Origin of the sequence: Nostoc spongiaeforme FACHB-130 (assembly GCF_014698475.1) — a bacterium.
Taxonomy (GTDB): domain Bacteria; phylum Cyanobacteriota; class Cyanobacteriia; order Cyanobacteriales; family Nostocaceae; genus Nostoc_B; species Nostoc_B spongiaeforme.
Window position 1 is genome coordinate 1 of the sequence record NZ_JACJTB010000019.1, and the last position, 57,671, is coordinate 57,671.

52 protein-coding genes, 1 tRNA gene and 2 pseudogenes (1 of these 55 running past the window's edge) are annotated in these 57,671 nt (G+C 41.2%); 31 read left to right on the forward strand and 24 right to left on the reverse strand.

Annotated elements, in window-relative coordinates:
- Positions 1-156: 156 nt before the first annotated feature.
- Positions 157-1,410: an exonuclease subunit SbcD gene (sbcD, locus tag H6G74_RS15260; RefSeq protein ID WP_190968484.1), complete on the forward strand. Its 1,254-nt coding sequence runs from the start codon at positions 157-159 to the stop codon at positions 1,408-1,410.
- Positions 1,411-1,526: 116 nt separating this feature from the next.
- Here sbcD and H6G74_RS15265 read toward each other — a convergent pair whose 3' ends face one another.
- From H6G74_RS15265 to H6G74_RS15275, 3 genes are all read right to left on the reverse strand, one after another.
- Entirely contained in the window at positions 1,527-2,462 is a 936-nt protein-coding gene (locus H6G74_RS15265; protein ID WP_190968485.1) for an alpha/beta fold hydrolase, read from the reverse strand.
- Between the two features lie 9 nt (positions 2,463-2,471).
- Positions 2,472-2,978, reverse strand: a complete 507-nt coding sequence (locus H6G74_RS15270) for a DUF4112 domain-containing protein (protein ID WP_190968486.1) — start codon at positions 2,976-2,978, stop codon at positions 2,472-2,474.
- Positions 2,979-3,272: 294 nt separating this feature from the next.
- On the reverse strand, positions 3,273-4,196 hold the full coding sequence (locus H6G74_RS15275) for a YihY/virulence factor BrkB family protein (RefSeq protein WP_190968487.1): 924 nt from the start codon (positions 4,194-4,196) through the stop codon (positions 3,273-3,275).
- Between the two features lie 181 nt (positions 4,197-4,377).
- Between H6G74_RS15275 and H6G74_RS15280 the strand changes: the two genes are divergently transcribed.
- Positions 4,378-4,929 carry a DUF4870 domain-containing protein gene (locus H6G74_RS15280; RefSeq protein WP_190871214.1) on the forward strand — a complete coding sequence of 184 codons (552 nt, stop codon included), beginning with the start codon at positions 4,378-4,380 and terminating at the stop codon, positions 4,927-4,929.
- 416 nt (positions 4,930-5,345) lie between these two features.
- Positions 5,346-5,612: a hypothetical protein gene (locus tag H6G74_RS15285; protein WP_190871215.1), complete on the forward strand. Its 267-nt coding sequence runs from the start codon at positions 5,346-5,348 to the stop codon at positions 5,610-5,612.
- 91 nt (positions 5,613-5,703) lie between these two features.
- Here H6G74_RS15285 and H6G74_RS15290 read toward each other — a convergent pair whose 3' ends face one another.
- The 7 genes from H6G74_RS15290 to H6G74_RS15315 form a co-directional block, all read right to left on the reverse strand.
- Positions 5,704-6,900: a site-2 protease family protein gene (locus H6G74_RS15290; protein ID WP_190968488.1), complete on the reverse strand. Its 1,197-nt coding sequence runs from the start codon at positions 6,898-6,900 to the stop codon at positions 5,704-5,706.
- Positions 6,901-7,099: 199 nt separating this feature from the next.
- Entirely contained in the window at positions 7,100-7,747 is a 648-nt protein-coding gene (locus tag H6G74_RS15295; protein ID WP_190968489.1) for a DUF3226 domain-containing protein, read from the reverse strand.
- 2 nt (positions 7,748-7,749) lie between these two features.
- On the reverse strand, positions 7,750-8,865 hold the full coding sequence (locus tag H6G74_RS15300) for an AAA family ATPase (protein ID WP_190968490.1): 1,116 nt from the start codon (positions 8,863-8,865) through the stop codon (positions 7,750-7,752).
- Positions 8,866-9,115: 250 nt separating this feature from the next.
- Entirely contained in the window at positions 9,116-12,313 is a 3,198-nt protein-coding gene (locus H6G74_RS15305; RefSeq protein ID WP_190968491.1) for a GAF domain-containing sensor histidine kinase, read from the reverse strand.
- A 190-nt stretch (positions 12,314-12,503) separates the two neighbouring features.
- A complete protein-coding gene (locus tag H6G74_RS15310; protein WP_190968492.1) occupies positions 12,504-12,833 on the reverse strand; it encodes a DUF6464 family protein in 330 nt (109 codons plus the stop codon).
- Between the two features lie 67 nt (positions 12,834-12,900).
- On the reverse strand, positions 12,901-13,110 hold the full coding sequence (locus tag H6G74_RS30950; protein WP_206756989.1) for a hypothetical protein: 210 nt from the start codon (positions 13,108-13,110) through the stop codon (positions 12,901-12,903).
- 46 nt (positions 13,111-13,156) lie between these two features.
- The gene (locus tag H6G74_RS15315; protein WP_242051241.1) at positions 13,157-13,645 is read right to left on the reverse strand and encodes a hypothetical protein; all 489 of its coding nucleotides are present in this window, start codon (positions 13,643-13,645) and stop codon (positions 13,157-13,159) included.
- Positions 13,646-13,766: 121 nt separating this feature from the next.
- On the opposite strand from H6G74_RS15315, the gene H6G74_RS15320 reads away from it, so the two are divergent.
- From H6G74_RS15320 to H6G74_RS31545, 3 genes are all read left to right on the forward strand, one after another.
- Entirely contained in the window at positions 13,767-15,320 is a 1,554-nt protein-coding gene (locus H6G74_RS15320; protein WP_190968494.1) for an FAD-dependent oxidoreductase, read from the forward strand.
- 25 nt (positions 15,321-15,345) lie between these two features.
- Positions 15,346-16,047, forward strand: a complete 702-nt coding sequence (locus H6G74_RS15325) for an actin-binding WH2 domain-containing protein (RefSeq protein ID WP_190968495.1) — start codon at positions 15,346-15,348, stop codon at positions 16,045-16,047.
- Positions 16,048-16,124: 77 nt separating this feature from the next.
- Positions 16,125-16,259 (forward strand): hypothetical protein, encoded by a 135-nt coding sequence (locus H6G74_RS31545; RefSeq protein ID WP_277927159.1) that lies wholly within the window; start codon positions 16,125-16,127, stop codon positions 16,257-16,259.
- A gap of 357 nt (positions 16,260-16,616) precedes the next feature.
- Here the strand turns inward: H6G74_RS31545 and H6G74_RS15330 are convergent, their stop codons facing one another.
- The 3 genes from H6G74_RS15330 to acsF form a co-directional block, all read right to left on the reverse strand.
- A complete protein-coding gene (locus tag H6G74_RS15330; protein ID WP_190968496.1) occupies positions 16,617-17,078 on the reverse strand; it encodes a BON domain-containing protein in 462 nt (153 codons plus the stop codon).
- A 50-nt stretch (positions 17,079-17,128) separates the two neighbouring features.
- Positions 17,129-18,715: a general stress protein gene (locus tag H6G74_RS15335; protein ID WP_190968497.1), complete on the reverse strand. Its 1,587-nt coding sequence runs from the start codon at positions 18,713-18,715 to the stop codon at positions 17,129-17,131.
- 294 nt (positions 18,716-19,009) lie between these two features.
- Positions 19,010-20,086 (reverse strand): magnesium-protoporphyrin IX monomethyl ester (oxidative) cyclase, encoded by a 1,077-nt coding sequence (gene acsF / locus H6G74_RS15340; protein ID WP_190968498.1) that lies wholly within the window; start codon positions 20,084-20,086, stop codon positions 19,010-19,012.
- A gap of 631 nt (positions 20,087-20,717) precedes the next feature.
- Between acsF and H6G74_RS15345 the strand changes: the two genes are divergently transcribed.
- Positions 20,718-21,434 (forward strand): biliverdin-producing heme oxygenase, encoded by a 717-nt coding sequence (locus tag H6G74_RS15345; protein ID WP_190968499.1) that lies wholly within the window; start codon positions 20,718-20,720, stop codon positions 21,432-21,434.
- Between the two features lie 441 nt (positions 21,435-21,875).
- A complete protein-coding gene (hemN, locus tag H6G74_RS15350; protein ID WP_190968500.1) occupies positions 21,876-23,258 on the forward strand; it encodes an oxygen-independent coproporphyrinogen III oxidase in 1,383 nt (460 codons plus the stop codon).
- Between the two features lie 264 nt (positions 23,259-23,522).
- On the opposite strand, the gene H6G74_RS15355 is transcribed toward hemN, so the two are convergent.
- A complete protein-coding gene (locus H6G74_RS15355; protein WP_190968501.1) occupies positions 23,523-23,933 on the reverse strand; it encodes a MerR family transcriptional regulator in 411 nt (136 codons plus the stop codon).
- A 310-nt stretch (positions 23,934-24,243) separates the two neighbouring features.
- On the opposite strand from H6G74_RS15355, the gene H6G74_RS15360 reads away from it, so the two are divergent.
- The 3 genes from H6G74_RS15360 to H6G74_RS15370 all read left to right on the forward strand — a co-directional run bounded on the left by H6G74_RS15360 (position 24,244) and on the right by H6G74_RS15370 (position 30,952).
- Positions 24,244-25,056, forward strand: a complete 813-nt coding sequence (locus tag H6G74_RS15360; protein ID WP_190968502.1) for an SDR family oxidoreductase — start codon at positions 24,244-24,246, stop codon at positions 25,054-25,056.
- Positions 25,057-25,232: 176 nt separating this feature from the next.
- Positions 25,233-26,123 (forward strand): phosphodiester glycosidase family protein, encoded by an 891-nt coding sequence (locus H6G74_RS15365; RefSeq protein WP_190968503.1) that lies wholly within the window; start codon positions 25,233-25,235, stop codon positions 26,121-26,123.
- 740 nt (positions 26,124-26,863) lie between these two features.
- Positions 26,864-30,952, forward strand: coding sequence for an FG-GAP-like repeat-containing protein (locus H6G74_RS15370; RefSeq protein WP_190968504.1), 4,089 nt, complete (start codon positions 26,864-26,866; stop codon positions 30,950-30,952).
- A gap of 63 nt (positions 30,953-31,015) precedes the next feature.
- Here H6G74_RS15370 and H6G74_RS15375 read toward each other — a convergent pair.
- Both H6G74_RS15375 and H6G74_RS15380 read right to left on the reverse strand, forming a co-directional pair.
- A pseudogene (locus H6G74_RS15375) lies at positions 31,016-31,735 on the reverse strand (RtcB family protein); the annotation flags it as partial.
- A 411-nt stretch (positions 31,736-32,146) separates the two neighbouring features.
- A pseudogene (locus tag H6G74_RS15380) lies at positions 32,147-32,608 on the reverse strand (RtcB family protein); the annotation flags it as partial.
- A gap of 205 nt (positions 32,609-32,813) precedes the next feature.
- On the opposite strand from H6G74_RS15380, the gene H6G74_RS15385 reads away from it, so the two are divergent.
- From H6G74_RS15385 to H6G74_RS15425, 9 genes are all read left to right on the forward strand, one after another.
- Positions 32,814-33,728 carry a class I SAM-dependent methyltransferase gene (locus H6G74_RS15385; RefSeq protein WP_190968505.1) on the forward strand — a complete coding sequence of 305 codons (915 nt, stop codon included), beginning with the start codon at positions 32,814-32,816 and terminating at the stop codon, positions 33,726-33,728.
- A complete protein-coding gene (locus H6G74_RS15390) occupies positions 33,725-34,453 on the forward strand; it encodes an HAD family hydrolase (protein WP_190968506.1) in 729 nt (242 codons plus the stop codon). The genes H6G74_RS15385 and H6G74_RS15390 overlap by 4 nt, the downstream gene beginning before the upstream one ends.
- Positions 34,454-34,467: 14 nt before the next feature.
- Positions 34,468-34,540, forward strand: a tRNA-Ala gene (locus H6G74_RS15395).
- 167 nt (positions 34,541-34,707) lie between these two features.
- A complete protein-coding gene (locus H6G74_RS31830) occupies positions 34,708-34,860 on the forward strand; it encodes a ribbon-helix-helix domain-containing protein (protein ID WP_390849953.1) in 153 nt (50 codons plus the stop codon).
- 93 nt (positions 34,861-34,953) lie between these two features.
- Positions 34,954-35,205: a hypothetical protein gene (locus tag H6G74_RS15405; RefSeq protein ID WP_190968508.1), complete on the forward strand. Its 252-nt coding sequence runs from the start codon at positions 34,954-34,956 to the stop codon at positions 35,203-35,205.
- Between the two features lie 205 nt (positions 35,206-35,410).
- Entirely contained in the window at positions 35,411-35,578 is a 168-nt protein-coding gene (locus H6G74_RS15410; protein WP_190968509.1) for a hypothetical protein, read from the forward strand.
- 200 nt (positions 35,579-35,778) lie between these two features.
- A complete protein-coding gene (locus H6G74_RS15415; RefSeq protein ID WP_190968510.1) occupies positions 35,779-35,928 on the forward strand; it encodes a plasmid mobilization protein in 150 nt (49 codons plus the stop codon).
- An 82-nt stretch (positions 35,929-36,010) separates the two neighbouring features.
- Positions 36,011-37,753, forward strand: a complete 1,743-nt coding sequence (locus H6G74_RS15420) for a VapE domain-containing protein (RefSeq protein ID WP_190968511.1) — start codon at positions 36,011-36,013, stop codon at positions 37,751-37,753.
- A 471-nt stretch (positions 37,754-38,224) separates the two neighbouring features.
- Positions 38,225-38,440, forward strand: a complete 216-nt coding sequence (locus tag H6G74_RS15425) for a hypothetical protein (RefSeq protein WP_190968512.1) — start codon at positions 38,225-38,227, stop codon at positions 38,438-38,440.
- 68 nt (positions 38,441-38,508) lie between these two features.
- Here the strand turns inward: H6G74_RS15425 and H6G74_RS15430 are convergent, their stop codons facing one another.
- Both H6G74_RS15430 and H6G74_RS15435 read right to left on the reverse strand, forming a co-directional pair.
- Positions 38,509-38,721, reverse strand: a complete 213-nt coding sequence (locus tag H6G74_RS15430; RefSeq protein ID WP_190968513.1) for a hypothetical protein — start codon at positions 38,719-38,721, stop codon at positions 38,509-38,511.
- 50 nt (positions 38,722-38,771) lie between these two features.
- Entirely contained in the window at positions 38,772-39,410 is a 639-nt protein-coding gene (locus tag H6G74_RS15435; RefSeq protein WP_190968514.1) for a hypothetical protein, read from the reverse strand.
- An 89-nt stretch (positions 39,411-39,499) separates the two neighbouring features.
- On the opposite strand from H6G74_RS15435, the gene H6G74_RS15440 reads away from it, so the two are divergent.
- The 3 genes from H6G74_RS15440 to H6G74_RS15450 all read left to right on the forward strand — a co-directional run bounded on the left by H6G74_RS15440 (position 39,500) and on the right by H6G74_RS15450 (position 41,095).
- Positions 39,500-39,757 carry a hypothetical protein gene (locus H6G74_RS15440; protein WP_190968515.1) on the forward strand — a complete coding sequence of 86 codons (258 nt, stop codon included), beginning with the start codon at positions 39,500-39,502 and terminating at the stop codon, positions 39,755-39,757.
- On the forward strand, positions 39,747-40,232 hold the full coding sequence (locus H6G74_RS15445; protein ID WP_190968516.1) for a hypothetical protein: 486 nt from the start codon (positions 39,747-39,749) through the stop codon (positions 40,230-40,232). The genes H6G74_RS15440 and H6G74_RS15445 overlap by 11 nt, the downstream gene beginning before the upstream one ends.
- A gap of 458 nt (positions 40,233-40,690) precedes the next feature.
- A complete protein-coding gene (locus tag H6G74_RS15450; protein ID WP_190968517.1) occupies positions 40,691-41,095 on the forward strand; it encodes a hypothetical protein in 405 nt (134 codons plus the stop codon).
- A gap of 37 nt (positions 41,096-41,132) precedes the next feature.
- Here H6G74_RS15450 and H6G74_RS15455 read toward each other — a convergent pair whose 3' ends face one another.
- Together H6G74_RS15455 and H6G74_RS15460 are read right to left on the reverse strand one after the other, a co-directional pair.
- On the reverse strand, positions 41,133-42,224 hold the full coding sequence (locus H6G74_RS15455; protein WP_190968518.1) for a site-specific integrase: 1,092 nt from the start codon (positions 42,222-42,224) through the stop codon (positions 41,133-41,135).
- A gap of 235 nt (positions 42,225-42,459) precedes the next feature.
- Positions 42,460-43,761 (reverse strand): cytochrome P450, encoded by a 1,302-nt coding sequence (locus H6G74_RS15460; protein ID WP_190968519.1) that lies wholly within the window; start codon positions 43,759-43,761, stop codon positions 42,460-42,462.
- 715 nt (positions 43,762-44,476) lie between these two features.
- Between H6G74_RS15460 and H6G74_RS15465 the strand changes: the two genes are divergently transcribed.
- Positions 44,477-46,756 carry an FUSC family protein gene (locus H6G74_RS15465; protein ID WP_190968520.1) on the forward strand — a complete coding sequence of 760 codons (2,280 nt, stop codon included), beginning with the start codon at positions 44,477-44,479 and terminating at the stop codon, positions 46,754-46,756.
- Between the two features lie 201 nt (positions 46,757-46,957).
- Here H6G74_RS15465 and H6G74_RS15470 read toward each other — a convergent pair whose 3' ends face one another.
- The gene (locus tag H6G74_RS15470) at positions 46,958-47,365 is read right to left on the reverse strand and encodes a peptidoglycan-binding domain-containing protein (RefSeq protein ID WP_190968521.1); all 408 of its coding nucleotides are present in this window, start codon (positions 47,363-47,365) and stop codon (positions 46,958-46,960) included.
- An 856-nt stretch (positions 47,366-48,221) separates the two neighbouring features.
- Between H6G74_RS15470 and H6G74_RS15475 the strand changes: the two genes are divergently transcribed.
- From H6G74_RS15475 to H6G74_RS15485, 3 genes are read left to right on the forward strand one after another with little or no spacing between them, the layout of a single operon-like run.
- Positions 48,222-48,656 carry a cyclic nucleotide-binding domain-containing protein gene (locus tag H6G74_RS15475; RefSeq protein ID WP_062286916.1) on the forward strand — a complete coding sequence of 145 codons (435 nt, stop codon included), beginning with the start codon at positions 48,222-48,224 and terminating at the stop codon, positions 48,654-48,656.
- A gap of 39 nt (positions 48,657-48,695) precedes the next feature.
- Positions 48,696-49,538: an FAD-binding domain-containing protein gene (locus H6G74_RS15480; protein ID WP_190968522.1), complete on the forward strand. Its 843-nt coding sequence runs from the start codon at positions 48,696-48,698 to the stop codon at positions 49,536-49,538.
- Positions 49,535-49,951: a hypothetical protein gene (locus tag H6G74_RS15485; protein ID WP_190968523.1), complete on the forward strand. Its 417-nt coding sequence runs from the start codon at positions 49,535-49,537 to the stop codon at positions 49,949-49,951. Before H6G74_RS15480 ends, H6G74_RS15485 begins: the two co-directional genes overlap by 4 nt.
- 43 nt (positions 49,952-49,994) lie before the next feature.
- On the opposite strand, the gene pdxH is transcribed toward H6G74_RS15485, so the two are convergent.
- On the reverse strand, positions 49,995-50,639 hold the full coding sequence (gene pdxH, locus H6G74_RS15490) for a pyridoxamine 5'-phosphate oxidase (RefSeq protein WP_190968524.1): 645 nt from the start codon (positions 50,637-50,639) through the stop codon (positions 49,995-49,997).
- Between the two features lie 126 nt (positions 50,640-50,765).
- On the opposite strand from pdxH, the gene H6G74_RS15495 reads away from it, so the two are divergent.
- The 3 genes from H6G74_RS15495 to H6G74_RS15505 all read left to right on the forward strand — a co-directional run bounded on the left by H6G74_RS15495 (position 50,766) and on the right by H6G74_RS15505 (position 54,338).
- Complete coding sequence (locus tag H6G74_RS15495; RefSeq protein WP_190968525.1) at positions 50,766-51,860, forward strand: AI-2E family transporter; 1,095 nt, start codon at positions 50,766-50,768, stop codon at positions 51,858-51,860.
- 220 nt (positions 51,861-52,080) lie between these two features.
- Positions 52,081-52,908, forward strand: coding sequence for a segregation/condensation protein A (locus H6G74_RS15500; protein WP_190968526.1), 828 nt, complete (start codon positions 52,081-52,083; stop codon positions 52,906-52,908).
- A gap of 260 nt (positions 52,909-53,168) precedes the next feature.
- Positions 53,169-54,338 (forward strand): sugar phosphate nucleotidyltransferase, encoded by a 1,170-nt coding sequence (locus tag H6G74_RS15505; protein WP_190968527.1) that lies wholly within the window; start codon positions 53,169-53,171, stop codon positions 54,336-54,338.
- Between the two features lie 78 nt (positions 54,339-54,416).
- Here the strand turns inward: H6G74_RS15505 and speA are convergent, their stop codons facing one another.
- On the reverse strand, positions 54,417-56,435 hold the full coding sequence (speA, locus tag H6G74_RS15510; RefSeq protein WP_190968528.1) for a biosynthetic arginine decarboxylase: 2,019 nt from the start codon (positions 56,433-56,435) through the stop codon (positions 54,417-54,419).
- A gap of 263 nt (positions 56,436-56,698) precedes the next feature.
- Between speA and ndk the strand changes: the two genes are divergently transcribed.
- Complete coding sequence (ndk, locus tag H6G74_RS15515; RefSeq protein ID WP_190590567.1) at positions 56,699-57,148, forward strand: nucleoside-diphosphate kinase; 450 nt, start codon at positions 56,699-56,701, stop codon at positions 57,146-57,148.
- Positions 57,149-57,211: 63 nt separating this feature from the next.
- Here the strand turns inward: ndk and H6G74_RS15520 are convergent, their stop codons facing one another.
- Positions 57,212-57,671: the 3' portion of a TerC family protein gene (locus H6G74_RS15520; RefSeq protein WP_190968529.1), read on the reverse strand. Its footprint extends 260 nt past the window's final position; the window shows 460 of its 720 coding nt (coding positions 261-720); its start codon lies off the right edge, out of view; the stop codon is at positions 57,212-57,214.

Below are 57,671 nucleotides of genomic sequence, written 5' to 3' on the forward strand. Positions count from 1 at the left end.
CAGCATGACTGGCTCACTTTGGAATGTATGTTTTTTTCTCTTGTTTCTTTTTTCTTTACTTCCTCTGCTTCATTTTTTGCTCCCGATCGCTTGACTTTTAAGACAGTCGCTACTTATTTATCATTAATATGGAAACACGGAATTATTGAAATTTTTATGATTAAAATCCTCCACCTTTCAGATATCCACATGGGAAGCGGTTTTTCCCACGGTCGAATTAACCCGGCGACTGGGTTAAACACGCGGTTAGAGGATTTTGTACAGACTTTATCCCTGTGCATCGATCGCGCATTGACAGATCCTGTAGATTTGGTAATCTTTGGTGGTGATGCCTTTCCTGATGCGACACCGCCGCCGTATGTACAAGAAGCTTTTGCGAGTCAATTTCGTCGGCTGGTAGATGCTAATATCCCGACAGTATTGTTGGTAGGAAATCATGACCAACATTCCCAAGGTTTAGGAGGCGCAAGCTTAAATATTTATCGAACTTTGGGTGTACCGGGGTTTGTGGTGGGTGACACATTAACAACTCATCACATCCAAACTCGTAACGGTAAAGTGCAAGTCATTACTCTTCCTTGGTTGACTCGTTCAACATTAATGACGCGCCAAGAAACGGAAGGTTTATCGTTATCAGAAGTCAACGAGTTATTAACCCAAAGGTTACAAGTTGTGATTGAAGGGGAAATTCGTTGCCTTGACCCAGACGCGCCGACTATATTATTAGCGCACTTAATGGCGGATAATGCAACTTTAGGCGCAGAACGTTTGTTAGCGGTGGGTAAAGGTTTTACTTTGCCTTTATCTTTGCTGACGCGACCTTGTTTTGATTATGTAGCTTTGGGACACGTCCACAAACACCAAAATTTAAATAAACATAACAACCCGCCAGTGATTTATCCGGGGAGTATTGAACGGGTAGATTTTAGTGAAGAAAAAGAAGACAAAGGTTATGTAATGATTGAACTGGAACGGGGAAATACCAGTTGGGAATTTTGTCCCTTACCTGTTCGCAGTTTCCGCACCATTGAAGTAGATATATCTAAAGCCGAAGATCCCCAGGGGGCGATTTTGAAAGCGATCGCCAAATATGATATTCAAGATGCAGTAGTGCGATTAATTTACAAACTCCGTTCCGAACAGTTAGATGTTATTGAAAATGCTGCCTTACACACAGCCTTAAAATCAGCCCACACCTACACCATTCAACCAGAATTACTCAGTCAATTAGCTCGTCCCCGTGTTCCCGAATTGAGTGCGAGTAACAGCATCGACCCGATGGAAGCCTTGAAAACTTACTTAAATAATCGTGAAGACCTCAAGGAAATCGCCGCAAGTATGCTAGAAGCGGCAGAAAAATTACTATCTGATGATGTGGAAATTTGGTTAGAAACTGCTACATCTGATTAATCAAGCCTGGTGCAAGATAGATAGCTGTTTCCATTCTAGTGAGGGAAAAGCAAGAATAATTAACCGCAGATAGAAACAGATAAATTTGTACCTCATTAGACTAGGAAACGCTATCACTAAATAAAATTTGTTTCCTGTAAAAATTTCAAAATTTCTGTATTAATCACTTTAGCTGAACCTGTAGAAGCATCATGATAACAATCAGTCAAGATGTGAAATTTAGAATTAGCAATACATTGATGAAGCTTTTCACCATGACTAGCCGGAAACCAACTGTCTTTATCACCCCATAAAATTAGTGTGGGACACTCAATATTGGATAACTTGCTTTGAATTCTTGTGAGCATGTTAGATTTATTGCTTTGCAAGTTTTCAATTTCTCGCGCCGCTAGTTGTAAATCTTCGGCAACTTTTACCAATGTACCGGGAATTTCTGTAAAAGGATAAGTAATCCAATACACATCTTCCTGTGACAAAATTGATGGGTCAAATAGAACTCTCCGGCGTTCAATTGCCATAACTTCTCTGACGAGTGGAGCAGCAAAATAAGCTAACCGCAAAGAGTCTATTGCTTGCAAAACTTCGATGGGTGTGTGAGCTAAAATCGACATTGCCCAATGCGGTAAGCGGTCAGCAAAAATTGGCACATTAACTACTATTAACCGCGCGATTAATTCTGGTTTTTCCTGTGCTAACGCTAAAGCAACTAAACCACCCAAAGACTCGGCAACCACAACCGCAGGCTCATCACATAATTCTTGAATAATCCGCTCTAATTCAATTACTTGATGACCGTCATGTTCTCGACGTAGACAAGGTTTTTCGGAAAATCCAAAGCCTTTGGCATCAAAACAAATTACCCGAAAATATTTTGATAATGGTTCAACACTATAACGCCAGTTATAGCTCCAACTGCCCATACCGTGCATTAAAATTAAAGGTTTACCTGTACCTTTTTCTCCATAGGCAATCTGCACAGGATAGCCTTGAGCATCAGTAATAATGAGGTTTTGTCTACCTTGAGGAAAAGTTTCTTGCCACCAATCTTTCATGCTTTTACACTAACCACCAGTTAATAGTCGCCACAAAATGCTAATTAATAATATTGGGATTGTGATTAAAACAATGCCTAGCAATAATAAGCCAACTAAAACAACTAGCACAAACCCAGTATCAGCTTTTTTTGTACTGCCAGGAATTTTTAAGTGTTCTTCTAACAGCTTGAGATTATATTCATTCGACTTCCAAGCAAAATCAAATAAGTCTCCGGCTACAGGTAAACTGCCTACCAAACTATCAATTATGATATTCAAAATCATTCTGCCCAAAGTTGCTTTAGACGCACCTAATCTGGCAGCTTCTAAAATGATGTAACTGGAAAATATCAATCCCACAACATCACCACCAACAGGTAACAGCCCTAATAATGGATCTAAACCGACACTCACATCTGTACCAGGAATAGTGATGGCTTTGTCCATTACGCGACTCAACTGGCGCAGTCGCCTCAAGGAAGGTGCTTTAGCGTCAGGATCAATATGAGAAAACCGTGGGGAAGAATCAGGCATTCAAGCGATCGCTTCTTTGAAGTGGGAACCGTTCAACATTGTACTGCTGCTTGGTAATTTGACAAGGGTTTGTCCTAATACTTAATTTAGAGTGCTGAGTATGCAGTTATATTTGCATCTTGCACCTAGCGACTGAAGTCGCCGCTACACAGACAAAACCCGCACTTCAACAAGCTCATTGACTTCCTCTGCGGGGTCAAAACCCTTGTTTTTACGATAGTCCGCGCAGGCGGACTTTGTTTTTATAGCCGCGAATTCCATTCGTCGGGGCTAAGTGAAAGATACGTGTATAGATTATTTTTCTGCTCCCTTGCTTTCCTGCGCCTTTGCTTCCTGACTCCCTATCTTTTGATAGCGCATATCTTCGCCGACAATCACGTTTAGTTGATTTCCAATGAGTAACACAGCTGCGCTCATCCACAGCCACAACATTAAAACAATCACAGTCCCGACTGCGCCATAAACTTTATTGTAATTACCAAAATTAGTGACATAAAGCCGGAATAGTGACGATAGTATTGCCCAAAAAATTGCTGCTAAACTTGCCCCTGGCATAATTGGTGTACCAAAATTCCAGACACTAGGGCCATAGCGATACACAAAACTAAAGGCGGTAGCAACAATACTTAAACTCACAGGCCAGCGTAATAACTGCCAAAGGTGCTGCAAGAATAATAAAGAACTATGCTCATAGACGGCTATTTTTAATAGTAGGTCACTGACAAAAACTAAAAACGAAGCCAACATCAACAGTACTATTGTACCAATTGTTAAGCCCAATGAAATCAGTTTAGATTGCCAGAAAGGACGGCTTTTTTGTGGCGGAGTTTGATGGATTTGATCAAATGCTGTCATGGCTGTACTGATAGCACCAGAAGCAGTCCAAAGCGCGATCGCAAAGCTGAGAGAAAACAAACTACTATTTTTAGAGTGGGCAATTTCCCGGCTGGCAAAGTCACGAATCAAAATCATCGCTTCTTCTGGCGCAACTTGACTCAATAAAGCCGCCATCTGTCTAAAAGTATCTTGTAACGATTCTGCCAACAAACCAATCGCTGTCAGTACAGCCAAAATAGCCGGAAACAACGATAACATGGCATTAAAGGCAATTTCAGCAGCAAGTCCTAGTAGTCGTCGTTCGATTGTCCGAGCAAAGGTTTTTTTGAGAATGCGCCAATTCAGATGGCGAAAAAAACGGACAAAACGCGGCTTTGGCATAACTAGGTATTAAGTCTTCACAAGCACAATGCCACAATAACTTATCTAGTGCCATCGGTAAATTAGGACTTACGCAAAAAACCAAAAAGTAAGGTTTGACAGCAGGGTGTATGGGTATGAGGATGTACTTCAACAAGGCAATTGAGGGAATACTCAAAATTAGTAGTATGACCTTTCAACAATGTCACATTTACCATTAACTGTTCGTATATGGGCTGCAATTTGCCATCTTAACGCATTTATTTGGATACCTTTTTTGTTTTTCCAATACACATTGCATAATGCTTTACTTCAGCTTGCGCCACTTCCGCCAGGAGTCTCTATCTGTCTTGTAAGACCACACGCAATTTGTAATGCTGAAGTTCGGTATATGCTTTTTGTTGTGATGTTAATTCAATTAACTTGCGTTTGTTGCCTTCCTTTTATTAGTGTGGTAGTCACATTATTTTTATGGAAAATTAAGAAAAATACTGATTTTTTCATATATCAGCATGGTAAAGAAGCTCTAAAATTTCAACTAGAGTTGGCATATATTATGATTATTTTGCATGTTATTTGTATATTGATATTGATGATATTAAATTCACTAACAGCAGGAGGTTTACTGGTAATAATGATATTAGATGTTTATGTGTTTCCAATCTTAGTAATATTACAATCATTAAAAGCTGTATTCTGCTCGTTTAAGGCATTGAATGGAGGTTTTATTCGTTATAATGACATAGTAAAATGAGAATAGTATAGCATTCCTATTTGATATGTGAACCACAGAGACAAGGGAGACAAGTTAGAGTTTGTTTGAAAAGTATTGGGCGAATAGAATTCGCTACTATACAAGCAAAGTCCACCTACGTGGACTAACACAAAATCAAGGTTTTCAAACCCACGTAGGTGGGTTTTGTCTGTGTAGCCGCGATTTCCAATCGCCCAGTGAGTAATAATTTAGACTTTCCAAACATCCTCTTAGGCGTAAGCCGTAACGCACCGAAAACTTTGCGGTAGATGCGTTATGCTGTCGCTAACACATCCTACTACTTACGCAAAATTATGAAAAAACGAACCGCAAAGGACGCAAAGAACACGAAGTTATAAGAGTTTTAGAGAGTTATTGCGTAAGTCCTATAGTAATTTGATTTTTTTGAGATGTTTATGAACGGAATAGATTGGTTAAGAACATTACATACAAAGCAAATTCTTACAATTAAGAATGATTATTCTCAGTATTTTCTTTATTGTGGTTATGTTATCTATAACAATGGTGACTTCCCACCAGGTTCTGGAATTAAGATTACCTATGCAGAGTTAAAACAGGTATTAAGTGAAAGACCTCACGTACCAAATAAAGCCGAAACTAAACGTATCAGACAGAAAGCGGCAAAGCAAAAAGTCAGGTCATATCAATCTAGTAAATTCTGATATCAAATAATAACCGCCAATACTCACGAACAAACACAAATAATCTTCCTTAACTATCTGCATTCATCCGCGTTAATCGGCGGTTAAAAATTTAATTAACAGTAGACTTAGCAATTACTCCCAACTGCAACCCCGGCGGATAACTACCTTCTTCTTTAATCCGCTTAATTTCTACATCAGTGAATGGAATACTTAACTTTTGTGCAACTGCACTCACAATATCACCCCGGTCAATTACGCCAGCTACCGCACCAGCCGGAGATAGTACAGTAATACGTGATAACTGTTCATTTTCTAGTTTGTTAATTACTTCTGCGATCGCAGTTGATTCGGTGACTGTTGGTATTTCTGTGAGAGGATGAACAATAGTTTGCAGAGTGCGGGTTTCCCATTCACTTCTTTCGACTAAGCGCAAATCATCAATCGCCACCAGACCGCGATAACGGCCATCCGACGCAGCAAAATAAACTTGTGGTGCAGCACTTTCTAATAAATATGCGTCAGCAAAGGCGCGTAAACTCTGGTCAGCATCAACTACGCGAAAATCCCGCGTCATCGCACTACTAGCTACCATTTTCAACAAAGTTTCTTGTAAGGTAGTCACGCGGTCGTAGGTGTTGGCGTTACGAATCCCAAACCAACCAATCATTGCAATCCACAAACCGAGTGCTAATTCTCTTGTAAAGAAATCTACCGCAAATCCGAAGGCGATCGCTGCATAACCCAAAATTTGTCCTGATCTTGCAGCCCAGTGTACTGCTTGAAAGCGATCGCCTGTAACTTTCCATAGTGCTGCTTTTAATACCTGACCACCATCCAACGGTAAGCCTGGAATCAAGTTAAATAAGGCGACAACCAAGTTAATTCTCGCCAAATCCCCCACCATCATACTCAGAGGACTAGTCTCAGGGATGAAAATTGCTACCAGCCGCAATAAGAAAAACAACCCCACACTGACCAAAGGCCCGGCTATGGCTACTTGAAAGGCCTTACCGGGAGTTTTTGATTCTTCTTCAATTGCGGCAATCCCACCAAACAAAAACAGGGTGATGGAATTAACTTTAATACCTTGCGATCGCGCTGCCAAACTGTGACCTAATTCGTGTAACAATACCGAAGCAAATAGCAGCAATGCCATGACTATCCCCGCACTCCAGGCGATGACAGACCCCCATTCTTGGTAAGCCACACCAAAATTGAGGGTTGCTAGTCCTAAAATCACAAACCACAAAGGGTCTAAAAACAACGGGATACCAAATAAAGTCCCAATTTTCCAATTTGTTTGCATTACATTGTCCTAAATCTACAATCATCCCAGTTCACTTTAGTCACCCACAGGAAATTTCTCAACTCCTCTTGGTGAGAACATGGTTTTATTTACACTAAATAATCTACGTATTAAAAATTACATTAAAACAGCGATCGCTCACCATTAATATTTTACAAACATATAGGCGATCGCTCCTGAGAAAGCACAAAATACACGATTATAAATTGTAGAGATTTTTAAACCATGTGAAAAATATTTGGGCGTTTGGATGTTGAGGATTTAGGACTTTATACTTAATAGCTTGATGTAGTTGTCTACCTGGTTCTTCTTGCCATGCCAACCAAGTGTAAATTTTGGCTTTATCAATATAAGAATCTTGAAATGGCGCTCCTTGATTTTTTGCTTCTTGTACTACTTCCTGAGCATATTGCCAAATCGATTTATCTTCATCTCTAATCAAATAAGCTAAAAACGTTTCTAACATACCACTTATTTGATTATCTGGCATAATCCAAATACCAAATTTAATGCCATCTTCTGTGGTGTGTATCAGTCCAGTCTCTGGGAGTTGTTCAGGAATATCAGATATACTAGGCAAACAAGCATTTCTGATACTTTGCCAACGAGCAGATAAATTTTCATCTGCGTCTATAATTATGCCTAAATGAGTGAGTCCTGATGCTTGTAATTCTGTAGAAATCAGATTTGAATCTATATTGGGATAACCTTCACAATCTCTAATTAAGACGATTTCTTCCCCTCTTTTTCCCCAAAATATTCCGTTATTTTCGATTAGTTCTGGTATAACTCGTAAGTCATCTTTCCCTTCAACTAATAATTTCTTAGGATTATATTTTTTAACCATGACTAACGAACCTCAATGTCTCTTTCAGCCGCAATGACGATTTGAGGTTCTGTGAAAACTACACTTGTGTTTTTATCTCGCTCAATTCTGTGGATTCTAATACCCTCTTCAGTTGTATCTTCTTGTTCTGCAATACTAGCTAAACTAGTCCAACAATCGCTGTTATGAGTAGTTGCAAAAACTTGCACATTTAATCTTGTAGCTATTTTCCAAATCATTTTCCACATATCAGACATGGCTGTAAAATGGAGTCCAGTATCAATCTCATCAACAAATAAGTATCCATCTTTAGCACATACTGTAGCTAGTGCAAGTCCTAATATCCGCCAAATACCATCACCCATACTACCAATTGGTACACGTTCACCGCTATCAAGGAGTACGAAAAAACCACCCCGTGAATCTAAGGAATATCTTAATTTTTGAGAACTCACTGGAGCAATCCGTTTCATTTTAGAATCTATGCTACGTAGTGCTTGTTCTACAATTGTTTCTTCAGGTGTTAGTACTATCTGATCAAATAGTTCAATCATCTTTTCTGTTCCCAGGGAAGATGATGTGACAAATTGTATTTTTGGGGCTGGATTTTGGTTATCTCTACGCAATTGTCCAGTATGATCTACATGAAGTCCAGTATTAGCTGATAGCGGTAGCCCCCAACCCCAGTCTTCTTTTCCAAAAGACCACTTAATCCTAAAATATAGTTCTTTTAAGGCTTCTGGCAATTCATCGTATATCAGATTAGGCGATAAACCAAATCGCTCTGGTAAAGAAATTTTACGTACTTTTATTGATGCAACAAACTCGTGTTGAATATTGCCATTAATACCTATGATGGAAAATTTACTACCCTGTTCAATTCTGTGACCATAAAAAAGGTGACGGATATCCAAATCTTGATTTTGCTCACCTTCATCATCAAAATAATATTCACCCCGTCTAATCATTGTCTGACGTAGTGGTTCAAGATTATGCTGTGAGCATAAAAGTTGAATGGCTTCTAATATTGATGTTTTACCACTATTATTTTTACCAACAAGCAGGTTTACTCTACCAAGCTGCTGAAGTGTAAAAGATTGGAAACCACGAAAATTTTCTATTTTTATCGTCTTCAACATAATTTTGTTAGCCGACGGCAAGCCTTAGTTAATGACTGGTATTAGTATAAACAGTCTTAACACCCCTCAATCTAGCAAAAGGAACAATTGCTGAATTTCATTATGCGATCGCTTATCTCTGTGTATCCCTCACCGTATGTGATAGCTGTTGTGTACCTTGCACAGCATATACTTCACATTTTACCTGTACCGCATCGCCAAAGATTTGTGGTGCGTTAGGAAGATTTTCCATAACGCACCTGAACATTAACTATTGTGGCTCTGAAGGATTGATTTTAGCTAACGATTTACTACTTGTTACCTGACGAATTGGTAGTTCAACTACAAACTCTGAACCTTTGCCGAGTTCCGAGTGGCAATATATCTTACCTTTATGTTTATCTGTAACAATTTGATAACTGATAGAAAGCCCTAGCCCTGTACCTTTACCAACAATTTTAGTTGTAAAAAATGGGTCAAACAATCGCGCCAAGATATTTTCTTCTACACCAAATCCATTGTCAGCAATCCGAATCGAAACCCAGTCTTTATTCATGAGAGAAGTAGAAATCCGAATTTCACTAGGTTTTGCTGCTAGTGATTCAAGAGTAGATTGGGCATTTCGCTCTTCTAAAGCATCAATAGCATTAGAGAGCAAATTCATAAATACTTGGTTTAATTGACCAGGATAGCATTCGATTAAAGGTAAAGAATCATAGTCTTTGATGACATGAATAGTAGGGCTATCACCTGAAGGCTTTAAGCGGTGTTGCAAAATCATCAATGTACTGTCAATACCTTCGTGAATATTTGCTACTTTAAAATCAGCTTCATCTAAGCGAGAAAAATTGCGTAATGAGGCGACAATTTCACAAATGCGTTCACTTCCTACTTGCATCGACTGAAATAATTTTGGTAAATCGTCAAATAGAAATTCGATTTCTGTGTTATTAAAAAATTCTCGAATTTCAGGGGCAGCATCGGGATGATGTTGGCGATAAAGTTTTACGCAACGGAGTAAATCTTGAGTATATTGGTGCGCGTGTTGCAAGTTGCCGTAAATAAAATTAATTGGGTTGTTAATTTCATGGGCAACTCCCGCTACTAATTGTCCCAAACTCGCCATTTTTTCGGCGTGAATAATTTGCATTTGGGCAGTACGTAACTCGTTCAATGCTTGGGCCAGTTGATTTGCTTCTTCACGGGTTTGACCGAGTAAACTAGATTGTTGGAATAAGTTGGCTTGACGCAAAGCAACGCTGATTTGAGCGGCTACTTGGGTAACAAATTCGAGTTCTTCTTCTTCCCAATGACGTGCATGGGTGCATTGGTGAATGCACAACAAACCCCAGAGTTCATCACCTTCCATGAGGGGGACAACAATTTGGGCTTTGACTTGGAAGCGTTCAATGACATCTAGATGGGGGACTTTGGAACCAATGCTGTTGACATCAGAGATTACTTGTACTTGTCCTTGACGATATTGCGGTGCGAAATTGTCACCAAAGCAATAGTCTTGCACCTTCACAGACAAAGCAGAATCGAATTTAGGTAGTACGTCTTCAGCGATAAATTCGCCACTACAAAAACCCACATTCGGATCAAAGCGAAATATCCCGACTCGATCTGCTGTGAGCGATCGCCTGATTTCTTGTACTGTAGTCTTGAGGATAGTCTCTAAATCTAATGATTCTCGAATTTTAACCACCAAATCAAATAAAATTCGGCGCTGTTCTGCTGATTTGTGCAGTTCATTGGCGCGAGTCTGCACTTGAGTCATCATTTGAGAACTTTGCAGTGCTACTCCTAGTTGGCTGGCTACCTGTCCCAAAAATTCTACTTCTACAGTATCCCAGTGGCGTGGTGCAGAATGCTGATAAGCTGCCAGTAAGCCCCACAAATTTCTGCCGACAAAAATGGGAGTCAATGCGTAGGCACGAATTTTAAATTGCTCTAAAATATCCAGGTGACAGCGAGTGTGTCCAGCTTGGTAGATATCGTTGACAGCAAAATGTTCGTTGTTGCGATAACGTCCGCCTTTGGTTTCTTGCAGATAAGTATCTTGCCAAACGAGATTTTTGCCAAAGGGGTTGATGCTATCCCATTGTGCCTCAACCATCCCAAAATGACTCACAAATTCGCCACTCCAATCTTGATTAAAGCGATAAACCCCAACTCTCTCGACTCGCAACAGCTTACATACTTCTTGGCAAGTTGTTTTCAAAATCAAATCAATATCCAGAGATGAGCGAATTTTACCGACGACTTCTGTGAGTGCGCGTTGACGAGCGATCGCTTCTTGTAAGGCGGTTGCTTGTTGTTTCGATTGATTCAAATTCTCGGCTTGTTGAATTGCAACACCTAATTGCGCTCCTACTTGTCCCAAAAACTCAACTTCATAATTTACCCATTGGCGTGGCCCAGAATGTTGATAAGCTGCAATCAGTCCCCACAGTTTCGTCCCAGTAAAGATTGGTGCTAAGGCATAAGCACGAATTTTAAATTGCTCAAGAATGTCAATATGGCAACGTGAGTGACCAACTTGGTAAATATCATTGACAACAAAACTTTCGTTGTTGCGGTAGCGCCCCCCTTTGGTTTCTTGCATGTAGGTATCTTCCCACACCAAATTTTTCCCAAATGGGCTGAGTCTATCCCACTGTGCTTCCACCATCCCAAATTGGCTGACAAATTCACCACTCCAGTCTTCATTAAAGCGATAAACTGCCGCCCTCTCTAGCTTGAGAAGTTTGCAGAGTTCTTGACAAGCAGTGTTGAGGATAATTTCGGTATTGACTGATGAGCGAATATTCCCGACTACTTCTGTTAAAGCACGTTGTCTGGCGATCGCATCTTGCAGTTCGGCGGTGCGTTGTTTGGTTTGCTCAATCATTTCGGCTTGCTGCATCGCTACGCCCAGATGGCTGGCGGCTTGTGCTAAGAATTCGACTTCGTGATGTTCCCATTGCCGAGAAGCGGAGTGTTGATAAGCTGCCAGCAAACCCCACAGTTTAGCACCCACAAAAATAGGTGCGATCGCATACGCCCGAATCTGAAACTGTTCTAACACTTCAATATGGCAACGTGCATGACCTGCATCGTAAATGTCAGACACAGCAAACGGTTCATTTTTGCGATATCTTCCGCCCTGGGTTTCTTGTAAATGAGAATCTTGCCACACCAAGTCTTGACCAAAGGCTGTCAGTGTATTCCAAGGTGGTTCAGCAAAGCCCAAACGATTAATAAAACTACCACTCCAGTCAGGATTGAACTGGTAAATTGCTATACGCTCAATCTTTAACTGTCGGCAAAGGTCTTGACAAGTAGTTGAACACAAAGATTCTAACGGTACTGATCCCCGAATTTTAGCCAAAATCCTTGCTAGTATTTTTTGATATTGGACATCAAGTTGTAATTGTTTTTGACATTCTTGTAAAGATGATGTCGCATCATAATCATTTATTGACATAAACTGTTGAAAACTTAAACACTTAGTTACAGTGTTCCCGGTTTTACTTTTTGACTCACAGATAGCAACAAGAACCAACTATGTCTTGAGGCAAATTTTCTCATCTTCACAAGACTTTTACGTTTCCCATCAAAGTGTTGAATCGGCTAAAACACATCAAAATTATGATTCAAGTTTAAATTTTCAATCTTTAAATTGATTCGCTACTAGTTAATTCTTTCTGCTCGTAGTAACGACAACCTTGACAGGGACCACAGGGGTTAACAGCACAACGAATATAACCAGAACGGGCGTTAAATTTGCAACTAATGTCACCAATTAAATAGCCTACCCCTTCTAAATAGTAGCGATCGCCCTCCATCCGTTGGATGTTGTGTCTATCCCTTGTCCCGGCAAAATTCATGGCTGCTTGTCTGAGCTGCGCCCTTGTTCTTAAATGGGTTTTCCTAATTAACCACAAAGAAAACAGGGACGGTAAAAAACCAACGACAATTATCAAAAGTGTCTTTATATTTAACACCTTCTTTTTACCCCTTTTATGCGCTGATTGATTGATCGTCCCAGATATGACATTCTACCCGAATTTCTCACGTATGGGTAACGGGTGTGGGGAGAGAGGGGAGTGTGGGGAGAGGAGGGGGAAAGATTTCTTCACTATCCTCCCACCCTTCCCACCCTTCCCACACCTCCCACACCCCTGGATTTCTCTCTTGTGAGAAATCCAGGTCTAGTGGTTGCCAGAATGCAACTAGGGCGTGGCATCTGGCAAAAACTACCAGTGCCACTTCAATCAGCATAACCGCTACAACCGATTGGGTGAACCACGGTTAATTTTTTATAACTTTAAGATTTGTTGATTAGCGCCCCCAAGGAAAAAGTTTTTGGTTCAATATCCGCTTTTTGTTGGTTTTTTTGGTGTCTTTGTGCGGCTAATCTGCGGTTTTTATTGTGCTGTCTCAGTTTTTGTGCTAGTGATGCGGCTTCTCTTTCAGCACGGAATAAATCAACTTTTCTTGTTGTCAGAATTAAAGAATCATCTGACTTTTGTTTTACCCAAGGAATACTGACTGTAAAGTATTTAAAAATGTTTTTACGAGATTTACCATTTCCTGACCAAAAATTTCTTTGGCTGTTGATTGCAGAAGCGATCGCTTTTAATTCTAAAATCTCAGTTTCTAACTCTGCGGCCATTTGATTGATAGTTTGGGCTTGCGCTACTAAACGCTCCCAACCACTGATGATTTTTTCTTCTGGCGGTTGTAGGGGTGCGATCGCAGACTGTGATGCGGGAGGTAAGATGGAACTTTTGTAACTGTGTGCGATTTTTTTCATAGTTCCTCTGCTAATGCTACTGAGCTTGTTAGGCATTGTAGCAGCATTTTAATACAAATGTACTAATTAAGTAAATCCTGCAAAGATACGATCATGAGTGTACTCAACCGAGAAACGCTGTATGTCTAGTCCACTAACCGAAAAAATTCTCTCTCAACTTCCGGGTGATGTGTTGCGTGGGTTGCGTCGTACTGATGACATCCTGACAACCATTCGAGAAGATACTGCACCCATACCAACAGTAGTCAAGGAAAGTCAGCAAGATTTAGATCATCTGGAGTGGGATGTCATTATTTGCGGAGGGACTCTAGGCATTTTAATTGGTTGTGCTTTAGCCGTTAGAGGATTGCGTGTAGCGTTAATGGAGCGTGGAATATTAAAAGGCAGAGAACAAGAATGGAATATTTCGCGCCAAGAATTAGAAGTATTTTTGCAATTAAACTTGTTAACAAAAGCAGAATTAGCAAGTGCGATCGCCACTCAATATAACCCAGCTAGGGTAAGTTTTTATGGTGGTTTAGAAGTTTGGGTAGAAAACGTCCTCAATATCGGCGTAGATCCTGTTTATTTACTCGCAACATTAAAAAATAAATTTCTGGCGGCTGGTGGAAAATTATTAGAAAATACACCCTTTACTGAAGTTGTCGTTCATCCCAATGGCGTGATTGTTAATCAACAATTTGCTGCTAAATTACTCATCGATGCAATGGGACATCTTTCACCCATCACCAAACAAGCACGCCAAGGCAAAAAACCTGATGCTTTATGTTTAGTTGTGGGAAGTTGCGCTCAAGGTTTTCCGGAAAATCCATCAGGCGATTTGTTGTTATCCTTTACATCCTTGCAGAATCAGTGCCAATACTTCTGGGAGGCTTTTCCCGCTAAAGACGGCAGAACCACCTACTTATTTACCTACATGGATGCCCATCCACAACGCTTGAGTTTAGAAACTTTATTTGAAGAATATCTGCGCCTACTGCCCACATATCAAGGCGTAGAATTGTCAGATTTAAAATTTCAACGGGCGTTATTTGGTTTTTTCCCGACTTACCGCGATAGTCCACTCAAAACCCCCTGGAATCGAATTTTACCAGCCGGAGATAGCAGTGGGAGTCAATCGCCGTTAAGTTTTGGTGGTTTTGGTGCAATGGTGCGTCACCTCAAACGTTTAACTTTTGGGATTGAAGCAGCATTACAAACAAATCAATTATCTGCACAAGCATTGTCACTACTGCAACCATATCAACCAAATTTGAGTGTAACTTGGTTATTTCAAAAAGCTATGAGTGTGGGTGTAAATCAAAATATTCCCCCAGAGCAAATTAATCAATTGCTGGCGGCAGTATTTGAGGAAATGCAAAAGCTCGGTAATCCAGTCCTCAAGCCATTTTTGCAAGATGTGGTGCAGTTTTCGGCATTGACAAAAACACTGATGAAAACGGGGTTATCTCATCCAAAATTAATTGCCAAAATAATTCCCCAAGTTGGGTTAATAAACTTACTTGATTGGTTGGTGCATTATGGAAATTTAGGTATTTACACTGCCTTGTTTACTCTTAGTCCAGTGTTAGAAACATGGATTAAGAGCCTACCAACTCAACAACAATATTACTGGCATCGCTTGATGGATGCTTGGAAGTATGGCTCTGGTGCTGATTACTGTGATGAAAGTTAAATAGTATGTGTGTGAGGATAATCTAATGGAACGGAAAGCTGGCGGTATTAAATATTTTGCGGTGTTAATTGGTTTACTGCGTGATCGCCAAGGTTTTTTAGAAGAAGTTCGTCAAGGAATTAGAATCCCTAGTAAGATAATTTCTTTGCTAGTTTGTAGTTCTATTTTCATTGCCATCTACGGGGGAATTATTGGTTCTTCTCATAGCTGGATGCAGGCTATTTCTTCGGCGGTGAAACTACCAGCACTGTATTTAATTACTTTGCTAATTTGTCTGCCCACACTATTTTTCTCTAATATTATTTTTGGTTCCAAGCGGACTTTTGGGCAGCATTTTATTTTAGTACTGACAGCAGTTGCAGTTACAAGTGTTTTGTTATTTAGTTTTGCACCAATCACGCTGTTTTTCTTAATCACCACCAATAACTATCAATTTATCCTGGTATTAAACGTATTAATCTTTGCCATCACTGGATTTATTGGGATTTCCGCTTTATACCAAGCAGCCAATATAGTTATTGAACAAGAGGATGATGGTAGTAAAACTCGCAAGCGAATCTTACAATCTTGGCTGTTTCTTTATGCTTTTGTGGGTAGCCAATTAGGTTGGACTCTTAGACCTTTCTTTGGTTCCCCTATGCACCCCTTTCAACTGTTCCGCGAAAGAGAAGGTAATTTTTATTTAGGTGTAATGAAAGCTATCGGCTATCTTTTAGGATTCAATTAAATAGAGCAACGTAAATATTTGTATTTAGGAAAAGTCCAACAAAGATTGTTTGAGAGAAAGGCCTGGATTTCTCTCTTGTGAGAAATCCAGGGGTGTGGGAGGTGTGGGAGGTGTGGGAGGATGGTGAAGAAATCTTTCCCCCCTCTCTTCCCACACTCCCCACACTCCCCTCTCTCCCCCCCAAACTCACCACACCCGCTACCCATACGTGAGAAATTCGGGAAAGGGTGTAAGGGCTTCGTCGTGAGCGTCAACTGAACGATGAAAGCATAGGGGTGTAAGGGTTTTGAATACCTACACCCCTACGGGGAAATCAAAATTCAACAGTCAGAAAATTGTTGACCCTCCGAATTTTAGATTTTGGATTTTGGATTTTGGATTCTTTAGGGTACAAGCCCCACCCCGCAGAATTTTGGATTTTGGATTTAATCTAAAATCGCAAATCTAAAATCAAAAATTGTTTATCCCTTGTGGTCGGGGTCAATCCAAAATTGCAAATCTAAAATCCAAAATTACTGGACTTTTAACTTAAATGTTGCCTCTTCGCTCAGTATTTTGCCATAACTCAATTATTGGTTAGGAGGAGCAACAACGGCTTTGTTAACTACGCTCTTTACACCTTTGATTTCTTGTGCGAGGGGCTGAATCTTATTCAACTGATCTTGATTATTTACAGTACCATTGACGGTGACTGTACCATTTTTATCGGCAGCAACTGTTAGCTGACCACCAGGAATGTTAGCTTCTAATTTAGAACGGACTTCACTGGCTAGGTCGCCTGTAGCTCTTTGGGTATCACCACCAGTAGCATTGTTGCGTTGTTCTCGCGCCCGGATATCTTCATTTAGTTGTCGGCGGCGCAGTTCACTTTGAGCATCTTCTTTTGCTTCTTGAGTTGTTTGTGCAGCCGGGGAAGCAGGATTTTGATTTACTGTATCTGGTGCTGATTCACTGGTGCGAGAAGGATTTTGACAAGCAGCAGCACCAAGAAGAAGTAAGCCACTAATAAAAAAGGGAGCTAGTTTTTTCATTGGTTTAACTTAATGATTGATAGATTAGCAATGAAGGGTTTTTGTTTTAGTTAGAGTGTGTCGTCCCGGCGATCAACGATGGTGACGGTGGGATCTGTACGATCGCCTGTCATGGGATAATTGGCGCGACCAGTTTCCATCACTGGGGTTTCTTGATGTCTTGTCCAATCCAAACCGCGATGGGATTCGGTATCAACATCAGTCGCATCAAAAATGTCAAAGTCTTCAATACCACGACGTTGCAGAATAGTTTGGGCGTGTTGAATTTCTGCTTCTGTACCATCAACCATGACTAAGTAATCGCCGCGTTGGAAGCGATCGCTATAAGCTCTTGCACGGTCTTCAGGAATCCCTAATCCCACTAATGCGCCCACTAAACCACCAGCAGCTGCACCAATCGCCCCACCAGCTACAGTTGTGGCTAAAGCGGTTGCTAATGCACCACCAGCAATGACAGGCCCAATTCCAGGGATGGCTAATGCACCCAGACCAACTAATAAGCCACCTAAACCACCCAATGCACCACCTGTTGCGGCTCCAGCTTTAGCACCTTCATCAGCTTTGTTACCGACACCAGCCACACCATGACCATTTGTGTCTTTAGCAATCAGTGAAACGCGATTCATGGGGAAGCCAGCATCTCTAAGTTCATGTAGTGCGGCTTCTGCGTCACGGCGGTGGGAAAATACACCTATGGCGCGGCGGTTCTGATGTAGGGGTGTAGTGGCGTGACTGTGGGGGTCAAAAATCTGCCACTGTTGAATTCTATGGCGGTTGAGAATCGCCGCCGCCCGATGGATTTCGTCATCTGTACCACTGACTGCAACGATGTAATCGCCGTGATTGATGCGCTCGTTATAAAAGCGGGTGCGGTCATCTGGTAATCCATAGCGCACAGCATCCAGGCGCTCGCTATAATTCACCCCTCTTAAAGCTGTTTGATCAATTGACTGCTGATGAATCAAGGAAATTTGGCTCAGAGGAAAGCCAGCCACTCGTAAATCATTAATTGCGGCTTCTGCATCTTGACGCAGACTGAAGTAACCTAAAGCATGTTTGGCATAACCAGTTGTGGGATGAACTTCATGAGTATGGGGATGGTTGTAAATACCATACTCTTCAATTCCCCGACGATGTAAAATGGCTTCGGCTCTGGCAATTTCATCGTCTGTACCATCGACGATGACCAAATAACCACCCCGTTGGACACGTTCGTTATAAACTTTGGCACGTTCTTCAGGGATTCCCAAACCAATCAAAGCGCCAATTAAACTACCAGCCACTGCACCAATACCAGCCCCAGCAATAGTAGTAGCGATCGCTGTTGCAGTTGCACCAGCCAACATAATTGGCCCAATTCCAGGGATGGCTAAAGTTCCGAGACCAACTAATAAGCCTGTTAAACCGCCTAAAGCACCACCTGTAGCTGCACCCACCGCAGCACCTTCGTCAGATTTATCACCCACGCGATCGCTGACTTGCGTACCAGCAATCTCATCTTTACCATCAGCATCTCTCGCAATCACAGAGACTCTATCCATCGGAAAGCCAGAATTTCTCAATTCATGTAATGCTTCTTCAGCATCCCTGCGATTAGAAAATACACCTATAGATCGTCTCCGTACACCAACAACCATTCTCACTTCTCCTAATTAATTAAAATCTTGTGATCACAAATTTATTGAGTTCAATAATCCTATTACTATCCTTTTTCGCTATAATTTCCCTCAATCTCGCGGCGTAAAGTTATTCTCTACCAACAGATATACGTAAGTAGATAATTAATCTAGAAAACTTCTTTTTAAAATAAAAAATGGCATTAATAACATATTTTTTCCAAATAAATATCCCCGACTTATTAAATAGTTCGGGGATATTTATTCTGACTCCTGAATTCTGTTTTGATAAAAGCAATAGCTCAACAAAACCAATTACATAACTGTACCGCGTGTAGATTCAGTCTCAATTGGTTTAATTAGGTATAGCTGTAACATGTGCCAAAAAATAGCAACAATTGGCGGAATTTGTTGGAAGAATTTCACTATACCTGGCTGATTACTGTTTTTAATTGCAGCCAGTTTCAAGTTATTTTCCGAACACTGTTCTAAGCGCCAGAAAAATAGCGGGTGATTTGTATTCAAGATGAGGGGAAATGCGCGTGCAGAAGTGTTATTTGTCTCTTGAATAACTCTGTTGTTGTATTTACGAGGATGAATCCCAATCACTTCGTAAAATGATGCACGTTCAAATACAGTCATTGTATGGGTAGCAAACACAGTCAGCAAAAAGAACCGCACCCACAATTTTGCTGTCCAACTTTTCCAGAGTTTAGTTTGCGATCGCAACAACGCTTTAAAGAAATCTCCGTGGCGATTTTCGTCTTGACACCAACTCTCAAACTTACGGAACAACGGATAAAACTGATATTCTGGATGCTCTTGCATGTGCTGATGCACTAAAATATATCGCCAATAACCAATTTTCTCCGATAGGTAAACTGTGTAAATAATCCACTCTGGCGGGAAAAAGGTATATGTGCGGTTTTTAGTTAAAAAGTTTAAATCTAATGACAGGTTCAAATCTGCCATTGATTTATTCAAAAACCCTGCATGACGAGCCTCATCCCGCGCCAAGTATTCAAATGCTTGAGATAGCAACGGGTTATTTTTTTTCAGGCGACGTGATAATTCTTTAAATAAAAGAAACCCAGAAAACTCCGAAGTACAAGAGCGTTCTAAAAAGTCAATAAAAGCACGGCGTTTTTCTCCTGTAATGTGATCCCATGATTGCTTAAACTCATCATCACGCACAAAGTGATGGCGGTTGTAATCAGCCCGCAATTCATCAATCACAGCCTTGATTTCAGCCTCATTAGCCGATATATCCAATTTCGCCACTGCATCAAAGTCTGTAGTGTAAAACCTGGGTGTTAATAAAGTTTCTGCAACAGGCGCTTTAATACCAGGCTTTAGCAATTGCGGCTCTGGGGTTGCAACTGAATCGACCATGAGACTCCTTTACATTATTTTATCTTTTAATAGTTATATAAGCATAAAATGTTGTATATCCGCATCAGTTGAATTATGGAAAAGCAAATATCACGAGATAACCTTAATGCTCAGGTTTCTCAGGGTTGTAGCTGTGGTTTAGCGGCTAATTTCCTCGCTTTGGAGTGAAGTAGCAATGCAACATCGCTAAATTTGTCTAAATATTGGGGAATATAAAGAAATATTAATAGCTGTATAGTTATACAAGTATTGATAGTTAAATGATTTTGGGAGAGCAAAAATCTCTCAGAACAGTATCGGCAATGGTAGTTGCTGCTTGAAGTGAGGCCGATACTTTTCCCCTCTACATCTAGAATAACAATCCTTAATCTCTGACGTAAATTCTTTTAAAAGTGCTGAGTTTTGAGTGCTGAGTAATTAAAACCAGCCTCTAAGCTGTCACCTCTAGCCCCCAGCCCGAATTTCTCACGTATGGGTAGCGGGGTGTGGGGAGAGAGGGGAGTGTGGGGGGAAAGATTTCTTCACCATCCTCCCACACTTCCCACACCTCCCACACCCCTGGATTTCTCTCTTGTGAGAAATCCAGGACAGCCCCTCAATTTAACGTAAGTCGGTGATAAAGGAATCCAAAATGAGTAGTAACCTAGCCCTCAAACTGCGTACTGGTACGCAAAAAGCCCACACCGCCGCAGAAAATGTGGGATTTATGAAATGTTTTCTCAAAGGTGTAGTTGATAAAGACTGCTTTGCAAAGTTTTTGGGTAACTTGTATTTTGTTTACAGTGAACTCGAAGCAGCATTAGCCAATCAGCAAAACAATCCGATAATTGGTGGATTGTACTTTCCTGAATTAAATCGCCGGGCAGCTTTAGAAACAGACATGGTATTTTACTATGGCAGCAACTGGCGCAATTTAATCGCACCTTCTAACAATGGCAAAAAATACATCGCCCGGATTCAACAATTATCTGCATCTGAACCTGCATTGTTAATTGGTCACGCCTACACGCGCTACATGGGCGACCTTTCTGGTGGTCAGATGTTACAAAAAATTGCTCAATCTACCCTCAAGCTGTCTGGCTATGAGGGTACTTCTTTTTACAACTTTGACCAAATTCCCGACAAAAAAGCCTTTAAAGACAAATACCGCGAAGCTTTAAATGCTGTACAAGTAGATGATGCGACCGCCGAGAGGATTGTTGCTGAAGCCAATTATGCCTTTAGTTTAAATATGCAAATGGCTGAGGAACTAGAAGGAAGTTTAGTTAAAGCGATCGGTCAAGTATTATTTAATAACTTGACCCGTGCCAATAATCCTGGTAGTACAGAAGCAACTGCCACTCATTAATTTTCGCAAAATTTTGCTGTTTGGTTGGAGTCAACACATCATGTACTACAACTGATATCTAAACTAGACAGCAGCTAGTAGGAAAAGGCAGGAGGCAGGAGGCAGGAGTAAATAAATATATTACTCAGCATTCTTCTCCTTACTTTAATTGTTTGTGAGTGCCTGATTATTTCTCCTGCTTTGCACTAGCGCATACAAAATCTATGGGCAATTTGTTGGATGTTGATATTGGTGAAAGTAACAAATTGCCGCTTCTATTAACCATATAGCTTTAGTCAGATAGGTCAGGAAATTTTGAGAATGTAAAAGCAGAAGTAATATTTTACCTTCTACCTTCTGCCTTCTGCCCCCTGCCTTCTGCCTCTGGCAATACAAACAAGCACTCAGGCTGATTTTTTGAAAGTTGGAAAATCCAGCCTACCCATTACGTTGGAGGTTTTGATGGTATTCATATTACCCAGTGTCAAGTTTGATTTGGATTTGATCAAAAAGTACGACACAGCTGCACCGAGATATACAAGTTATCCACCGGCTACCGAGTTAAGCGAAACATTTACAACAGAAGATTTTCATACAGCGATCGCAGCTTCTAACCAGAGAAAATCTCCGCTATCATTTTATTTCCACATTCCTTTTTGTCAAAGTGCTTGTTATTTCTGTGGCTGTAATACAGTAATTTCCAACAACAAGAATATTGCCAAACCTTATCTAGAACATTTGGCGCAAGAAATCAAGCAGATGTCTACCTTGATTTCTCCCGATAGAAAGGTATTACAAATGCACTGGGGTGGCGGTACACCAAATTATTTAGACTTGGAACAAGTGGAATTTTTGTGGAAGAAAATTACACAACATTTTGAATTTGACCCCCAAGCAGAAATTTCCATTGAAATTAATCCCCGCTACGTTGATAAAGAATATATTTTCTTTTTGCGGGAGCTAGGATTTAATCGTGTGAGTTTTGGTATCCAAGACTTTAATAATGAAGTCCAAGTCGCTGTGAATCGCATCCAGCCAGAAGACTTGTTATTTAATGTCATGGATTGGATTAAAGCAGCCAAGTTTGATAGTGTGAATGTTGATTTAATTTATGGTTTACCTTATCAAACTCTGCAAACATTTCGAGACACAATTAGAAAGACTGTTGCATTAGATCCAGACCGAATTGTGGTGTTTAACTTTGCTTATGTGCCTTGGTTAAAACCTGCACAAAAAAATATTCCCCCAGAAGCATTACCAAAACCGCAAGAAAAGTTAGAAATTCTCAAAATGACGATTGAGGAATTAACCAGTAGCCAGTATTTATTTATTGGGATGGATCATTTTGCTAAATCGAACGATGAATTAGCGATCGCCCAACGAAATCGCACCCTACAACGCAACTTCCAAGGTTACACCACCCACGCTGGTACAGATTTGTTTGGGTTTGGGTCAACATCAATTAGTATGTTGAACGATGCTTACGTCCAAAACCATAAACACCTCAAAGATTATTATCAAGCAGTTGCTAACAATGTTTTACCTGTGAGTAAAGGCATCAAACTTACTCAAGATGACATTATTCGTCGAGATGTCATTATGTGCATCATGTCTCATTTTCAGTTGTACAAACAAGATATTGAAGAGAAATATCATATCAATTTTGATGAATATTTCTCTCAAGAATTATCAGCTTTACAACCATTAGTTGAAGATGGATTACTAAAGTTATCTACCCATCACCTGCAAATTACTGACATCGGCAGATTATTAGTGAGAAATATTGCTGTTGTTTTTGATGCTCATCATCAACAGCAAGATAAGCAATTTTCTAGGGCAATTTAACTCTAAATGGTGATTAATTTTGGAGTTAGTTTAAGCTATGTCTTAAACTTTAGTTTTGGTATCACTGTGTAAGTCCTAAGAAGAAAATAATACTAGATATAAGTAGGTCGTTGTGAATATTTATCGTCAGGATAAGGCAGGAGGGAAGAGGTTTTTAGCTTAGTTAATCTTTCGTAACATAGTTAGGTTTTTTCTCACCGACTTACTTAAAACTCATATTTGATTGGGAGAAGAATCAGCCAATTCAGAAATCAAACCGGATTTCTATAGAGTCTCGGCATATACTTCTTGTTGTAGCCTAGTGAGTTTTGTTGCTAGGTAAGTTTTGATTTCTGCTAGTTGTTGCATTTTTTCAGTGATTTCTTGAAGTTTGCATTCAATAATCAGTATTTGCTTAGTTTTAGGTAGTTCATTACTTCCCCATTCATCAATTAGCTGTTTAATTTCATTGAGGGTAAACCCCAAGGCTTTACCTTGATTGATCAGCCGCAGATGTTCTATTGTCTCGACACTAAATTCTTTATATATTCTGCTTCCTGCCTGTCTTTCATTAGCAGCAATCAATCCGATTTTTTCATAAAAACGGATCGTGTCTTTTGATAATCCTGTTTTCTTAGAGAGTTCGCCAATTAGCATCAGATTTACCTGTAATATTTGTCCTTGGTTATTGGTCATTTGTCATGACTATGACAGTCTCCACTCCTAAAATAGAACTCTTGCACGAATAATTGAAAAATCGGAATATATAATTTTTCTGCCTTCTTATTTGCGTCTTTGCGCGGCAGTCGCTTCAAGTCGGGGAACCAGCCCAACGCGCTGCCTTGCCTTTGCGTGAGCTTTTAAATAATATTGTCAGCAACACCAAAGTATTTATGCAAGAGGTCTAATGTACAAATGAAAAACGCACCAACTGATCACTTGACTGTGGAGTATACTCTACAGTTTAGGCTTTCTTTCAGATAGCGATTTTGAAATCAGGAAGCCAATGATGCGTAAGACAGTTTTGATTACAGGTGCTTCGAGTGGAATTGGTGAAGCCACAGCAAAGTATTTCTTAAATAAAGGCTGGAATGTTGCTGCAACAATGCGATCGCCACAAAAAGCTGGCGACTGGACAAAGGCAAAAAATATTATCTGTCCGTATTTGGATGTCACAAATCCAGACACCATCGAGTCTGCATTGCATGAGACATTAGCAGCTTTTGGACAAATAGATGTATTAGTTAATAATGCCGGATATGCGCTCATGGGGCCACTGGAAGGAGTGACACCAGAACAGTTAGAACATCAATTTCAAACTAATTTTTTTGGACTTGTATCGACGATTCAAAAAATTTTACCTATTTTGCGGAGACAAGGCGGAGGCACAATTATTAATGTGGCTTCGATTGGTGGTCGTTTGGCTTTTCCACTTGTGTCTTCTTATCATGCAACTAAATGGGCGGTAGAGGGACTTTCTGAATCTCTACGCTATGAGCTACGAAGTTTTGGAATTCGTGTCAAAATTATTGAACCTGGTGGGATTAAGACAAATTTTATTAATCACGGCATTGTCTGGGCAAATCATCCTGCCTATACAGATATGGTCTATCAAGTGAAAAGCTTTAATGAGAAGATTAATGATTCTTTAGCTGCGCCGGAAGGTGTGGCTAAAACAATTTATCGAGCAGCCAGCGATCGCTCCGCAAGACTGCGTTATTCTCCTTATGGGGAAGCGTTTCTGGTTCTGCACGCAATTCTCCCTGATAAATTATGGCGGTCTTTAGTTGAGACTGTGATGTTGCGGACAACAAAATAATTTTGGTTTCTCAAAAAATATTGAAATTGGGTGTAAGGGTTTTGCTTACTTACACCCTTACACGCCCAATGGCGCGAGAGAGGTTACCGTAATTTTAAACATTCTGATCGTAAATTCTAACTTCTGATTCTTAAATTCTGCTGTAATATTCATGCAGCAAGGTTGAGTGTGAGCAGATGAGAAAAATTTGGCTGCTGAGTTTAACTATAGTGAGTGTTGGTGTATTGCTTTTGTGGTTGGGTATAAGTTTGTTACCAAAGTCGATATCTTCGGCAATTCCCAACTCAAAAACCATCCGTTACTTTGAACGCACCTTACCCCAAGGTATAGCTCATGTTTTGTTAATTCCAGCCAACAGCAAGTTTGTAGTTACTCCAGCATTATCACAGCAGACAAACACTGTAGAAGAATTTGCCCAAAAGCATCAAGCTGTGGCTATTATCAACGCTGGCTTTTTTGACCCAGCCAACGAAAAATCTACATCTTATATTATTGCTAATGGTCAATTGGTAGGTGACCCCAGAAATAATGAGAGATTGATTAATAATCCCAAATTAAGACCTTACTTGATTGCAATTTTAAATCGGAGTCAATTTCGCCGTTACTTGTGTGGAGAAACAACTCGCTACGCCATAGCTGTGCATAATGAAACACCACCAGCCAAATGTCGCATAATTGACGCTATTGGTGCTGGGCCACGACTTTTACCAAAACTCACACCAGAGCAGGAAGCTTTTGTAGATAATACTAACGGACGCGATGCAATTGGAAGTAAACAACCCAACGCTAGAACGGCTGTAGGTATTACCCGCGATCGCAGTATTCTTTTAGTGATGGTAGCTCAAAAGCCTTCACAACCGAATAATTCTGGTGTATCTCTATCGCAACTAGCAGATTTAATGAAAAAGCTGGGCGCAGCCGAAGCAATGAACTTGGATGGCGGTAGTTCATCTTCCCTTTATTACAACGGTAAAGCCTTCTACGGCAAAGTTGATTTACAAGGCAATGTTATCAAGCGACCTGTAAAATCCGTTTTATTAGTCCAAGACATAACAGGGGACAGGTAATAGGTGACAGGTGACAGGGTTAAAAGCTTTGTGCTGTCATTCATTTTATAATTACCCCCAACTGATACCAAGCTGGGGCATATTGGGGATATTGGCTAATGATTTGTTCGTATTGGGCGATCGCTTCGGTTAATTTTAAAGGAATGCAACTATGGCGATCGCTGACCGTAGCCAGACCATTTAATATAGTGCTGATAAATATAATCCGTTAGTTATCAGTTTCCACCGCTAAATCATGAATATCTGGAATTGCAACCAGTCAATAAAATGATGCGAAGCAAGTATTTCTACAGGAAGAGCAGCCTGAGCATTAGATTGTAAAAGCATAAACAAAAAATATATCAATGTAGATTAGGTGGAACAAAGTGAAACCCAACCTTTTTAGTTACCAACTATACATACGTATAAAATCAAGTCAACAAGTGATTTGAGTTAATACAAATACTACTAATAAATAAAAATTAAATCAGCAATTATACATAAATAGATTGTCTTAAACTTCTTTTGAAATCAGTTAAGCACAGTAATAGTACTGTAAATTTTTATATCAATTTAAGCTAAAAAAGTATAAGTATTTTTTTCATTTCTAGGTGTTCGTTTCACCTTTTCTAGTTTGCTGAGGTACAAGTTTCTCTGCGTTTATCTGGGTGCATCTGCGGTTAATTTTTCCTGTCTATTACCTCGCTAGAGTCAGAAATACTATAGCCCAATTAACCCTCCAGTCAAAAGATTGAAACATTATGGCATCTACTGTTACTACTGCTACAAAACAAACTCTAGTCATTATTGATGCAGGAATTGATGACTATCAAATACTACAGTCAGGCATCCTACCCACAGCTAAAGTTACCGTCCTCAACAAACATATAGATGGTATTGCTCAAATCAGCGCCCTGTGCAGAAACTACCCAGCAGCCAGTATCCAAATAATTGCCCACGGTAGCCCAGGTTGCTTGCAACTAGGTAATAGCCAACTCAATTTAGATAACCTCCACAGCTACAGCCAACAACTACAACAATGGCAAGCCGCAGAAATCCTCATCTATGGGTGTGAAGTTGCCAAAGGAGAACAAGGTAAAAGATTTATCCAAAAGCTGCACCAAAATACCAAGGCGAATATTGCTGCCTCAGCCGGGAAAATTGGCAACGCCCAACAAGGGGGAAGTTGGGAACTAGAACACAAGCTAGGGGAAATCACCTCACAGGTGGCGTTAACAGCAGAAATTCAACAAGCCTACCCTGGAGTGCTAGTGACCTTTGCCACCGCCACTAACTTCACCGTCGGCAGTAACCCCCAGTCAGTCACAGTGGCAGACTTCAACGGCGACGGCAACCTCGACTTGGTTACTGCTAACTCCAACAGTGATAACGTCTCTGTGCTTTTAGGTGATGGTACAGGTAGCTTTAGCACACCCACCAACTTCACCGTTGGCACTAGTCCCACCTCAGTCACAGTGGGAGACTTCAATAGCGACGGCAACCTTGATTTGGCTGTTGCTAACCCGAGCAGCGACAACATCTCTGTGCTTTTAGGCGATGGCTTAGGTAGCTTCGGCACCGCCACTAACTTTACCGTCGATACTACTCCGATCTCAGTCACAGTAGCAGATTTCAACGGCGACGGTAAACTCGACTTGGCTGTTGCTAACTACAGCAGCAGTAACGTCTCATTGCTTTTAGGCGACGGCTCAGGGAACTTCGGCACTGCCAGTAACTTCAGTGCCGACTTTCATACCCAGTCAGTCACGGTGGGAGACTTCAACGGCGACGGCCAGCTCGATTTAGCTACTGCTAACGAAGGCAGCAACAACGTCTCGGTGTTATTAGGCGACGGTACAGGCAACTTCGGCACCGCCACCAACTTCACCGTTGGCAGTAGTCCTTGGTCAGTCACGGTGGGAGACTTCAACGGCGACGGCCAGCTCGACTTGGTTACTGCTAACGAAGGCAGCCTCAACGTCTCAGTGTTGTTAGGCGACGGCTCAGGCAACTTCGGCACCGCAACCAGCTTCAGCGTCGGCAGTAGTCCCAGATCAGTTACAGTGAGAGACTTCAACGGCGATGGTAAGCTCGACTTGGCTGTTGCTAACTTCAACAACAGCAACGTCTCAGTGCTGTTAGGTGATGGTACAGGCAACTTCGGCACCGCAACCAACTTCACCGTCGACACTAATCCCAGCTCAGTCACAGTGGGAGACTTCAACGGCGATGGTAAGCTCGACTTGGCTGTTGCTAACTTCAACAACAGCAACGTCTCAGTGCTGTTGAGTACCACCAAAATCAGCATTGCTGCCGGTACTAACCCCAAAGAAGGCATTGCAGATGGCACGTTTACCATTACCCTCGATTCTCCTGCCCCAAATGGTGGCTTAACCGTCAACTTTAACACCAACAGTAGCACCGCCACTACAACCACCGACTACACTCTAGAAGCCGGCACAAATATTACTGCTGTCTCAGGCAACACTTTCACCATTGCCGCCGGAGAAACTACTGCCACCTTAAGAGTTGTAGCTGTAGCTGATAATGTAACCGACCCCAACGAAACAGTTATTCTTAATCTAGAATCTGGCTCAAACTACATCCTGAGCGCAAATAACACCGCTACTTTAACAATTGTAGAACCTGTTGCCCCGGTCATTACTCTTACCAGTACAAATCTCATCACCTACACAGAAAATGATGCGGCTACAGCGATCGACTCTAGCCTCATCGTTAATGATGTTAATTCCAGCGACCTAAATAGTGCCACCATCAGCATTACCAGTGGTTTTGCACCAGATCAAGACATCCTTGAGTTCACAGATCAAAATGGTATCACTGGCAGTTATAGCGATGGTGTTTTGACTTTAACTGGTACTGCCACAGTTACCGAATATCAAACCGCACTACGAAGTATTAAATATCGCAACACCAGCGATAACCCTAGTACCACCACCCGCACCATTAGTTTTGTTGCCAATGATGGCGACCTAGATAGCAATACTGTTACCCGCAATATTAGTGTGAGTCCAGTCAATGATGCCCCTATTATCATTGCTACTAGCCGCACCCTCGACTACACAGAAAACGCCACTACAGCCATTGACTCTAACCTGACAGTGATTGATCCTGACTCCACAAACCTGACTGGTGCCACCGTCAGTATTACTAGTGGTTTTGTCAGCACAGAAGACATTTTGAGCTTTACTAATCAAAACGGCATTACTGGCAGATACAGCAACGGGGTTTTAACTTTAACTGGTACTGCTACTGTTGCCCAATATCAAGAGGCACTGCGAAGTATTACATATCGCAATAGCAGCGATAACCCCAGCACTGTCACCCGCACCATCAGCTTTGTCGTCAATAATAACTTGTCCAGTAATACTGCCACTCGTAATATTAATGTAAGTTCAGTCAATGATGCCCCTGTTGTTGTTACTACAAAAAATGCTGTTAAATATATCAACAACAGCAGCATAAATATTGACTCTAACATTACTGTTACCGACGTTGATTCCCCTAACTTAACTATTGCCGTAATTCGCATTAATGATGGTTTTAACAGCCTAGAAGACATTCTTGATTTCACTGAGCAAAACGGCATAAAGGGCGACTACGATAATGGTTTTTTAACCTTAAGTGGTACTGCCACAGTTGCTCAATATCAAGCAGCACTGCGAAGTATTAAATATCGCAACAGGAGCAATAACCCCAGCGTTGGCATCCGCACTATCAGTTTTCTTGTTTATGATGGCTCCGCCGAGAGTATTGCTGTTACTCGTAATGTGAATGTGGGGATAAATGAAGCAACAGGATTGACTAACCCCAAAGATGATGTCTTTTTCTTGTCAGGTGAAAATCAAAAAGTCAGACTAAAAGTCCAGTTGACTGGATGTAGTGCCAATGTCGTCAATGAACTGGGTTTATTTACTGTTGATGATGCTCAAGGTACGATTGACGGTATTGCTCCTGGTGCAAATGGTTATGCCGAAGCCGCATTAACAAGGTCAAGGGTAATTTTATCGGCACTAAATAATAACCCCAATGGCTTTGACTATAACAATCTCAGCAGCATACTGGAACTAGATGGTAGTCAGGATTTCCGCTTTTTATTAGTGACTGACGGTACACTTGATTCTGTACGCAACAATCCCGGCTTAATTAACAAGTTACTGTTTTCTAGTGTCACCACACAAAAAATTACTGACTTGGGTGAAAATACTTTCTCTATAGGTTGGAAAGACCCTTTTAATAACAATGCGACAGAGTTTAATCATTTAGTGGTGAGAGTTCAGCAAACAGATCAAGATTTACCTTTGGGTACAAATCTGCAAAATGATTTCCAAGGGGAACTTATTGATTTACGAGATGTACAAACTGCCGTTAAAGCCGAATTTTCTGTTTACAGAGAAGCAGCCTACGACAACTATGTCGGCTTTTATCAGGTAGTTGATGAAAATGGGGGAATTGATACCAATGGTGACGGTACGGTTGATTTACTTACAGGACAAGCAGGCTATATTGAAGCGGCGGTGCGTAATCGAGTAGCTGGGATTGATTTGGCTGTGAGTAATCAAGGTAGCGCCTCTTTTACTGGTACTTTCCAACCAGGGGGAATATTTATTCCCTTCATTATTGTGAATGGTCGTCCCGATGCACTGTTAGATAGTAATCCAAATAATAATCCGGCAATTTATTTCCCGTTTTTGGGTGCTAATGCTGACAAAGCTGATCACATTCGCTTATTAGGAAATAATACCTTTGGTTTTGAAGATTTATCTGGTGGTGGCGATCGCGACTTTAATGATTTAATTGTCAAAATAAATCTTTCAACCGTGGTGTAGATTTTCTATTCATTGTCAAGAAAGTGGAGGATTCATACCCGCCACTTTCTTATCCTGGTTACTTTAACCCTTGACACACACAACTTGCTTGAGTGTCGCCACAACTTCGACTAAATCAGATTGATTTTCCATTACTTGCTCAATTGGTTTATAAGCACCTGGAATTTCATCCAAAACATCATTATCTTTGCGACATTCTACACCTTTAGTCTGTTCAATTAAGTCATCAAGTGTGTAGACATTTTTGGCTTTATTTCTGGATAATAATCTGCCAGCACCATGACTACAAGAACAGAAACTATGAGCATTACCTTTGCCTTTGACAATGAAAGATTTCGCCCCCATTGAACCAGGAATAATCCCATAATCTTCTGTCTGGGCGCGGACTGCTCCTTTACGAGTGACATACACATCTTCGCCAAAATGTACTTCTTTTTCGGCGTAATTGTGATGACAATTTACCTGCAATAAAGGTTTAGTTACTTTTCCACCCGCCAAATGTTTTTCAATAATGTGCTTAAAACGCATCATCATCACATCGCGGTTGAAACGTGCATAGTCTTGCGCCCATTGCAAATCATTCCAGTAAGCTTGAAATTCTGGTGTATTTGCCACAAAATAAGCTAAATCTGGGTCAGGTAAATTATTCCCCGCCATCTTGGCTAATTCTTTGGCAGTATTAATGTGACATTGAGCTAACTTATTCCCGATGTTACGTGAACCAGAATGTAACATTAGCCAAACTTGGTTCTCTGTATCGAGGCACACTTCAATAAAATGATTCAATTTGTTACTGATTGCTGGCTTAATTTATTAAGTCTCCATAGCCTCATTTCTACACTACTGGGACTTACGCAATAACTCTCTAAAACTCTTATAACTTCGTGTCCTTTGCGTCCTTTGCAGTTCGTTTATTTATACTTCTGCGTAAGTCCTGACTATTTTGATTTTTATTAAGCACTTTCAATAAATGAAAGTAGCAATCGATCAAGTCATTTCTGCTTGATTCTATACCTTCTTGTTCGGTATAGTTCGGAGCACACCTTCATCCTAAATTATTAGCTATTTAGGATGCCCAAGTCCCTCTGCTCTCTACGGGGCGTTTTACCGCTTCCCTCGGTATTAGCAATCTCAGCTTTCACCGATTTGGACGAGTTTTGATTACTGTATTACTACAGTAAGGGGCAATCTTTCACCCCCACCAAGAGAACCCATTTGTTTCATCGATTTATTTTCCAAGTCCTGCACTCCAGGGTGCAAATCTTGGAAATCATGCCAACGTTGCCAGTTAGTAACTGATTTTTCAATCTCTTTATTTTCGTTGAAACCTGTGGGAATTGCTGCTTCAATATCAAGGCGAATTTTTTTGAGTTTGCCTTCTAATTTATCGCCACTAAATGGCATTTTGATAGCACACATCCCACAACCAAGATCCACGCCCACAGCAGCAGGAATGATGGCATTTTTAGTAGCAATTACAGAACCAACTAAAGCACCTTTTCCTAAATGCACATCTGGCATTAAGGCGACGTGTTTAAATACAAATGGTAGTGATGCCACATTTTGCGCCATCTTGGTTTCATCACTTGCTAAAGGATGATTTGCCCAAGATAGAACAGGTGTTTGTGTATTAATTTCTAAGTTTTCGTAAGGCATTTTGTTGATTTAGATATATTGGATGGTGATAATTCTGCTGTAAATCAAGTTTTGCATTGAGTTTCGATAAATTGCCTGCATAATAACACTTGTAATATAGTTGTAATACAAAAATTAGATGAATGTCAATTCTGGTGCTTGGTGAGCAAAGCAGATTTTGGCAAGATACATTAAAATTTGTCAAGAAAATGACTAAATAAATATTATGGCAACGGCTCAAGATACCATCTGGGAACGTTTTTTATCTCCGGTAGTGCGTTTTCTGATTGATGAGGAGAAGTTAAAAAGATACGCGCTGAGTATTGATTGGGAAAAAGAGGGCGATCGCATTCGTTCTGCCGATGTTACAATTCCTGCGTACTACAAGCAAAATTTTCACGGTATCAAAGGCGGATATCTCAATTCTAGTGCGGCGGTAAGTTATGACCCAATTACGGAATACGCCCTACCACCGAATGAAACTTGGGTGCGTCAAGCATTGATTGATGCGGTAAAAGTTCAACCAAGGCGCATACTTGATTTGGGTTGTGGTACGGGTTCCACAACTTTGATGTTAAAACAAGCTTTCCCCCAAGCCGAAGTGATTGGTTTGGACTTGTCGCCATATATGCTAGTGAGGGCAGAGGATAAAGCCAGAACTGCCAATTTAAATATTATCTGGCGACATGGCAACGCCGCGCAAACCCATTTCCCCGATGCTTCGTTTGATTTAGTTACCGCGTCTTTACTATTTCACGAAACCCCAAGTGCAGTTACCCAAGCAATTTTGCAAGAAAGCTTTCGGTTATTAGTAGCTGGTGGACAAGTTTTAATTTTAGATGGCAGTCAAAAAACCCTGCGTCAATTAGATTGGCTGAATAATATCTTTGAGGAACCCTATATTCATGAGTATGCTGCTGACAGTGTAGATGCGCGTCTGGGTGCGGCGGGGTTTCAAGGGGTACGGACTGACGATGTTTGGTGGATACATCAAGTCAGTAGCGGGATAAAACCAACTATGATTACAGGTTCAGCTATGCAAGCCACAGTCCGCCAGAGTAGTAAGGGATCAACAGACAGCACAATAGATAATAATGATTTGGAGGGTTTAGAATCTCCAGTATTTGGCATAACGGCATGAGTTTAAAGGCAGTTCTGTTTGATTTTAATGGTGTCATCATTAACGATGAACGCATTCACCTGCAATTAATCGATGAGATTCTCGTGAATGAGAATCTCCAACCCCAAAAACCCCAAGAACGTCAGACTTGTTTGGGCAGGAGCGATCGCGCTTGTTTTCAAGAACTGCTGGCAAATCGCGGTAGAGTAGTCACGGAAGAGTATCTCAACCAGCTACTTCACCGCAAAGCTGAAGCTTATGTGCTGGAACTGGAAAAATTAGAGAAACTGCCCATATATTCAGGTGTAGAAGATTTAATTTATCAGGTGCGATCGCAAAATCTTTATTTAGGTTTAGTGAGTGGCGCACTCCGCAAAGAAATAGAATTAGTACTCAACCGCGCCAAACTTGCAGAATACTTTACAGTTATTGTCGCAGGCGACGACATCACCACCAGTAAACCCAAACCAGATGGTTATTTGTTAGCAGTGCAACGCTTTAACCAACAATATCCCGAATTAAATTTGCAACCGCAAGAATGTATCGCCATTGAAGATACCCCCGCAGGTATCCAAGCAGCAAAACTAGCCAACATGAAAGTTGTGGGTGTAGCCAATACCTATCCTTTCCACATGCTTCAGCGTTGCTGTAACTGGACTGTAGATTATTTGACTGATTTAGAACTCGAACGAGTGCAGAACGTGTTTTCTGGCAAAGAACCTCAGCCAAGGGTAAGTGAATGTTAGAATACTCTGGTAGCGGGGAATTAGCTCAGTTGGTAGAGTGCTGCGATCGCACCGCAGAGGTCAGGGGTTCGAGTCTCCTATTCTCCATTAAGGCTTTGCCTTCTAAGATTACTAAGGCTGTCCTAACTGTCCTAATGCTGTCCTAATGGTATTTCATGCTTAGGACAATAACAAGTGGTGTCTAAGTCATCCCTTTGACTAGTATGAGTCATTATTAACCCTGACACTTTATAGGTATCTAACTGATATCTCCTATGAAATCTAAAAGGATACCCATAGCCCTAAATGATAAACTCTATTCCCAACTACAAGTCTTGGCTAACTCCCATAGCATCTCTATGGCAGCCCAGATCAGAATACTTATCAGTCAAGCAGTCTCAGATAACCCTAGAGACTACCCTGAGTAACTTAAATGCAACCCTGGAAAGGATTGATAGCGCGGTTGATGAGAATACCCAGGCGATCGCTAAGTTAACTAAGTATCTTGAGGATAAGGGATTATGAATAAAGCTAGTATTTGGAAAGCCTTAACCCCAGAACAAAGACAGAGACTAAAGGAAGTATTAGCTAAGAAAGGTCATGTTAATGGTATCACCGAGGCTAGAGTAGACTTTGTAGATAACCTAAGCCCAGAGCAAAGGGCAGATTTTATAAAACTTCAGCAGTTAGAGCAGTCCGCCAAGAGGGATAACCAATCGCCTAAGTTAAAAGTCAAATACCATAATGGCTCGGCTACTAGACCGCCTAAATAAACCCTTAAGACCCTTTAGGTTAACCCCTAGAGGGTTATTTGGTTTCTAAGGCGGGTAATAGGGCAGGCATAATACTGAAATCTACTCATAATAGGTTAACCTGGTGTGCCAGTTTATGCCTTAAATGTGCCAGTTATTGCTGACATCGGCTGATATTTAGGCTACAATGATGTCATAGATATCAAAGACATCAGAGGTTATCAATATGGCAGCCGACAAGAAAACCTTACCCTTGCGCCTTAGCTTAGATGAGTACCAAAAGCTAACTATGGATCACATAGCTTATATGGCTGAAACCGGGCAAAGGGTCACTCTAACCGCCTACATCAAAATCATGCTTGACCTGCTAGAGCCAGCTAGTAAAGATAAATAAACCTTATTAACTCTGATACAACCTATCAGAAACTTAAAAGACAGGGAAATATTTATAGATTAGCCTTTATTATCCTTAGTCTACCCAGAGATAAGCTGAGTTTATCCTAAATGGCTAGAACCCTGATTATTTGGTAGGGGTTTAGGTGACAATCAAGAAATGACAGTTTATTAGTAGTAAGGTCAATGAGGATTACAGGAATGACTAGAACACTAAAGGTTAACTTCCGGGCTACTGAACAGGAAATGGCAAAGATTAAGGAGCTTGCGGCGATCGCTGGTTACTCGCAGTCAGAATATATCCGACTGGCTGCTTTAGGGTTCCCAGTACAACCCCAAGAAACCAAATAGGGTTAACCAGTAACCAGCTAGTTAACCCTAAGCCCAATATTCAGATTAAACACATTAGGGCAGATGCCCAAAGGATTCAGATATGTTTCATGATAGCACAGATAACTATAGTCAGTCAAGCTTTGATATCAACTGGTATAACCCCACCATTAATGAGGATGAAAAGGAAGCTATTAAGAAGTTAACTGTAACTTCTCTAGGGTACTCTCAGTTAAGAAAGATAGCCTCTAATGTAGGCGAGGATATTATTAGACCAGATGTTATTCATGATTCTACTTCAGGGATGGATAAGTCTAGATGTAGCGACACTAAATCTAGCCAAAGTAATCTAAGTATAGTGCAGAAGCTTAGAAATGTTATTTACTTTGCCTACCACAATAACTCTAAGCTGGGTAGGGATGCTCTGATTTTTGATATGTGGGCATCCGGGGAGTTAGGCGCGGGTTATAGGATTAATAGCTTAACCAAGGATATTGAGCTAGGCGATAGAGTAATAGACCCTGAAGACCTCTATCATGATTCCTGGATTACATACAGAAGGGCTTTAGGGCTAGAGATGAATAATAAGGAACAGTTCATCTCTTTACTACTGAACTACTTAAGAGACCGCAAAATAAACCCCTGGAAGGAACAGATCGATAAAATAACCCCTTTAACCCCTGAAGAGTTTAACTCAAAACATGGTTTTGACCCTCATAGACTTTGTGAGTATATTACAGGGGATGATAGGGAGTTACAGCAGTTTTTATGGTTGGTGCAGTTCATAGGGGTTATGACTAGAACCTATGAGCCAGGATGCCCACATGATCACATGCTAGTTCTAATGTCCACTGAGAAAGGTCTAAGGAAAACCACATTACTCAGAACTCTGGCTAAAAACCCAGAGTCTAAAGAAACCACCCCTAAGTATTATGTGCAGTTAAGAACCCTGAAGTCTGATAAAAAGGAAGCTGAGAAGCTAAGAGGAAAGATTATAGTTAACCTGGATGAATGTGATAGCGCATTTAGAGGGACTAACTCTGATGATCTTAAGGAAGCTATTACCAGTACTTTTGATACATATCGCGCTTCCTATGGTCGGGTAGCTAAGGACTGGGAGAGAACCTGTGTACTATTTGGAACCACTAACACCATAGGGTTACTTCAGGATTATTTAGGTGATCGCCGAATATTCCCTGTACAAGTTAGGAAAGTTATTGATATTGATTGGGTAACTAGTAACTGGGCTGATTTCTGGGGGTTTTATAAGTGGGCTTATGGTCAGATGAAAGCAGGGAACACCCAACATTATCGCAACTACTTAAGTAAGACTGAAGAGAGTTTACTAGTAGCTTGCCAAGCTGATTACAAGGCTAGGGAGCCTTGGTTAGATGCGCTTGAGGGTGTAATGGATGTCTTGGAGCAAGCTTACCCATCTTTGGCGGTTAAAGCCTCTGATATCCTAGCAGTTATAGGTAATGAGATTGAGAGTAAGAAGAGGTATATAGCTGACCACATCAAGGATGTTCTTAAGGCTGAAAGGGGATATCAAGAAGGTAGACCTAGATTACTAGATGGTAAGCAACCTGGGAAACCTGTTATGTACCTTACTACCCCTGAAGATAATAAACCATACCCTGTATCTAGAGAAAAAATCCTAGATGCCTACCATAACTACTTAAAAGGTAGCTACCCAGAGGATAAACCAGCATATAGAAGACAAGCTGATTCTAAGGGGGCTAGGGAAGTTAATAAGGCTCCTGAAGTTCCTAATCTGTTACCAGATGCACCCAAGGTTAACCCGGATGTGAGCATTGAGGATGATGACATTAATAGCTACTTCTAAACTTATCTAGTTACCTTAGCCCCTACCAAGGGGCTTTTTATTTGAGTTCTTTTTGAGTTCCTTTTAACCCCTTGAGTTCCTTTTTGGAACTCTGAGTTCCACTTTGAGTTCCTTTTTAAAATGCCTGTAATCCTTATAGGATAACTAATACAGCTTTTTGAGTTACCTGAGTTCCATTATTTTTACAAACTTTCTGGGAGGTAAAAGGTAACTAATAAGGGGGCTACAGATACACCCTGGAGACTTATGTAGAAAAAAAGTGGAACTATGGAACTCAAATGGCTAGAACCTATACCCTGTAAGGATTACAAGGGAACTCAAAAAGGAACTCAAAGGAACTCAAAGGAACTCAAAGGAACTCAAAAGGAACTCAAAATAACCGAGGCATAATGGATGACCTATACTAGTCACAGACACAGCTAAGGTAATAGGGTATACTAAAGCATACTAGTATACTAAGACACATCTATTATGTTTACCATAGTTACTACCGATGGCTTAGAAGTCGAAATAGATATGCAAGATATCGACTATGTAGAGGTAGCCGATGATGACTTGACCGATGATGATTATACTGATGCTTCCCAGTATAATATAGTTATGGAGTCAGGGGAAGAATACTTGGTAAATGTACTAGATAACCTAGGGGTTTTAGAGTTACTCTGGGATATGTTTGTCACTATGTAACCCATTAAATAACCCCTCCAGAAACCTAAAGGGGTCTTGTTAACCTTAAGTATTTACTGTATATATCCCTAATCAGTCAGCAGGTTAACCTTATCAGCTTCTGAGATTTTGCCTGAGAGTTTATAACCAGTAACAGCTACTTCCTTAAGGGTTGGAATGAGTCTCCATAAGGCAACCTCTAGGCAGGTATCTAGGGACTCATCAGCAACCTTGGCTAACTCTTGAATGCGCTGGAGTAGTTCAGGGTCTAAAGAGGCTTTCAGGGTTTCATTAATAATCATTTATCTGTCCTTAAGTAATATTTAAAAGGGTTCCCAGGAACCCCTAGCACCTAACTAAATAAGCTCTGGATATATAAGGCATCATCAGTAGTCAACTCAGACAGTTCAGGCAACTCCTGGGTAGCCTGTTCAGTCTCAATGATCCGCTTCAGTAATGGTAATACTCTGGTCTTTACTTCCCCAATCTGGGCATAGGCTGGGAATGCTGTAGGGTCTTCAAAATGCAGGCTAAGTAACTCATAGAACCATACATCAGTACCAAAGGGGTCATTAGCTAGTTCCCCTAAAATGGTATTAAAAACAATCTCTAGGTACAACTTCTGAGGGTCTTGGTACTGCTTACCTTTGTACAGTAACCCACCATTACCAATAAATGCGGTAGAGCATTCAACCCCATACCAAGGATGACTGATCAGCTTAATAACAGTAGCTACAAAGAAACTCAGTTGATCATCTTGGTCTTGATAGACTTCCTTATACTTTCTGTAGACATCGAAGAAGATATCAGGGTTAAGTTTACCTAGTCTAATATGGCTATCTAGGTACTGTTCTAAGAACTTAACTAGCTTAAACTTCGAGTTCCATTCAAAAGCCTTAGCCTTAGCTTTCTCAGCTTCCTGTTTATCTTTCTCAGCCTTTAAAGCTGCTAACTGAGCTGCCTGTTCTTTAATCCTTTGTTCTAAGTTCATATTGTTTCCTTTATGAGTTTATCTAACTAGATTTTGTCAACCTACTTTGGCTGACAAAATACCTAGAGAACTACTAGAGGATTATTAAGATGGCTAAGGATAACAGGGTTACTATTCGCTTAACTGACAGCGATCGGGAATGGCTAGATGGTTTATCAGCTAAATCAGGGTTAACCATAACTGAAGTGATTAGGGAAGTTTTAAAGCTGGCTAGGATGTCCAACAGTCAGGCTAAGGCTTACCATGATTGCCTAGAATACCTCCAAGGGTTGGAGCCTGAGAACTTCTTAAGCGGGTTAGATGAACTGATTAGTCAGCTACAGGAGGTTAAGGCTAATGGCAAGTAGGAAATGCCCAATCTGTAAGTTAGACCCTGGGCAGTTAGAGGAGTTTAATAAGCGGGTAGGTATGGGTTTACCTGCCTCAGCCTTAGCGGATTACTTGGGAACCTTGGGTGTTTCGGCTACCCCTCAGATGGTTTATAACCACTTTAAGCACTCTAGGAAACCAGCAAAGCCAGTAAGCTCAGAGGTATATATACCTAAGAAGATAGCCAAGCGGGTATCTGAGGATGGTTTAAGTTCTGACCAGAGGCAACAGAGGTTATTAGAGATATCTTGCGACATGGCGGATAGTCTTTATGAGAAATACCAGGAAACAGGGAGCCTAAGAATCTCTAGAGAGCTTAGAGAATGGTCGGATGTAGCTAACAGGATTATTAGAGACAGACAGGAGAGAGAAGGACTACCAGAGCCTAATGTACAGGTACAAATAACCCTTGAGAGCTTAGAGGAATCGCTAGGGTTGCCAGAGGCGGATTAGCTAATCATCAGCTAACTATTTCGATGGCTATCGAAACCTTTAAAGAGATGGAAATAAGAATCATTATCATCTTTAAAGTAAGAAATAGGCTCGACTGAGCAAGCAGGTTAGGCAGTCGAGGCTCCTAGAATCCTTATGGTTACTAGGTTTATGGTTGGGTAGCTCTGGTCTTTCTTACTTATTTCTTACTTGACTAAATCCAGTAAGGACAGATGTGCTTACTCATGTCCTAATGCAAAGCCCTTGAGTAGTTAGCAGCTACCCAAGGGACTATCAAACTTAAAAATACTCTAATGACCATTATAACACATATTGCGCTTAATGGCGCAAGTAGAGACTCTAGTTATCATAGAGACTCCTTTGGCGATTGCCTAGCCTGTGGTAACTCATGGGAATATAGCCTAGCTGAATACCTAAAGACACAGGGATTAAACAAGGTAATCCACCTAGACCAGTATATGACCTACCGAGCGGTCTATTTTAACTACAAGGCTGACCCGGATAACTGGAGAAACCGCGATCAGTCTAAGTTAGCCCCAAACCTCTATTCACAGTTCCAAAGGGATATCCGAGTTATCCACAATGGCAAAGGGTATAACCTAGAGGTCAAAACCAAGGCTAATATATTCCAACAGCATAACATCTTAGTAGGCGGTATTGCAACCAGATGGGAGAGTTATAAGTTCCCTGTTCACTTCATAGTCGCCATCGATCGCAACACAGGGGAAGCTAGGGTCACTGAGGCGGATAGGTTAACTAGAGAGACAAGCTGGCTAAGAGTCCAGGCTCAAGAGTTATCCTATGCAGTCCCCAGGCACTTGTTTAAACCCTTAGATAGCTGGCTAGATTTCATCAAAGGTTAACCATAAAGCCCCTAGTAATCACTAAGGGCTTTATAGCTTATATAGGTACACTTGGTAGGTTAGGTCTATTAATCATGTGACCATAGTTTCTCATGACCATAGTATTATCACTATGCCCTAATAAGTAAGCTACACCAGTGATAGGAATACCTTGATCTATGGCATGACTAGCCATTGTGTGCCTAGTGGTGTAAGGTTTCCTGTAGGGTATACCTTGGGCTTTCAGTACCTTAGCCCATTGCCTACACCGGAAGTTATCAGCATCTATTATGCAGCCTTGAGGGGTAGTGAAAACTAGGGTATCAGGGTTAACCTTAGATGGTCTAAGGAATAATAAGAGCGCCTGTAACTCTAAGGACATTGGTAAATACCTGATATTACCTGTTTTGGTTTCCTTCCTAACCCTGCGGTAGCCATTACCTGTTAGGTCTTTAGGTAAGCTTTCCTTAATGATTATCTCTGACCTATCAAAATCTACATGACCCCAGAGTAAACCTATAGCCTCAGAAGTCCTAACCCCGGTAGCCATTAGGAACCGCACAAAGGGGCTGTAATGTGGCGCTAGTTCATCAAAGCCAGCCAGTATGGCTCTAATCTCTGTCTGGGTAAATGGCTTGATTTCCTTGGGGTTGTCTTTCTGAGGCTTAAGGCTTTCATAGGGGTTAACTTCCAGCCAGCCTTTAGTTACTGCCCATTTACCACAAGCCTTAATCATGCTTAGGCGGTTCCTATAAGTCTTAGGTGCAATATTAGCCTGAGTCAGCCAGTTAGTATCGGTTAATCCTGGGTTAGCCTTGGCTATCATGCGCCTAACCCATTTGTAATGATTGGCTTGGGTGGCTGGAGATAGTTCTAGGGACTCTACCCAAGCATCCCAGAGTTCTAGTAAGGTCTTAGGCTGTGCCTTAGTGGTTGCCTTGGGTTCCAATCTGTAGCGATTAAGGGAACTATCAAAGTGTCCGGCTAGGATATCATTCTGTATTTGGGTAGCGATCGCTTTGGCTGTTGCGATATCCCTTTTATCATCATAGTGGCTACCTGGGATTGGGTTAAAACTGTATCTTTTACCGCCAAAGGAAAACTTAAGTTGAATAGACCCATTATTATTAACTGGCTTAATCTCTCTCATCTGTCCTAGTGATGTCCTAAAGGCATCATCAAGACAGTTAGGGAACCTCAACAGGTGAAGGTTTGACCCTTTAGGCTTGCTGCGATCGCACCGCAGAGGTCAGGGGTTCGAGTCTCCTATTCTCCATTTGTCCATTAACTTGATGATACTAATTTGTGTCAACGCCACGTAATTTGTCACTGTACAACGGCGTTATCTTATATTTTTTTACCTTCAACTCTTAACGCATTATTCACTAAAACCGCACAGGTAAAGCATCAAATCCCTTAAAAACTAAGGTACTACGACGGGGAAGGGCGGGTCTTGTCGAATCAAACTGAAGATTTGGGAACCGTTTCAGCAAAGTAGAGAAGCAAATATTTAATTCCATCCGAGCCAAAACTGCACCTAGACAGAAATGGATACCAGGCCCAAACCCTAAATGTTCATTAGGCGATCGCTCAATATCAAAATTGTCTGCTAGAGTAAATTTTGCTGGGTCGTGATTAGCTGCTCCTAATCCCAAAGCAATCACACTACCTGCGGGGATTTTTTGACCACCAATTTCTATATCTTCTTTGGCAATGCGAAATACAAAGGACACCGAACTGTCATAGCGGATGATTTCTTCAATCGCTGATGACATGAGGGTGGGATTATCCTTGAGTTTCTGTAGCTGTTGGGGATGATTGAGCAAAGCTGATACCCCATTGGGGATTAAATCAGTAGTAGTTGAACGGCCAGCATTGAGAATGAGAATGCACAGAGAAGGTAATTCTGCAAAATCCAGGTTTTGCTCTGTGTAAGCCATTGTCAGCAAGCTAATCATATCTGTTCCTGGTTTTTGACGGCGTTCAGCTACGAGTTGGTTAATGAAAGCCGTGAATTGAGCAGCACTAGTATCAGCTTTCCGTGCCAATTCTTCTATATTGTTACCAGATGGAGCGCCCCAGAAAGAACTGGTATCCGTTGCCCACTGAATTAGATTAGGGCGATCGCTTTCTGGTACACCAAAAATCTTGGCGATAATTAAGCTAGGTAAGGGTACAGATAGGTCAGAGACAATATCCATATAACCCTGATGTTGCACTTGATCTAATAAGGTATCAGTCGTTTTTTGAATAATGCCCCGCCAGCTTTCTAAAGCACGGGTGGTAAAGCCTTGATTCGCTAGTTTTCGCATCCGCGAGTGATCAGGCGGATCTTTTTCGATCATCGAGTTACCCGTCAGTTGCAAAAAGTTTTGAATCAAACTGACATCTAGATTGCCCAATTGCTGAATAAACAAAGTCCGTCGGTTAGCACTAAGCCGCTCATCTCGCAAGGCAGTTTCTACATCTTGATACCGAGTTAAAATCCAGTAGCCCAAAGATGCTTCATAGTGAACTGGATCTTCTTCGCGGATACGTTTGTACAATGGATAGGGATTAGCAATTATTTCTGGTGCAAATAAGTCATAAGTTAGGGATTGATTGCGTTTTGCTAAACCACTTTGGTTATCTTCTGCATTCAATCCTAAACGCTCTGGGGGAATTAATGGGGTAATAGGTGGATGCATAATTAGTAGGAGATTACGATGTTTGCGGAGTAGGATTTATTTAGGCATTTTGAAGTTTTTCCACCCACAAAAGTCTTTGCAACTAAACTATGAATAGTTTGCTCCTGATTTAGAGTTGGCGATCCCCCCACTGTAAAAGATTAATAAATAATTTACCTCTGTCGAGCAAAAGATATACGTGCTATACAATTTCTACTTATGGAATGATGTACAGTGTATTTTTATTTGTCGCTGTGCCAAATTAATTAATATCGCATTACCTAGAGATCGGGAAGATGTAGCAGTCATATTTGGGATATGAAAAAAAGAAGCTGGAGAGACGAGGGAGACAGGGGAGAGAGATGTTTATAAATTATTTAACGCAATGTACAACTTATTTTTGAAACCCCTCTCCAAACCTCTCCCCGAAACGGAGAGAGGCTTTGAGTCTTGCTCCCTTTCCCTCGTAGGGGAGCCAGTGCGTTGCAGGGGTTCGTTGTAGCAACTGGTGTAAGGGATTGGGGGTTAGGTTTGAAAGAAAGTTGCACACGGCGTTATTTAGGATTGCTGTAGAAGTCGAAAATTTTCATATTGAAGCTATTCCCACCTAGAATGAAAATTCTCAGGTGTGATATGCGCTCAACATTTTAATCCCTGAGAGATATCCCCTGGTGGCGCTGATTTCTGCACAATAGGTCAGTAATCAAACTGGATTTTTCTAGCCGTCATCAGCATAATGCCATCCACAAATAAACGTCCTTTTCGTTGGTTGTTGCAACAGTTTCAACTCAAGCCAGGAAAACCCGCTATTTTCTCTGGTGTTCGGAGTCTGTTGATTTTGGGTGTTCCTATTGGGTTAGGAATTGTGACAGGGAATGCGGCTGCAAGTGCAGTTGCGACTATGGCGGCTTGGTTTGTGGGGATGGTAAATGTTGATGGTACTTACCGCCAGCAATTAAGGGCGATGATTGCTGCTACTGTTGCAGTGACGTTAGTATTTGTGATTGCTAGTCTGGTTAGCAGTCATCTTTGGTTGGCTATCCCGGCGACGTTTGTTGTGATATTTATCGCAGGTTTAGCGGGTTTGTATGGCAATGTCGCCGCATCTGTTAGCTTGGTGACTTCCATTATGTTTGTAATTGCCTTGGCTAAATTTGCGACATTTACCAATTTTCCGACTCTAATTTTACATTGTCTGCTATGTCTAGCTGGGGGAACATGGACAATTTTACTGTCTTTGGGCTTTTGGGCGGTACAACCTCATGATCTTGTCAGGCAAGCTGTGGCTAACTGTTATCTCTCGTTGAGTCAATTTGTGGACTTAGTAAAAGAGAGAGTCTTTGATTACCAAGATACTCAGGCGTGGACAGAACGATTTTTGCCAGCGCAGGATGCTGTAATTCAGAATTTAACTGCGGCGCGGAGTTTGTGGACAGCAAGATGGACTGTGCAGAAAGGCGCTAATCAGCAGGAAAATAATTTATTGGTGTTGATTGAAGATGTCAATCAAATTCTCAATGGGATTGTGGCATTAAATGAACTTTTAGCGATCGCATCTGCACATCAATTATTTTCTCACTTACAGACCGAGATTCAACAAGCGATCGCACAATTGGTAATTGCTCTAGAAATGTTATCAAAAGCGATCGCTAAAGGCAAAAACTCAGTTCATTTAGGCGATTTACATCGTACAGTTGAAGCACTACAACACCAATGGCAAGTTCTCCGTTCTCAGATTCTCACTACAACTAATCCCCAAACAGAGGACTATGGCGATTTAGTTCATCTGCGGCAAATTACCAGCAGTTTGATGAATCTTGCCCAGCAAATACAAACTGATGCCGAGATTGTGGCAGATTACAACCAAGGAAAACAGCGTCTGATTCCACAAGCAGATATTTCTACGCTGCCTGAGTCAAATTCTGGTGTAATTATTGATACGTTGCGAAATAACTTCACCTTTGATTCCTTAACCTTTCGCCATGCCTTACGTTTAGCACTAATTACCACATTTGCCGAATTTCTCGCCGCAATTTTGCAACTACCCAGAGGTTACTGGATTACTTTAACGGCTTTAGTGGCACTTAAACCCAACTTTGGCGGCACTTCTGAAACAACGGTGCAGAGAGTCCTGGGTACGATTTTAGGCGGAATGATGGGGATTGGGCTGATTTTATTAGTGCAGAACCAAAATGCGATCGCATTTTGTTTACTGCTGTTGGTATTTATGGCTATGTCGGTGCGACCTTTAAGCTACAGCCTATTTACCATCTTGCTGACTCCTGCCATTATCTTATTACTTAATTTAATTAGTGCAGGTGGCTGGCAAGTAGGAGTTGAGCGAATTATAGATAGCATATTTGGCGGTGTTTTAGCCTTAGCTGGCAGCTATTTACTATTTCCCAGTTGGGAACGGCAAAAACTTCCTACACAATTAGAAAAGACGATTCGCGCTAATCTAGCCTACTTTCAGCAAGTTATTGCTAACTATCTTGATTCAGAACAAAATGTATTGACTTCTATTAATAACTTACGCCATCAAGCAGCATTAGAAAATGCCAACGCCACCGCCGCAGCCCAAAGATTATTTAGTGAACCTCGTCACGTCCAAGGTGAAATTGAACCTGTCATGACTTTGATTTTATACATTCGTGGCTTTTTCAGTTCAGTGACAACCTTAGCCGAACATCTGCGCGAATTTAGCGGGCAGTATCAATTTACAGAACTCCCACAAATTACAGATACTATTGTGCAGATTTTAGAAAACCTAGCAGATAGTCTCCAACAAAAAAAGCAACCCCAGCCATTACCGCCATTAGATAATTATCTCGAAGTTATTCACAATCAAATTGAGCAGTTACATACTGCTCGTTTATCAGAAATTCCTAGACATTCTCACACTTTAACTCCTACATTACAAGCAGTGCGAGAACAAACTACTTTATCTACAGAACTAGAACGCATTATTAATGAAATTAAAGTAATTCACTGTGTAATTGCTCGTTGGCAAAGTTGAATATAGTTCACAATTTATTGCTGATATAGCAGTCCTATTTAATATCTGAATATGAGAGACAAGGTAGACAAGGAGGACAAGGGAGATAAGGGCTATGTGTACACACCAATATTTGTGTAGTGCATCTTTAGTATTCCATAAAAAGTAGAGACGTTGCGTGCAACGTCTCGATAAATTTGGCTGAAACGAATTATTAGCTAATTATTGCAGTGCTGCTAAAGTTCTACTACCAATAATGCCATCTGCTCTTAATTTCTTAGATTTTTGAAATTTAATTACTGCTGCGCGTGTATTTTTGTCAAATACACCGTTAACATCGGCTGTATAGAAACCCTGTTGTTTTAACAAATTCTGCACATTTTTCACAGCCTCTCCTCTGCTACCAATGATCAGGATATTACTACGCTGGGCTACATTAGTTGGTTTATGTTTAGCATTAGCTTTTTGGACTGGAGTAGCTTTTTTCGCAGTGTTATTTGGTTGGGTATGAGGCTGTGTTACATGAGTTGTGGTGGTGGGATTTGTGGTTTTCTCTTTAGTGACAGAATATGCAGGTAAAGTAGTAGCTAAAGCTATAGCTGGGACTAACGCAATTACTTTCCAATTCATAGTTTTTTCCTACTTAATGATGAAGCATTTAGCAATTTTGATTTGCAGAGTAAATTAAATCAGTTGCAAGACCTAATTAAACTCTTATTAGTAACTGGAATATCTTTCCAGAGCTTTAGCATCACATATCTGATTGACAAAATTATTGCAAAATTATGACAAAACCATGAACTGTATATTAATGATTGTGTCGCACAAATTCAGGCTGGAGATGGTTAAAAGTTTATTTGAAATTTTCTCACAATTAGTAATATTCTATGAAGCTGCATTCTCAGATCAGAGGTGAGAAAAGCTGAAAACCCTCTCTGCCTACCTTACCCCCTGCTACCTGCGGCCTCATTGTGCCTTATTATATGTTTATAATCGTAGATAAGCTAATTGTATACAACGTCTCTACAAAACTGATCACTAGCTTCTAGTACAGGTCGATGGAAATAAACAGACCACACTTCGACCATGCTCAGTAATCATCTGGAATTGCTAAAAAGCTTGTGGTATCACTATTCTTGTCTTTCTTAGGACTTACGCAGACTCTACGATTTCTTGGCGTTCTACCCTGCGGGAAGCCGCTTGCGCGTCTAATGCGACTTGGCGGTACCCTGCGGGAAGCCGCTTCGCGTCTACGATAAATTAAGCTTTTTGAGAATTTTTGCGTAAGTCCTGTTTCTTTTGCCTTTTTCCTTTTGCCTTATTGTACTAGCCTCTAGTCCCTCCTTCATACTTGACTATGAAATTTGTCTCATAGAGGCTGCCTTCTGCTATAGTTACAATTTTTATCGGTTAATATGGCGATCGCATATTCAAAAATCCCAAAACTGCCCGATTATGTTGTGTGGGTGTATCTTAACTCTTAATTATGCTGAGTAGTGTTGACCGATTATTATTTGTGCGCCGAGTCCCGATTTTTAAAGAATTGCGGGATGATTTTATTGTGCGGCTAACTTCAGTAATGCACGAATTGTCATTTCCGGCAAATTATACAATTTTTAGACAGGGTGAAGAAGGGCGATCGCTCTATATAGTGGTATCAGGTAGAGTTAAAGTCCACATTGGTAATAAATTTCTCGCAGAAGTAGAGCAGGGAAAATACTTTGGTGAGATGGCAGTATTTGATACACAGCCTCGTTCTGCCACTGCTACCACCATCGAACCTTGTGAATGCTTAGAACTCACACAAGAACAACTTTATGACGCAATCGAAGAAACTCCCGAAATTGCCGTCAACATCATTCGTGAGTTATCACGGCTCATCCGCAGATTGAATGAGAGTGTTGAAGTAACTCATTCATAGTCTTATAAAATTGGGATTAATACACTTGAATTATTATTCATGCTACGTAAATTTACTAGTCGGGATGAATTGATAACGTATCTGCACGAACAATTTCCCCAAGCCGCAGAACGTGACAACCATATTAGTAATACTATTGGCGGACGCAAAGCAGCCCAAAAAGCATTACAAAAAGTAGACCCAGCCACTTACAGTAAAACCCGTAACTTTTTTACAGGCGCAGTCACAAAACTTTCACCATATATTCGCTATGGGGTTTTAAGTCTAGCCGAAATCCGCGAATATGTACTGGATAACGTCAAACAGCCAGAAGATGCCACTAAACTAATTAACGAATTAGGCTGGCGTGATTATTGGCAGCGATTGTATGTCAAGCTAGGTGATGGCATCTGGCAAGACCAAGAAGAATATAAAACAGGTTACACAGTCTCAGAATACGCCCCAGAACTACCCCAAGATATTCAAGCAGGTAGCACAGGGCGAGTTTGTATCGACAGTTTCAGTCAAGAATTGCGAGAAACTGGCTACTTACACAACCACGGGCGGATGTGGTTAGCTGCTTACATCATTCATTGGCGGCGTATCCGTTGGCAAGCCGGGGCTAAATGGTTTTTACAACATCTTTTAGATGGTGATCCTGCCAGTAATAATATGTCTTGGCAATGGGTAGCCAGCACATTTAGCCATAAACCATATTTTTTCAACCGCGAGAATTTAGAACGCTATACCAAAGGTGTCTATTGTCAGAAATGCCCACTATACGGACATTGTGATTTTGAAGGTAGCTACGAAGAATTAGAACAGCGTTTGTTTCCCAAAGGGGAATTTACTAAAAAGCCAAATAGTCAAAGTTGGCAGCGTGGCAAGAAAGGGAAAAAATGACTCAACCAATTATCTGGATACACGGCGACTGTCTCAGTCCATCCAACCCCACACTTCAAGAATACCCCGATGCCCCGGCGATTTGGGTGTGGGACGATGCTTTAATTGAAGAATGGCAATTAAGCCTGAAACGCATCGCCTTTATTTATGAATGCTTGCTAGAATTGCCCGTAGAAATTCGCCGCGGCAATGTTGCCCAAGAAATTTTAGCCTTTGCCAAAGAACACAATGCTAATTTGGTGGTGACAGCCGAAAGTCCTAGTCCGAGATTTGATGATATCTGCGATGACATAGAACGTTCTGTGAAATTGGAAGTATTAGCCGTGGAACCATTTTTTGAATATGACGGCTATATCGATTTAAAGCGTTTTTCCCGCTATTGGAAGGTCGCGGAAAAGTATGTTTTTGAATGATGAAAGTCTTTTCACCCTACTCCCCACTCCCTACTCCCAACCGCTAAGGAGATAACCGCTCAATTTTCCAATTGCCATCATCTAAAAGAGTATAAAGCAAGCGATCGTGTAGTCGGCTAGGACGACCTTGCCAAAACTCAATTTCAGAAGGAATGACTCTTAAACCTCCCCAATGAGGCGGACGGGGAACTTCTTGATTTTCATATTTACTCTGAAACAGTTCCATTCGCTTTTCTAGCAGTTCTCGGCTTTCGATAACTTCGCTTTGATGAGAAACCCAAGCACCTAAACGACTATTAGGCGGACGACTTTCAAAATACTTGTCTGACTCTGCTTCGGACACTTTTTCTACATGACCACAAATTCGTACTTGGCGTTCTAATTCTGCCCACCAAAAAACCAAAGCTGCTTGAGGATTTTCTGCGAGTTCTTGTCCTTTGTGACTGTCGTAATTAGTAAAAAAAACAAAACCTCGTTCATCAAAATCTTTGAGTAACACCATTCTCGCCGCAGGTTTAGCATCGGGTGTGGCAGTAGCTAAAGTCATCGCATTAGGTTCTGGTAATTGCGCTGCTAGTGCCTGCTCAAACCATTTTTTAAATTGTATAAATGGATTAGGGTCAACTTCAGTTTCAGTTAAGTCTTGTAATGTGTAGTCTTTGCGGAGATCAGCTATGGTGGTGTTCATCGTTATGTATTTCCTCTATAACAGATACACTTATACAGGGCTTAGTTAAAAATATCTATAAATCATGGCTGGTATCAATGCCAGTTGCCCAAATTTATTCCAGAACCTTCTCAAGCATCAAATCCAATGCGCCGTTCAGCCTCTCTGCAAACTCTGTTATTCTACGGTTTGAGCGGCCCGATTATCGCTCTCAATGTTGGGCTGCTATCAATACTTTTCAACTATTTTAAGCATCCCATCACGATTGTGAGTGTTGCAGCGATTCTAGCTTTTTTACTGAATTACCCAGTGAAGTTTTTTGAACGCGCCCGCATCACACGTACACAGGCAGTCATTATAGTTTTGTTGCTGACATTGACTTTGTTGGTGATTTTGGGTGTTACTCTAGTCCCAATAGTAATTGACCAAACAATTCAACTGTTAAATAAAATTCCTGATTGGTTAACTGCTAGTCAAACCAACCTAGAACAACTAGAAGCATTTGCCCAAAAGCGCCGTTTGCCTTTAGATTTGCGAGTACTGAGTAATCAAATCAATGCCAGTATACAAAACATAGTCCAGCAGTTGGCATCTGGGGCTGTGGGTGTGGCTGGGACTTTGCTATCAGGCTTATTAAATATTGTACTGGTGGTTGTACTGGCATTTTATATGCTTTTGTATGGCGATCGCGTCTGGTACGGTTTAATCAATCTTTTGCCATCTGACATTGGCGTACCTTTGACGGTATCTCTACAACTAAATTTTCAAAGATTTTTCTTGAGTCAATTGTTACTTGGCTTATTCATGATAGTGACTCTCACCCCCATTTTTATTGTGATGAAAGCGCCTTTTGCCTTATTATTTGCCATAGTTATCGGCATATCAGAATTGATTCCCTTTATTGGCGCAACTTTGGGAATTAGTTTAGTCACAATTTTAGTGATGCTGCAAAACGGCTGGTTAGGAGTGCAAGTTGCGATCGCCGCAATTATTATGCAACAAATTAAAGATAATCTCTTAGCACCCAAATTGCTTGGTGACTTTATTGGCCTCAACCCCATTTGGATTTTTGTTTCTATTTTGATTGGATTTGAAATTGCTGGATTGTTAGGTACACTGGTGGCTGTTCCCATCGCTGGCACCATTAAAGGCACCTTTGATGCCATCAAAACTAACAAAGGAGGTAATTTCGTCTCAACTTTCACCATCCCCCACGACCCACCAGAAGACCGGATAAATTAGGGAGTGGGGAGTGGGGAGTAGGGAGTAGGGGCAGAGGAAGAATTTTTTACTCAGCACTCAGCACTCAAAACTCAGCACTATTAAGTTATCTTGCTGAAACACCAGTATAAAAACCTAATGATATATTAGTTTGTCCATAAATAATTAAATTAACTAGAGTATCTTGCTGGGATTTGTTTCACCGACCTCAAATCACAACTTTCATAATTCGGAAATCAGAATGGATGCTTCCGAGCTATTAGAGACAATAACACTCCTCATTGACCAAGCCGAACGAGGGGAAATAGACCCTTGGGATGTCAAGGTCATAGAGGTAATTGACCGTTATTTAGAATTTATGGCACCGGAGGCGACAACAAAAGGCTACGAAGCCGATTTATCTCAATCTGGCCAAGCTTTTTTGTCTGCATCAATGCTGGTGTTATTCAAAGCAAATACCTTGATGCAATGGTCAACAGCTGGAGATGTCCCAGAAATTTTAGAAGATGACGGCATAACTGATTTGGAAAATGGCTTCTCTCATCAGCGTCGTTTGCCATTAGAGTTACAGCTACGCCGCCGCCCTTCGGCCATGCCACCGCCTAAGCGACGTGTCACCCTGCAAGAATTAATTGAACAATTGCAGCTGATGGCAAATCAGCTAAAACTCGTCCAAAAAGTTGATAAGCCAGCGCGGGTGAAGCGCCAGCCTAGTGTCCGTACGATGCGGCAGGCGCTAGAATTAGCTCACCAAGAAAATCTCACAGAAGTTGCTAAAGAACTGGAGGAGTTACTGCGTAATGCTGCTCAAGAATTATTTCAAGAACAAAGTTATGTCACCCTGGAACAGCTTGTACAATTATGGTCTCAAAACCAGCAACCACAGCAAAATAATTCTCACCATGAGTCAGAACACAGCCACCTAGTTGGTGTGTTTTGGGCTTTACTGTTGTTATCTGCTCAATCTAAAGTCGAGCTATTTCAAGCGGAATTTTACCAAGAAATCCAAATTAGGCTGATTACAGATGCCCCTAACATACCAAAATCCGTAGAACAACCAATAAACTAAATTACTAGTTCAGATTAAAAATAATTATGTAAGTTACACAGAGATACTGGAGCTATTTTTTTAAGTTTTAGCAAATTTAGAATATTAGCGATGCCTGCGATGGGCTATGTCTACGCCTCTAGTCTATCTCTCTATGGTTGCAATAACCAGTAAATTACTGTTATCCCTGTTTCTAGGAGTTACTTAGAACAGAGATAAAAACTGATGATTAAGTATCACTCGTTGAAAGTAAACTGGCTTGTGGTTGAGGAACAAATTTTATGAAAGCGATGATTCTCGCGGCGGGTAAGGGTACTCGCGTTCGTCCTATTACCTACACGACTCCCAAACCAATGATTCCTATCTTGCAAAAGCCAGTGATGGAATTTCTGGTAGAACTTTTGCGCCAACATGGATTTGATCAAATTATGGTCAATGTTAGTCATTTGGCTGAGGAAATTGAAAACTATTTTCGTGACGGTCAACGGTTTGGTGTTCAGATTGCTTACTCTTTTGAAGGAAAAATTGACGACGAAGGTAAACTAATTGGGGAAGCAATTGGTTCTGCTGGAGGGATGCGCCGTATCCAAGATTTCTCACCATTTTTTGATGATACTTTTGTAGTGTTGTGCGGTGATGCTTTGATTGACCTAGATTTAACAGCTGCTGTCAAGTGGCATAAATCCAAAGGGTCAATTGCTACGATCATTTCCAAGTCTGTTCCCCTAGAAGAAGTTTCTAGTTATGGTGTAGTAGTTACCGATGAAGATGGGCGCGTCAAAGCTTTCCAAGAAAAGCCTTCAGTAGAAGAAGCCCTCAGCACTAACATCAATACAGGGATTTACATTTTTGAGCCAGAGGTATTTCAGTACATACCCTCTGGAGTTGAATATGACATCGGTAGCCAGTTATTCCCAAAACTAGTAGAAATTGGTGCGCCTTTTTACACCATTCCAATGGATTTTGAATGGGTAGATATTGGTAAAGTACCAGACTATTGGCGGGCAATTCGTGGGGTACTACTGGGTGAAATCAAAAACGTCCAAATTCCCGGTCATGAGGTCGCCCCTGGCATCTACACTGGCTTAAATGTGGCGATCAATTGGGACAAGGTAGATATCACTGGCCCAGTTTACATTGGTGGGATGACCAGAATTGAAGATGGGGCGAAAATCGTTGGCCCAGCCATGATAGGCCCGAATTGCTGGATATGCAGTGGCGCAACTGTAGATAATAGCGTCATCTTTGAATGGTCACGTTTGGGGCCTGGTGTCCGCTTAGTTGACAAGTTGGTGTTTGGTCGTTATTGCGTGGATAAAACAGGCGCATCTATTGATGTGCAAGCTGCTGCTTTAGACTGGCTGATTACTGATGCGCGTCAAGCACCACCAGTCCACACGCCTCTAGAACGACAAGCAATTGAAGAATTGCTGGGGACAAGCACAAGTTAATGAAAGCAAAAGGTAAAAGGTAAAAGGCAAAAGTAAAAAATCGAATCTTTTGCCTTTTTACTTTTTACTTTTTACTTCCTAGCTGTTCAGATAGGTGTATCTTCTGAGACTTTGCTCGTAGGTTTGCAGTAATCTTTGGGATTCTGCCAGGGTAATGCGTTTTTCTTCTAGTGCTTTCTCGCAGCGTTGGCGGATATTTTCCACCATATCTTCGGATTCGTACTGTACGTAACTGACTACCTCGCTCATGGTATCGCCTTTGACGACGTGTTGAATTTGATAGCCTTTGGGTGTGAGTTGAATATGAACGGCGTTGGTATCACCAAACAAGTTGTGCAGGTTGCCCATGATTTCTTGGTACGCGCCATTGAGGAACATTCCCAAGTAATAGGCTTCGCCTGGTTGGAAGGTGTGCAGTTCTAAAACAGATTTGACATCACGTAGATCAATAAAGCGGTCTATTTTACCGTCACTGTCGCAGGTGAGGTCTGCCAAAATTCCCCGCCTTGTTGGTTCTTCATCAAGGCGGTGGATAGGCATAATGGGAAATAACTGGTCGATCGCCCAACAATCTGGTGCTGATTGAAACACCGACAAGTTGGAGTAGTAGATGGAAGCCATGATTTTTTCCAGGTCTTCCAGTTCGTCGGGTACGTAATCTTGCTGTCTAGTAATGTCGAGAATTTTTTGACAACAAGCCCAATACAGACGTTCGGCTTTGGCTCTTTCCCGTAGACGCAAAATGCCTAAGTTGAAGCGGCTGATTGCTTCTTCTTTAAATTGGGTTGCGTCGTGGAAAAATTCTTGGTAGTTTTCTTTGTTAATTGATTGGTAGGTTTCCCACAAGTAATTGATAATTGGTGATTCTCCCTCTTGTGGGGGTTCGGGGGGTTGGAGGGGGACATCACTGGTACTGAGAATGTCAAAAATCAGTACCGATTGGTGAGATGCGATCGCCCGTCCACTTTCACTAATCAGTGTTGGTACGGGGATTTGTCTTTCTGCACAGGTATCTTTTAATTCTGCCACAATATCGTTGGCATAGTTCTGCATGTTGTAATTTTTTGAGGCGTAGAAGTTGGTTTGGGAACCGTCATAATCTACACCCAAGCCACCACCAACATCGAGATATTTCATGTCTGCTCCCAACATCGCCAACTCTACATAAATGCGGCTGGCTTCTTGGATAGCATCTTTAATCACATTGATGGCAGAAATCTGCGAACCGATGTGGAAGTGTAACAACTGCAAAGACTCGATTAACTCGGCTTCGCGCAATTTGTCCACAGCTTCGATAATTTCGGGCATTGTCAAGCCAAATTTGGCGCGATCGCCACTGGAAGTTCCCCAGCGTCCCATTCCTTGGGTGCTGAGTTTGGCACGTACTCCCAAAATTGGTTTAATCCCTAACTGGCGATTAGCCGCAATTACCAAATCAACTTCTTCAATCTGCTCTAAAACGATAATTGGGGTTTGCCCTAGTCTTTGGGCTAACATTGCCGTTTCGATGTATTCCCGGTCTTTATAGCCGTTGCAAACGAGCAATGCGCCTGGGGTATCCAATAAAGCCAGAGCAATCATTAATTCTGGCTTGGAACCGGCTTCTAAACCAAATTGATGGGGTTTACCAAATTTGACTAAATCTTCAATCAAATGCCGTTGTTGGTTGCATTTGACAGGAAACACCCCACGATAAACACCTGGATAGTTATAACGAGCGATCGCTTTGGCAAAACACGCATTTAGTCGCTCAATGCGGTCTTCCAAAATGTCGGAAAAGCGAATCAGCATAGGTAGCCCTAAATTACGTTGTTTTAAGGCATTGACTAATTCAAACAAGTCTAGAGAACCCCCGCGATCGCCTTTGGGGGAAACAGTCACATGACCAGCAGCGTTAATTGAAAAATAAGGTTGTCCCCATCCTTCAATCCGGTATAGTGCTTCGCTATCCTCAATTTTCCAGGCACGAGGTAAATCGCCTGCGGCAGTGCTTGGTGGTAATAACTTTTTTTGCTTGTGATTTTTCACTTCAGATTTATGACCATTTGACGGTAGTTGTACCACCTCATCAGATGTAGCAGTTGACTCAACACCCATTTCTGACCTCTGTGTTTCACCCACGAATAAACAATTTAACTCATTCATCTGGTAATGGATATGCACCCAGTGATGATTTCTGAGATAAACTCTGATTGGTTAATTGTCATTAGTCATTGGTCATTGGTCAATTGTCCTGATTAACAAAGGACAATTGACAAAGCGCAAAGTCTGAGCGGAGGCTTCCTCCGCTCAGAACTTTGTAAGAGAGGACAAAGGACACTTGACTAAATAAAAACTTTATTAAGTTTTGGGAGACAGCTTTGGAACGCACATTTTTAGCAATTAAGCCTGATGGTGTACAACGTAAACTAGTTGGCGAAATTATCCGTCGGTTTGAAACTAAGGGTTTTACCCTGGTGGGGTTGAAGTTTCTCCAAGTAAGTAAAGAATTGGCGGAACAACATTATGGTGTTCACCGGGAACGCCCATTTTTTGGTAGTTTAGTCGAATTTATCACTTCTGGCCCAGTTGTAGCGATGGTCTGGGAAGGTGATGGTGTCATTGCGGCTGCAAGAAAAATTATCGGTGCAACCAATCCCTTAACAGCAGAGCCAGGCACAATTCGCGGCGACTTTGGGATTAATATTGGACGCAACTTAATTCATGGTTCCGATGCTCCCGAAACTGCACAACAGGAAGTTGCTTTGTGGTTTAAAGATGAAGAGTTAGTTAATTGGCAACCACATATTTTCCCTTGGTTGCACGAATAGAATAAGTTAAAAGTCAAAAGTAAAAAGGTAAAAAATTTCTTTTTACTTTTGCCTTTTTACTTTTTACTTTACTTCTGTTTTCTCCGGTTCGGCTTGGGGTAATGGAGCGGGATTCCGTTTAGAAAAGCCCCAAGCTAAAATCAGGGCGATCGCAGTGATCATTAACCATTCTGGTGGTACTAAATCATCGTTGATCACTTTTAAGAGCAAACGCAAACCCACGAACGCCACAGTTACATAACCTGCGTCTTCGAGGTTGGCATATTCATCTAACCAACGAATAAACAAGCCAGCCATAAATCGCAGTGTAATAATCCCGATGGTGGCACCTGTTAAGACTAACCATCTTTCTTGGGAAACTGCGATCGCGGTGGTGACGCTATCTAAGGAAAATGCCAAGTCTGTAAAAGCAATTACCGGAATGGCTTGTAAAACAGTTTTAAACCTCGGCCCATGATGGTGAGAGTCTTCTGTTTCTTCAGAGGTAAAGTGTTGGAATACGAGCCACAGCAGGTAAGCAGCA

What these genes read in the sequence shown, in the direction of transcription:
- H6G74_RS15435 (WP_190968514.1), bottom strand. Translation starts at nt 39,410, where the DNA reads ATGAACTTAGAACAAAGGATTAAAGAACAGGCAGCTCAGTTAGCAGCT.
- H6G74_RS15305 (WP_190968491.1), bottom strand. Translation starts at nt 12,313, where the DNA reads ATGTCAATAAATGATTATGATGCGACATCATCTTTACAAGAATGTCAA.
- H6G74_RS15495 (WP_190968525.1), top strand. Translation starts at nt 50,766, where the DNA reads ATGCGCCGTTCAGCCTCTCTGCAAACTCTGTTATTCTACGGTTTGAGC.
- H6G74_RS15265 (WP_190968485.1), bottom strand. Translation starts at nt 2,462, where the DNA reads ATGAAAGATTGGTGGCAAGAAACTTTTCCTCAAGGTAGACAAAACCTC.
- H6G74_RS15505 (WP_190968527.1), top strand. Translation starts at nt 53,169, where the DNA reads ATGAAAGCGATGATTCTCGCGGCGGGTAAGGGTACTCGCGTTCGTCCT.
- H6G74_RS15445 (WP_190968516.1), top strand. Translation starts at nt 39,747, where the DNA reads ATGGCAAGTAGGAAATGCCCAATCTGTAAGTTAGACCCTGGGCAGTTA.
- hemN (WP_190968500.1), top strand. Translation starts at nt 21,876, where the DNA reads ATGGTATTCATATTACCCAGTGTCAAGTTTGATTTGGATTTGATCAAA.
- H6G74_RS15290 (WP_190968488.1), bottom strand. Translation starts at nt 6,900, where the DNA reads ATGCAAACAAATTGGAAAATTGGGACTTTATTTGGTATCCCGTTGTTT.
- H6G74_RS15345 (WP_190968499.1), top strand. Translation starts at nt 20,718, where the DNA reads ATGAGTAGTAACCTAGCCCTCAAACTGCGTACTGGTACGCAAAAAGCC.
- H6G74_RS15355 (WP_190968501.1), bottom strand. Translation starts at nt 23,933, where the DNA reads ATGACCAATAACCAAGGACAAATATTACAGGTAAATCTGATGCTAATT.
- H6G74_RS15460 (WP_190968519.1), bottom strand. Translation starts at nt 43,761, where the DNA reads ATGCATCCACCTATTACCCCATTAATTCCCCCAGAGCGTTTAGGATTG.
- H6G74_RS15335 (WP_190968497.1), bottom strand. Translation starts at nt 18,715, where the DNA reads ATGGTTGTTGGTGTACGGAGACGATCTATAGGTGTATTTTCTAATCGC.
- H6G74_RS15285 (WP_190871215.1), top strand. Translation starts at nt 5,346, where the DNA reads ATGAACGGAATAGATTGGTTAAGAACATTACATACAAAGCAAATTCTT.
- H6G74_RS15275 (WP_190968487.1), bottom strand. Translation starts at nt 4,196, where the DNA reads ATGCCAAAGCCGCGTTTTGTCCGTTTTTTTCGCCATCTGAATTGGCGC.
- H6G74_RS15295 (WP_190968489.1), bottom strand. Translation starts at nt 7,747, where the DNA reads ATGGTTAAAAAATATAATCCTAAGAAATTATTAGTTGAAGGGAAAGAT.
- H6G74_RS15440 (WP_190968515.1), top strand. Translation starts at nt 39,500, where the DNA reads ATGGCTAAGGATAACAGGGTTACTATTCGCTTAACTGACAGCGATCGG.
- H6G74_RS15315 (WP_242051241.1), bottom strand. Translation starts at nt 13,645, where the DNA reads ATGAAAAAAATCGCACACAGTTACAAAAGTTCCATCTTACCTCCCGCA.
- sbcD (WP_190968484.1), top strand. Translation starts at nt 157, where the DNA reads ATGATTAAAATCCTCCACCTTTCAGATATCCACATGGGAAGCGGTTTT.
- H6G74_RS15425 (WP_190968512.1), top strand. Translation starts at nt 38,225, where the DNA reads ATGTTTACCATAGTTACTACCGATGGCTTAGAAGTCGAAATAGATATG.
- acsF (WP_190968498.1), bottom strand. Translation starts at nt 20,086, where the DNA reads ATGGTCGATTCAGTTGCAACCCCAGAGCCGCAATTGCTAAAGCCTGGT.
- H6G74_RS15465 (WP_190968520.1), top strand. Translation starts at nt 44,477, where the DNA reads ATGCCATCCACAAATAAACGTCCTTTTCGTTGGTTGTTGCAACAGTTT.
- H6G74_RS15365 (WP_190968503.1), top strand. Translation starts at nt 25,233, where the DNA reads ATGAGAAAAATTTGGCTGCTGAGTTTAACTATAGTGAGTGTTGGTGTA.
- speA (WP_190968528.1), bottom strand. Translation starts at nt 56,435, where the DNA reads ATGGGTGTTGAGTCAACTGCTACATCTGATGAGGTGGTACAACTACCG.
- H6G74_RS15450 (WP_190968517.1), top strand. Translation starts at nt 40,691, where the DNA reads ATGACCTACCGAGCGGTCTATTTTAACTACAAGGCTGACCCGGATAAC.
- H6G74_RS15410 (WP_190968509.1), top strand. Translation starts at nt 35,411, where the DNA reads ATGGCAGCCGACAAGAAAACCTTACCCTTGCGCCTTAGCTTAGATGAG.
- pdxH (WP_190968524.1), bottom strand. Translation starts at nt 50,639, where the DNA reads ATGAACACCACCATAGCTGATCTCCGCAAAGACTACACATTACAAGAC.
- H6G74_RS15415 (WP_190968510.1), top strand. Translation starts at nt 35,779, where the DNA reads ATGACTAGAACACTAAAGGTTAACTTCCGGGCTACTGAACAGGAAATG.
- H6G74_RS15455 (WP_190968518.1), bottom strand. Translation starts at nt 42,224, where the DNA reads ATGAGAGAGATTAAGCCAGTTAATAATAATGGGTCTATTCAACTTAAG.
- H6G74_RS15385 (WP_190968505.1), top strand. Translation starts at nt 32,814, where the DNA reads ATGGCAACGGCTCAAGATACCATCTGGGAACGTTTTTTATCTCCGGTA.
- H6G74_RS15480 (WP_190968522.1), top strand. Translation starts at nt 48,696, where the DNA reads ATGCTACGTAAATTTACTAGTCGGGATGAATTGATAACGTATCTGCAC.
- H6G74_RS15300 (WP_190968490.1), bottom strand. Translation starts at nt 8,865, where the DNA reads ATGTTGAAGACGATAAAAATAGAAAATTTTCGTGGTTTCCAATCTTTT.
- H6G74_RS15320 (WP_190968494.1), top strand. Translation starts at nt 13,767, where the DNA reads ATGTCTAGTCCACTAACCGAAAAAATTCTCTCTCAACTTCCGGGTGAT.
- H6G74_RS15420 (WP_190968511.1), top strand. Translation starts at nt 36,011, where the DNA reads ATGTTTCATGATAGCACAGATAACTATAGTCAGTCAAGCTTTGATATC.
- H6G74_RS15485 (WP_190968523.1), top strand. Translation starts at nt 49,535, where the DNA reads ATGACTCAACCAATTATCTGGATACACGGCGACTGTCTCAGTCCATCC.
- H6G74_RS15500 (WP_190968526.1), top strand. Translation starts at nt 52,081, where the DNA reads ATGGATGCTTCCGAGCTATTAGAGACAATAACACTCCTCATTGACCAA.
- H6G74_RS30950 (WP_206756989.1), bottom strand. Translation starts at nt 13,110, where the DNA reads ATGCTGATTGAAGTGGCACTGGTAGTTTTTGCCAGATGCCACGCCCTA.
- H6G74_RS15430 (WP_190968513.1), bottom strand. Translation starts at nt 38,721, where the DNA reads ATGATTATTAATGAAACCCTGAAAGCCTCTTTAGACCCTGAACTACTC.
- H6G74_RS15405 (WP_190968508.1), top strand. Translation starts at nt 34,954, where the DNA reads ATGAATAAAGCTAGTATTTGGAAAGCCTTAACCCCAGAACAAAGACAG.
- H6G74_RS15475 (WP_062286916.1), top strand. Translation starts at nt 48,222, where the DNA reads ATGCTGAGTAGTGTTGACCGATTATTATTTGTGCGCCGAGTCCCGATT.
- H6G74_RS15390 (WP_190968506.1), top strand. Translation starts at nt 33,725, where the DNA reads ATGAGTTTAAAGGCAGTTCTGTTTGATTTTAATGGTGTCATCATTAAC.
- H6G74_RS15270 (WP_190968486.1), bottom strand. Translation starts at nt 2,978, where the DNA reads ATGCCTGATTCTTCCCCACGGTTTTCTCATATTGATCCTGACGCTAAA.
- H6G74_RS31830 (WP_390849953.1), top strand. Translation starts at nt 34,708, where the DNA reads ATGAAATCTAAAAGGATACCCATAGCCCTAAATGATAAACTCTATTCC.
- H6G74_RS15360 (WP_190968502.1), top strand. Translation starts at nt 24,244, where the DNA reads ATGATGCGTAAGACAGTTTTGATTACAGGTGCTTCGAGTGGAATTGGT.
- H6G74_RS15325 (WP_190968495.1), top strand. Translation starts at nt 15,346, where the DNA reads ATGGAACGGAAAGCTGGCGGTATTAAATATTTTGCGGTGTTAATTGGT.
- H6G74_RS15330 (WP_190968496.1), bottom strand. Translation starts at nt 17,078, where the DNA reads ATGAAAAAACTAGCTCCCTTTTTTATTAGTGGCTTACTTCTTCTTGGT.
- H6G74_RS15370 (WP_190968504.1), top strand. Translation starts at nt 26,864, where the DNA reads ATGGCATCTACTGTTACTACTGCTACAAAACAAACTCTAGTCATTATT.
- H6G74_RS15280 (WP_190871214.1), top strand. Translation starts at nt 4,378, where the DNA reads ATGTCACATTTACCATTAACTGTTCGTATATGGGCTGCAATTTGCCAT.
- H6G74_RS15470 (WP_190968521.1), bottom strand. Translation starts at nt 47,365, where the DNA reads ATGAATTGGAAAGTAATTGCGTTAGTCCCAGCTATAGCTTTAGCTACT.